This window comes from Kitasatospora sp. MAP12-44 (assembly GCF_029892095.1).
GTDB lineage: Bacteria > Actinomycetota > Actinomycetes > Streptomycetales > Streptomycetaceae > Kitasatospora.
In genome coordinates this window covers 5,771,364-5,829,034 of record NZ_JARZAE010000004.1, presented here as the reverse complement: position 1 = coordinate 5,829,034, position 57,671 = coordinate 5,771,364, and the positions used below count along the sequence as shown (strand labels likewise).

45 protein-coding genes and 2 pseudogenes (2 of these 47 cut by a window edge) are annotated in these 57,671 nt (G+C 72.8%); 11 read left to right on the top strand and 36 right to left on the bottom strand.

The genetic code is table 11. The features are described from left to right. The 5 genes and pseudogenes from P3T34_RS26830 to P3T34_RS26810 all read right to left on the bottom strand — a co-directional run. Positions 1-468: the beginning of a FadR/GntR family transcriptional regulator gene (locus P3T34_RS26830; protein WP_280668598.1), read on the bottom strand. 468 nt of this gene lie to the left of the window's left edge; only the first 468 of its 936 coding nucleotides appear in the window; the start codon lies at positions 466-468; its stop codon lies beyond the left edge, outside the window. Positions 469-566: 98 nt separating this feature from the next. Beyond that, entirely contained in the window at positions 567-1,439 is an 873-nt protein-coding gene (locus tag P3T34_RS26825; protein ID WP_280668597.1) for a hypothetical protein, read from the bottom strand. 4 nt (positions 1,440-1,443) lie between these two features. Beyond that, positions 1,444-2,502 (bottom strand): ATP-binding cassette domain-containing protein, encoded by a 1,059-nt coding sequence (locus P3T34_RS26820; protein WP_280668596.1) that lies wholly within the window; start codon positions 2,500-2,502, stop codon positions 1,444-1,446. A gap of 157 nt (positions 2,503-2,659) precedes the next feature. Continuing rightward, positions 2,660-3,409 (bottom strand): annotated as a pseudogene (locus P3T34_RS26815) (NUDIX domain-containing protein); the annotation flags it as partial. A gap of 89 nt (positions 3,410-3,498) precedes the next feature. Further along, the gene (locus P3T34_RS26810; protein ID WP_280668595.1) at positions 3,499-5,565 is read right to left on the bottom strand and encodes a glycogen debranching N-terminal domain-containing protein; all 2,067 of its coding nucleotides are present in this window, start codon (positions 5,563-5,565) and stop codon (positions 3,499-3,501) included. Between the two features lie 567 nt (positions 5,566-6,132). On the opposite strand from P3T34_RS26810, the gene P3T34_RS26805 reads away from it, so the two are divergent. Beyond that, positions 6,133-7,446 carry an alpha/beta fold hydrolase gene (locus P3T34_RS26805; protein WP_280668594.1) on the top strand — a complete coding sequence of 438 codons (1,314 nt, stop codon included), beginning with the start codon at positions 6,133-6,135 and terminating at the stop codon, positions 7,444-7,446. Between the two features lie 148 nt (positions 7,447-7,594). On the opposite strand, the gene P3T34_RS26800 is transcribed toward P3T34_RS26805, so the two are convergent. Then, positions 7,595-9,073, bottom strand: coding sequence for a DUF4192 domain-containing protein (locus tag P3T34_RS26800; protein ID WP_280668593.1), 1,479 nt, complete (start codon positions 9,071-9,073; stop codon positions 7,595-7,597). Between the two features lie 171 nt (positions 9,074-9,244). On the opposite strand from P3T34_RS26800, the gene P3T34_RS26795 reads away from it, so the two are divergent. Together P3T34_RS26795 and P3T34_RS26790 are read left to right on the top strand one after the other, a co-directional pair. Further along, on the top strand, positions 9,245-11,443 hold the full coding sequence (locus P3T34_RS26795; protein ID WP_280668592.1) for a RecQ family ATP-dependent DNA helicase: 2,199 nt from the start codon (positions 9,245-9,247) through the stop codon (positions 11,441-11,443). Between the two features lie 226 nt (positions 11,444-11,669). After that, positions 11,670-12,302, top strand: a complete 633-nt coding sequence (locus P3T34_RS26790; RefSeq protein ID WP_280672415.1) for a hypothetical protein — start codon at positions 11,670-11,672, stop codon at positions 12,300-12,302. A 69-nt stretch (positions 12,303-12,371) separates the two neighbouring features. On the opposite strand, the gene P3T34_RS39960 is transcribed toward P3T34_RS26790, so the two are convergent. From P3T34_RS39960 to P3T34_RS26735, 11 genes are all read right to left on the bottom strand, one after another. Beyond that, complete coding sequence (locus tag P3T34_RS39960) at positions 12,372-12,755, bottom strand: hypothetical protein (protein WP_348534691.1); 384 nt, start codon at positions 12,753-12,755, stop codon at positions 12,372-12,374. 390 nt (positions 12,756-13,145) lie between these two features. Next, positions 13,146-13,838: a ribonuclease HII gene (locus P3T34_RS26780; RefSeq protein WP_280668590.1), complete on the bottom strand. Its 693-nt coding sequence runs from the start codon at positions 13,836-13,838 to the stop codon at positions 13,146-13,148. Between the two features lie 84 nt (positions 13,839-13,922). Beyond that, positions 13,923-14,870: a carbohydrate ABC transporter permease gene (locus tag P3T34_RS26775; protein WP_280668589.1), complete on the bottom strand. Its 948-nt coding sequence runs from the start codon at positions 14,868-14,870 to the stop codon at positions 13,923-13,925. Beyond that, the gene (locus P3T34_RS26770) at positions 14,867-15,874 is read right to left on the bottom strand and encodes a sugar ABC transporter permease (RefSeq protein WP_280668588.1); all 1,008 of its coding nucleotides are present in this window, start codon (positions 15,872-15,874) and stop codon (positions 14,867-14,869) included. Before P3T34_RS26770 ends, P3T34_RS26775 begins: the two co-directional genes overlap by 4 nt. A gap of 59 nt (positions 15,875-15,933) precedes the next feature. Then, the gene (locus P3T34_RS26765; RefSeq protein WP_280668587.1) at positions 15,934-17,262 is read right to left on the bottom strand and encodes an ABC transporter substrate-binding protein; all 1,329 of its coding nucleotides are present in this window, start codon (positions 17,260-17,262) and stop codon (positions 15,934-15,936) included. 240 nt (positions 17,263-17,502) lie between these two features. After that, positions 17,503-18,708: a cytochrome P450 gene (locus P3T34_RS26760; protein ID WP_280668586.1), complete on the bottom strand. Its 1,206-nt coding sequence runs from the start codon at positions 18,706-18,708 to the stop codon at positions 17,503-17,505. An 11-nt stretch (positions 18,709-18,719) separates the two neighbouring features. After that, on the bottom strand, positions 18,720-19,970 hold the full coding sequence (locus P3T34_RS26755; protein WP_280668585.1) for a cytochrome P450: 1,251 nt from the start codon (positions 19,968-19,970) through the stop codon (positions 18,720-18,722). Next, positions 19,967-20,608 carry an ATP/GTP-binding protein gene (locus tag P3T34_RS26750; RefSeq protein WP_280668584.1) on the bottom strand — a complete coding sequence of 214 codons (642 nt, stop codon included), beginning with the start codon at positions 20,606-20,608 and terminating at the stop codon, positions 19,967-19,969. The genes P3T34_RS26755 and P3T34_RS26750 overlap by 4 nt, the downstream gene beginning before the upstream one ends. Beyond that, positions 20,589-20,954, bottom strand: a complete 366-nt coding sequence (locus tag P3T34_RS26745; protein ID WP_280668583.1) for a DUF742 domain-containing protein — start codon at positions 20,952-20,954, stop codon at positions 20,589-20,591. The genes P3T34_RS26750 and P3T34_RS26745 overlap by 20 nt, the downstream gene beginning before the upstream one ends. Continuing rightward, on the bottom strand, positions 20,951-21,370 hold the full coding sequence (locus P3T34_RS26740; protein ID WP_280668582.1) for a roadblock/LC7 domain-containing protein: 420 nt from the start codon (positions 21,368-21,370) through the stop codon (positions 20,951-20,953). The genes P3T34_RS26745 and P3T34_RS26740 overlap by 4 nt, the downstream gene beginning before the upstream one ends. Next, on the bottom strand, positions 21,370-22,929 hold the full coding sequence (locus P3T34_RS26735; RefSeq protein WP_280668581.1) for an ATP-binding protein: 1,560 nt from the start codon (positions 22,927-22,929) through the stop codon (positions 21,370-21,372). Before P3T34_RS26735 ends, P3T34_RS26740 begins: the two co-directional genes overlap by 1 nt. A gap of 380 nt (positions 22,930-23,309) precedes the next feature. Here P3T34_RS26735 and P3T34_RS26730 point away from each other — a divergent pair, with 380 nt between their 5' ends. After that, positions 23,310-23,804 (top strand): hypothetical protein, encoded by a 495-nt coding sequence (locus P3T34_RS26730; protein ID WP_280668580.1) that lies wholly within the window; start codon positions 23,310-23,312, stop codon positions 23,802-23,804. On the opposite strand, the gene P3T34_RS26725 is transcribed toward P3T34_RS26730, so the two are convergent. The 5 genes from P3T34_RS26725 to nrdR form a co-directional block, all read right to left on the bottom strand. After that, positions 23,801-26,143 carry an XRE family transcriptional regulator gene (locus P3T34_RS26725; protein ID WP_280668579.1) on the bottom strand — a complete coding sequence of 781 codons (2,343 nt, stop codon included), beginning with the start codon at positions 26,141-26,143 and terminating at the stop codon, positions 23,801-23,803. The genes P3T34_RS26730 and P3T34_RS26725 overlap by 4 nt on opposite strands. Next, entirely contained in the window at positions 26,140-26,466 is a 327-nt protein-coding gene (locus tag P3T34_RS26720; RefSeq protein ID WP_280668578.1) for a helix-turn-helix transcriptional regulator, read from the bottom strand. Before P3T34_RS26720 ends, P3T34_RS26725 begins: the two co-directional genes overlap by 4 nt. Further along, the gene (locus tag P3T34_RS26715; protein ID WP_280668577.1) at positions 26,463-27,590 is read right to left on the bottom strand and encodes a tyrosine-type recombinase/integrase; all 1,128 of its coding nucleotides are present in this window, start codon (positions 27,588-27,590) and stop codon (positions 26,463-26,465) included. The genes P3T34_RS26720 and P3T34_RS26715 overlap by 4 nt, the downstream gene beginning before the upstream one ends. Positions 27,591-27,746: 156 nt before the next feature. Beyond that, entirely contained in the window at positions 27,747-30,632 is a 2,886-nt protein-coding gene (locus tag P3T34_RS26710) for a vitamin B12-dependent ribonucleotide reductase (RefSeq protein WP_280668576.1), read from the bottom strand. 202 nt (positions 30,633-30,834) lie between these two features. Beyond that, positions 30,835-31,338 carry a transcriptional regulator NrdR gene (gene nrdR / locus P3T34_RS26705; RefSeq protein ID WP_280668575.1) on the bottom strand — a complete coding sequence of 168 codons (504 nt, stop codon included), beginning with the start codon at positions 31,336-31,338 and terminating at the stop codon, positions 30,835-30,837. A 520-nt stretch (positions 31,339-31,858) separates the two neighbouring features. Here nrdR and lexA point away from each other — a divergent pair. Next, a complete protein-coding gene (lexA, locus tag P3T34_RS26700; RefSeq protein WP_280668574.1) occupies positions 31,859-32,785 on the top strand; it encodes a transcriptional repressor LexA in 927 nt (308 codons plus the stop codon). Between the two features lie 62 nt (positions 32,786-32,847). Here the strand turns inward: lexA and P3T34_RS26695 are convergent. The 5 genes and pseudogenes from P3T34_RS26695 to P3T34_RS26675 all read right to left on the bottom strand — a co-directional run bounded on the left by P3T34_RS26695 (position 32,848) and on the right by P3T34_RS26675 (position 40,500). Further along, positions 32,848-34,810: pseudogene (locus P3T34_RS26695) on the bottom strand (ATP-dependent DNA helicase). Positions 34,811-34,972: 162 nt separating this feature from the next. Beyond that, positions 34,973-36,793 (bottom strand): IucA/IucC family siderophore biosynthesis protein, encoded by a 1,821-nt coding sequence (locus tag P3T34_RS26690; protein WP_280668573.1) that lies wholly within the window; start codon positions 36,791-36,793, stop codon positions 34,973-34,975. After that, positions 36,771-38,165, bottom strand: a complete 1,395-nt coding sequence (locus P3T34_RS26685) for a SidA/IucD/PvdA family monooxygenase (RefSeq protein ID WP_280668572.1) — start codon at positions 38,163-38,165, stop codon at positions 36,771-36,773. Before P3T34_RS26685 ends, P3T34_RS26690 begins: the two co-directional genes overlap by 23 nt. Before the next feature lie 2 nt (positions 38,166-38,167). Then, the gene (locus P3T34_RS26680) at positions 38,168-38,704 is read right to left on the bottom strand and encodes a GNAT family N-acetyltransferase (protein ID WP_348534690.1); all 537 of its coding nucleotides are present in this window, start codon (positions 38,702-38,704) and stop codon (positions 38,168-38,170) included. Continuing rightward, complete coding sequence (locus P3T34_RS26675; protein ID WP_348534689.1) at positions 38,701-40,500, bottom strand: IucA/IucC family protein; 1,800 nt, start codon at positions 40,498-40,500, stop codon at positions 38,701-38,703. The genes P3T34_RS26680 and P3T34_RS26675 overlap by 4 nt, the downstream gene beginning before the upstream one ends. Before the next feature lie 245 nt (positions 40,501-40,745). On the opposite strand from P3T34_RS26675, the gene P3T34_RS26670 reads away from it, so the two are divergent. After that, positions 40,746-41,894 (top strand): trypsin-like peptidase domain-containing protein, encoded by a 1,149-nt coding sequence (locus tag P3T34_RS26670; protein WP_280668570.1) that lies wholly within the window; start codon positions 40,746-40,748, stop codon positions 41,892-41,894. Positions 41,895-41,971: 77 nt separating this feature from the next. Here P3T34_RS26670 and hflX read toward each other — a convergent pair whose 3' ends face one another. From hflX to miaA, 5 genes are all read right to left on the bottom strand, one after another. After that, the gene (gene hflX / locus P3T34_RS26665; RefSeq protein WP_280668569.1) at positions 41,972-43,498 is read right to left on the bottom strand and encodes a GTPase HflX; all 1,527 of its coding nucleotides are present in this window, start codon (positions 43,496-43,498) and stop codon (positions 41,972-41,974) included. Between the two features lie 17 nt (positions 43,499-43,515). Beyond that, on the bottom strand, positions 43,516-45,879 hold the full coding sequence (locus P3T34_RS26660; RefSeq protein ID WP_280668568.1) for an HD domain-containing protein: 2,364 nt from the start codon (positions 45,877-45,879) through the stop codon (positions 43,516-43,518). 165 nt (positions 45,880-46,044) lie between these two features. Then, positions 46,045-46,938, bottom strand: coding sequence for a diaminopimelate epimerase (gene dapF, locus P3T34_RS26655; protein ID WP_280668567.1), 894 nt, complete (start codon positions 46,936-46,938; stop codon positions 46,045-46,047). A gap of 45 nt (positions 46,939-46,983) precedes the next feature. After that, positions 46,984-47,532 carry a hypothetical protein gene (locus P3T34_RS26650; RefSeq protein ID WP_280668566.1) on the bottom strand — a complete coding sequence of 183 codons (549 nt, stop codon included), beginning with the start codon at positions 47,530-47,532 and terminating at the stop codon, positions 46,984-46,986. Between the two features lie 251 nt (positions 47,533-47,783). Continuing rightward, the gene (gene miaA, locus P3T34_RS26645; protein ID WP_280668565.1) at positions 47,784-48,719 is read right to left on the bottom strand and encodes a tRNA (adenosine(37)-N6)-dimethylallyltransferase MiaA; all 936 of its coding nucleotides are present in this window, start codon (positions 48,717-48,719) and stop codon (positions 47,784-47,786) included. A gap of 150 nt (positions 48,720-48,869) precedes the next feature. On the opposite strand from miaA, the gene P3T34_RS26640 reads away from it, so the two are divergent. Further along, positions 48,870-49,475: an antitoxin gene (locus P3T34_RS26640; RefSeq protein WP_280668564.1), complete on the top strand. Its 606-nt coding sequence runs from the start codon at positions 48,870-48,872 to the stop codon at positions 49,473-49,475. A 60-nt stretch (positions 49,476-49,535) separates the two neighbouring features. Here the strand turns inward: P3T34_RS26640 and P3T34_RS26635 are convergent, their stop codons facing one another. Further along, positions 49,536-50,234, bottom strand: a complete 699-nt coding sequence (locus tag P3T34_RS26635; RefSeq protein ID WP_280668563.1) for a hypothetical protein — start codon at positions 50,232-50,234, stop codon at positions 49,536-49,538. A 37-nt stretch (positions 50,235-50,271) separates the two neighbouring features. Continuing rightward, complete coding sequence (gene miaB, locus P3T34_RS26630) at positions 50,272-51,765, bottom strand: tRNA (N6-isopentenyl adenosine(37)-C2)-methylthiotransferase MiaB (RefSeq protein WP_280668562.1); 1,494 nt, start codon at positions 51,763-51,765, stop codon at positions 50,272-50,274. Between the two features lie 91 nt (positions 51,766-51,856). On the opposite strand from miaB, the gene P3T34_RS26625 reads away from it, so the two are divergent. Further along, a complete protein-coding gene (locus P3T34_RS26625) occupies positions 51,857-52,861 on the top strand; it encodes a TAXI family TRAP transporter solute-binding subunit (RefSeq protein ID WP_280668561.1) in 1,005 nt (334 codons plus the stop codon). A 15-nt stretch (positions 52,862-52,876) separates the two neighbouring features. Here P3T34_RS26625 and P3T34_RS26620 read toward each other — a convergent pair whose 3' ends face one another. Both P3T34_RS26620 and P3T34_RS26615 read right to left on the bottom strand, forming a co-directional pair. Beyond that, positions 52,877-54,307 carry a HAMP domain-containing sensor histidine kinase gene (locus P3T34_RS26620; RefSeq protein ID WP_280668560.1) on the bottom strand — a complete coding sequence of 477 codons (1,431 nt, stop codon included), beginning with the start codon at positions 54,305-54,307 and terminating at the stop codon, positions 52,877-52,879. Positions 54,308-54,314: 7 nt separating this feature from the next. Next, complete coding sequence (locus P3T34_RS26615) at positions 54,315-55,055, bottom strand: response regulator transcription factor (RefSeq protein ID WP_280668559.1); 741 nt, start codon at positions 55,053-55,055, stop codon at positions 54,315-54,317. Positions 55,056-55,395: 340 nt separating this feature from the next. Here P3T34_RS26615 and P3T34_RS26610 point away from each other — a divergent pair, with 340 nt between their 5' ends. From P3T34_RS26610 to P3T34_RS26600, 3 genes are all read left to right on the top strand, one after another. After that, the gene (locus P3T34_RS26610) at positions 55,396-56,124 is read left to right on the top strand and encodes an amino acid ABC transporter ATP-binding protein (RefSeq protein WP_280672411.1); all 729 of its coding nucleotides are present in this window, start codon (positions 55,396-55,398) and stop codon (positions 56,122-56,124) included. Positions 56,125-56,193: 69 nt separating this feature from the next. Continuing rightward, positions 56,194-57,090 (top strand): glutamate ABC transporter substrate-binding protein, encoded by an 897-nt coding sequence (locus tag P3T34_RS26605; RefSeq protein ID WP_280668558.1) that lies wholly within the window; start codon positions 56,194-56,196, stop codon positions 57,088-57,090. Between the two features lie 36 nt (positions 57,091-57,126). Continuing rightward, on the top strand, positions 57,127-57,671 hold the 5' portion of the coding sequence (locus P3T34_RS26600) for an amino acid ABC transporter permease (protein ID WP_280668557.1). Its footprint extends 106 nt past the window's final position; 545 of the gene's 651 nt are visible here — the first part of the coding sequence; the start codon lies at positions 57,127-57,129; the stop codon falls past the right edge of the window.

Sequence of the window (57,671 nt, the reverse complement as noted above, 5' to 3'; positions counted from 1 at the left end):
GATGTCGGGGTCGAGCAGGTTCCAGTCGCTGACCGGGCGGACCCGGGTGCCGACGTTCGGCCGGGCGCTGACCAGGCCCTTGGCCTCCAGCACGCGCAGTGACTCGCGCACGACGGTGCGCGAGACCTCGAAGCGCTGGCCGATCTCCTCCGGGACGAGCGGGCGGTCGGCGCCCAGGTCACCGGAGACGATCATCTGGCCCAGCTGCTGGACCAGCTGTCCGTGCAGCCCGCGGCCGCGGCTGCTGGTGGTCTTGCGGCCGACCCGGGCGAGGTCGCCGTCGCCGCCGTCCCATCGGGGGACAGGGGGCGTGGGCCGATCGGCGTAGGAAAAACGGTCGAGCTCGCCAGCGCCGGGGGCAGCGGCCTCGGCGGGGCGAGCGACGGTCATGGCAGGGTGCGCAAGGGTACTCACACGTCCTTTGTCGGCGATCGGTGGGCCCGGCTTGAGAATTCTCGTGAAAAGCACACGAAAGGGTGATCGCCCATGACTGGATAATTGACTTCTTATCAGGAAGAAACGGCTATACCGGTCATGACTGATGGGATGATTGACGACCTGTCGCGTCAGAGCGAGCGGCGGCGCGCCTGGGAGAACAGACAGCCCAGCACGAGCAGGGTGACCGGCGCCAGCAGGGCCAGCAGGGCCAGCACGGCGAGCGGTTCGACCGTCCCGGACAGCCCCGACAGGCCGAACAGCTCGATCGGCGAGGTGAGCGCACCCGGCGCCGAGAGGGCCGGGCGGAGCCCAGCGCCGCTGCCGTAGAGCTGGTCAAGACCGTGCTGGAACGGCAGCGCCTCCTCGGCGCGGATCGCCCACCCCGCGCCGGCGCGCTCGACCAGCGCCCCGGCCACGGGCTCGATCAACGTGGGCAGCGCGCAGAGCAGCAGGAGGCCGGCCACGGCGCTGCGGGTCAGCGCGGCCGCCAGGACGCCCGTCCAACCCGCCACGACCACCAGCGCCACGAAGGTCACCAGCACCAGGAGCGGGCGCTGGTCGGCACGCAGCAGCGCCGGAGTGTAGAGGCGGGCGGCCGAGGTGGCGTGCGGCAGGGCGAAGCGGACCACCACGGTGTCCACCAGGAGCGACAGTGTGGCCAGCGCCGCCGCGACCAGGGCGTTGACGGCGAGCTTCGCCGCGATCAGCCGCAGCCGGCTCAGATACCGGACCTGCGAGGCGGCCAGACCCGGATGCCGGACCTCATGACCGAAGGCGAGCGCACCCAGCGCCCCGGCGGCCAGCGCGGCGAGCGGGATCGGCAGCAGCGGGACGGCGGCGGTGATCAGTCGGATCCCGGCGGCCACCGGCAGCGGGCCGGGCGCCGCCTGTCGGGAGGCCACCGCCGCCACGGTCGCCTGGGCGAGCAGCACGGCGGCGAGGATCAGCCAGGTCGAACGGAGGCCGAGCAGCCGCCGCCCCTCATAGGCCAGGACGCGCACGGGATCACCCGTTCCAGTGGTCGGGCCCGGTGAGGGGCTCGGGGATGAGGTCGGTTTCCGGGCCCGTGACGGCGGCCAGTGCGACGGTCTGGGCGAGAGCCGAAGCAGGAGTCGGGGTGGGCGGGGCAAGCGGGGCAGGCGGGGCGAGGGGGATCACCGCGGCACGGGCCGCGGTGATCTGGAGCGCCCTCGGCGCCGGCTGCTCCACGACCCGGTCGGCCAGCTCATGCAGCAGGATTCCGCTGCGATAGGCCAGCTCCCCGATCTCGGTACGGCCCAGGCCGCTCACCGCGATGTCCGTCCCGCCGCCCTGCCGGACCTGCCCGCCCTGGGCCCGCACCAGGTCCGCCAGGCGGGCCATCTGCGGCCCGCGCACCGCCACTTCGGGGTGCAGCCGGGTGCGGCGGAACTCGCTGATCGGCTGGTCCGCGACCATCCGCCCGCCGTCCAGGGTCACCACCCGGTCGGCCAGCAGGGCGGCCTCCCGCGCGCTGCGGGTGGTGACCAGCACCGTGCCGCCGCCGGCCGGGAAGGCTCGCAGGAAGGCGTGCAGCCATTCGGCGTTGCGCGGGGACAGGCCCTCGGTGGGGGCGTCGAGCAGCAGGGTGTTCGGTTCGCCGAGCAGGGCCGCCGCCAGCTCGAGACGGCGGCTCATGCCCGGGGAGAACGACCGCAGGCGGTGGTCGGCAACCGTCGCCAGCCGGGTCTGCTCCAGCAGTTCCTCGGCCCTGCGGGCGGAGGCGCCGACTGCGGCGGCCAGCATCCGCAGGTGGCCCCGCGCCGTGCGGTCCGGGTTGCCCGGCGCCCGGTTGACGCTCGGCAGCAGGACCCCGACCTCGCGCTCCGGGCGGCGCAGGCGGCGATAGGTCCGCCCGTCGAAGAGGGTCACGCCCTGGCCGCGCTTCTCCAGCTCCAGCATCAGGCGCAGCGCGGTGGTCTTGCCGGAGTCCTCGGGGCCGAGGAGTGCCAGGACGGTGCCGGGCCTGACATCGAATCCGAGATCGAGCAGCGCCGGGCGACGGCCGCGGCGGTAGACCTTGGTGAGGCCGTTGGCCTGGATCATCACTGGCTGCTCCCGCTTGCTCGGCTGCCCTGGCGTGGGGCGACACGGGTCGCCCCGGTTCCAGCACCCTAGGGCGGGCCGTGGGAGAAACCGGGCATTGCGGAAGCGGAACGGGCCACTCGGGGCACCGGCTCACTCGATCAGGGGACAGCGCCGGTCAGGACTCCGGGCGGAGCATGGGCGGGTTGAGCACGGTGGCCCGGCCCGCGGTGAACAGCTGGGCCGGGCGGCCTCCCTGACGGGTGGTGGTGCCGCCGGAGGGCACCAGGAAGCCGGGCGTGCCGGTGACCTTGCGGTGGAAGTTGCGCGGATCCAGCGCCACACCCCAGACCGCCTCATAGACCCGGCGCAGCTCCCCCACGGTGAACTCCTTGGGGCAGAAGGCGGTGGCCAGCGCGGAGTACTCGATCTTGGATCGCGCCCGCTCGACCCCCTCGGCGAGGATCAGCGCGTGGTCGAAGGCGAGCGGCTCGCGGTCGGCCGGGCTCGGCACCGGGCCGAGCAGTTCACTGACCGGTGCCCAGCGGGCGCCGCGGGCATCGCCGCCCGGCCTGGGGGTCGGCAGGTCGGGTGCCAGGGCGAGATGGGCCACACTCACCACTCGCATCCGGGGGTCCCGCTGCGGATGGCCGTAGGTGGCCAGCTGCTCCAGGTGGGCGCCGGAGGCGTCCTGACCGGACGTCGCGTGGGCGCGCAGGCCGGTCTCCTCCGCCAGTTCGCGGGAGGCCGCCTCGCCGAGCCCCTCGTCGGGCCGCACAAAGCCGCCGGGCAGCGCCCAGTAGCCCTGGAAGGGCGGCTCGCCGCGGCGTACCAGCAGCGCGCAGAGCTCGTGCTCCCTGACAGTCAGCACCACCAGGTCGACCGTGACTGCGAATGGGGGGAAGGCCGACGGGTCATAGCGCGACATGACGGCGATCATAGTCGTCTTTCTGACGATAAACACGAGGCTGTGCGCTTTCGGATGCGGGCGGTCACCGTGACGCGGCGACTGCCGGATCAGCGGGCGCCCAACTGGAGGTCGGGGGACGCCTCCTCCACCACCGCCACCCCGATCCGGCTGACCCTGACCGAGAACGGCTCCCCCGCGACCCGCAGCCCGGACAGCTCGAGCTCCCCCAGCGGCGCGGTGCTGGCCGGTCTGACTATCACGCGGCGGGCCGGCACATCGGGTCGGACGCCTGCCAGCGCGAAGACCGCGTGTGCGGCGGCGGCCGAGGAGGCGGCGGCCGGCCGGCAGGCGGCGGGGTGCGGGACGGGCGGGCAGTCCGGCATCCGCTGCTCCCCGGCGTACATCTCCGGCAGGCGCCCGCCGACGTGTGCCGACGCCGCCAGCAGCCCCTCGAGCAGCGCACCGGCCTCGCGCTCGAACCCGGCCTCCGCCAGACCGGACACCGCCAGGGCGGTCTCGTGGACCCGCACGGCGCCGCTGCGGTGGCCCAACGGGTTGAAGCGCGCCGACTTGGAGCTGAGCGTGCGCAGTCCCCACCCGCAGTCCAGCTCCGGCGCCGCCAGCCGCTGGGCCAGCAGCCTGGTCTGCTCGCGGTCCAGCAGGCCTGGCAGGGCGGCGCCTTCGGCCCCGAGACCGAGATCCAGCAGGTGCACGAGGGAACTCGCGACAGCGGGCAGGGCGCGGTCGTCCGCGGTCAGCGCGGCGGCCGGCCGGCCGCCCGAGAGGTCGTCGACCCAGAACCGCTCCCTGAAGCGGCCGCGCAGTCCGGCCGCCCAGTCCCGCCACTGCGCCGCGCCGGGACGGCCGAAAGCCTCCAGCAGCTCTGCCCCGTGCAGGGCGGCGCGGTGTGCCTGGGCCTGCACCTCGCAGCGGGCCGCCGGGGGATAGCCGGTCCGGTCGTCGGCGGCCCGCCCGAGGTCGGTGACGAAGCCGTCGACCGGACTGCTCTCCGTGGTCGCCCGCAGCGCGGCGAGGGCACGCTCGGCGGCCGGGAGCAGCTCGGCGACCTCCGGTCTCGACAGTCCCCAGCGCCAGGCCTCGGCCAGCACTGTGACGAAGAGCAGGGTGGCCTCGGTGGCCGTGCAGGAGGGCGGCAGTTCGGGGCCGGCGTGGCGCAGCGCCCCGGGGATCAGGCCCTCGGCCCGGGGGGACGGGCCGGTGGCGTTCTGCTGGCGGCGGGCCAGCGCTCGCAGCGTCCCGGCGGCCAGCCTGGTGCCCAGCGGGAGCGTGAGCCGGGCCGACCACAGGGCGTCGGCGGCGGCAAGGCCGAATCTCCAGGGCGCTCCCGAGGCGGTGTACAGATCGGTCGGCCGGTCGGAGTCCGCGAGGACCAGGCCGCCCAACGCGTCCAGCGAGCGCCGAACGAGCAGCTCGGCGCGCGAGTCGTCGCAGCGGATCGCCAGATCCGGCCAGGGCAGCGGGACACCCGTGCCCCTGCCGATCGGGGGGCGTACCGCGGTCGGGGCGGTCTCCAGCTCGACCCGGAGTTCGACGGACCATCGGGCCCCGGGCTGCACCTCCAGATCCCAGCGCAGCACGCCGGCGCCGGCCAGCACCGCGTGCGGTGAGGGTCGGGCGGAGACCACCGCGCCGTGCCCGCGGCCCGCCCAGCGCAGCCCGGCTGACTGGACCTGGCCCGGGACATCCGGAGAGCGCTGGCCCGCCGCGATGTCGGCGAGGTTGCCGAGGTCCGTGCCGAGGGTGATCTCCAGCGGCAGACGGGCCGGTCGGCTGCCCGCGTTGCGCACGGTGATCGTCTCCACGCCGTCGGCGTGCCGCAGCCGCTCCACCGTCAGCGCCGGGTCGGGATCCATGTCCCCGGGGGTGCGGACCGCGGCCAGGAAACGGGCCTGGGCGGTGGTGGAGAGGTCGCCCTGGAGCGCGAGCGGCTCGATCCCGCCCAGCCTGAGCTCCATCCTGCTGAGCGTGCGGATGCCGGATCGAAAGAACCCGTGCAGCCCCTCACCGCGCAGCTGCCCGTCGGGGCCGGAGGCCGCCATCGCGGGGGCGTTGACGCAGAGCACGTCACCGTGGGCGGAGACCGACTGCCTTCGCGCCTGCGGGGCGGGACGAGCGGGGCCGGTGGCCATCGGCTCGGCCCGGCCCGCGGACATGGGCCGGGACCCGCCGACCGTCTCGGCCGGCAACACAGTCTCTGCTGGCCTGGGGGCCGTCACCGGGTTCTCCTCCTGTCGGTGGGCAGGACGGGCCCGTGGGCCACGGCTGCCGTGGGTCGTCCTGCGTGCGCTCGGATCCTCCCGAGCCGTCCGCCGCGGAACACCGGCGTCACGGTAGGGCAGATCGGGACGGACCCGGCCACCGCTCCCCCGCGCGGGGCAGCACCACGCACAGTGGGCTCGGCGGTGCCCCGCAGAGTGAACGCGGCGCACCGGGCGCAGGTCACGCCCAAGGTGTCTGCGGCTCCGATCAGTTGTCCGTGCGGTGCCGCATTCGGTGGGCCTCGGTGCCCGCCGCTGCGTCGGAAGGGGGCCGGCCACCAGCTGCGGACGGCCCCGGCGCTGGTCGGTTGCCGTCAGGATACGGTGCCGGGGTGGCGCCTCCTCCATCGGAAAGACCTCCGAGCGGCGCCGGGGTACACCCGTGACCAGCGCGGGTGTCGCGCGCGGCAGTTGTGGCCCGACGCGACGGCCCAGCACATCGATTACAGACCGAGGAGCCTCATGTCCGTCGTCAGCCGGCAGCCCGGGATCGTCCTGACCGATCATCTGTTCCAGGTACCGCTGGACCACCAGGCACCGCAGGGTGAGCAGATCGAGGTCTACGCGCGGGAGATCGTGGCAGCGGGCAAGCGGCGGGCGGACCTGCCGTGGCTGCTCTTCCTGCAGGGCGGGCCGGGTGGCAAGGCCGGGCGCCCGCTGGGCCGGGACGCCTGGCTGGACCGGGCGCTGGACGACTACCGGGTGCTGCTGCTCGACCAGCGCGGCACCGGTCGGTCCACCCCGGCCACGCGCCAGACCCTGCTGCTGCGCGGCAGCGCGCAGGAGCAGGCGGACTACCTGGCGAACTTCCGCGCCGACTCGATCGTCCGCGATGCCGAACTGATCCGCCGTCGGCTGATCGGAGAGCAGGGGAAGTGGAGCCTGCTCGGTCAGAGCTTCGGCGGCTTCTGCACCCTGACCTACCTGTCGCTCGCGCCCGAGGGCCTGCGGGAGGCCATGGTGACGGGCGGCCTGGCCGGCCTGCGGGCCAGCGCGGCGGACGTGTACCGGGCCGCCTACCCGCGCGTGGCCCGCAAGAACAAGGGCCACTACGCCAACTACCCCCAGGACGTCGAGGCGGTGCGCCGGATCGCCGAGCACCTGGTCGCGGCGCCGGCCCGGTTGCCCGGCGGCGGACTGCTGACCGTGGAGGCCTTCCAGTCGCTCGGCCAGCTGCTCGGTGCCGGCAGCGGCTCGGCCACGCTGCACTACCTGCTGGAGGAAGCCTGGGTGCGCGGCAGCGCGGGCCTGGAGCTCTCCGACACGTTCCTGGCCGGGGCCCAGGCCAAGCTCTCCTTCGCGGAGGGACCGCTCTACGCGGTGCTGCACGAGTCCATCTACGGGCAGCGCTCGGTGGACCCGGGGGCGACGGACTGGGCGGCCGAGCGCGTGCGGAAGGAGTTTGCGGACTTCGACGCCGCGCAGGCGCTGGAGGCCGGGACTCCGGTGCACCTCACCGGGGAGATGATCTACCCCTGGATGTTCGAGACCGACCCGGCTCTGCGCCCCTTGCAGGGAGCCGCCGAGCTGCTCGCCCAGCGCACCGACTGGCCCGACCTCTACGAGCCCTCGGTGCTGGCGGCCAACCAAGTCCCGGTGGTGGCGGCTGTCTACCACGACGACATGTACGTGGACACGGCCGATTCGCTGGCGACAGCGGACGCCGTGCGAGGGCTGCGGACCTGGGTGACCAACGAGTGGGAGCACGACGGTCTGCGGGTCAGCGGCACCCAGGTCCTGGACCGGCTGATCCGGATGAACCACGGCGAGCTGTAGCGGCCGGCGGCCGAACGGGCGGCGAGGGGCACGGTGGCGGCCGGCCGGCCGGGTGCGCGCGCGGTAGCGCCGCTGCGGCGCCGCCAGCGCGAGTCGGAGCAGCACGGGAAGCCTGTGCCGCAGGGTCGTCTTGGGGTACCTGGTCATCTCAGGCTCCGATCGAGGAGTCACGGATCTTGCGGGGGTGTCGGCGCCCGCCCCAGCCGGCCGGGCGGGCGAAGCGGTGGCCGGGAGCTGCCGGGGCGGCCGCCGCGCTGGTGGCGGCGCCCGGCGGTGTGCCCGGATCCGGCGGCCGCGTCGTGGCGTCGGGGAGCCGCGGCGGCAGCGGGCCACCGCCCTGGCGTTGGCCCGGGATGCGCCGGCCGGGCAACGGCCCGCCCGGGCCGGCGCGATCGGCGGCGGCCTCGCCGGGGCTGCCGGCACCCGAGGAACCCACGGCTCCGGGCTCCCGCCCGACCGGAGTCCTCGCGGGGCCGGTGGCGATCGGGGGTGACGCCGCCTCAGGTGGGTCGCGCCGGGAGCGCGCCGCCCGGACGGTTTCGAGGAGTCGGTCGGGCTCCAGGCCACCGTTGAGCGAGCGGTACAGCAGCTGGGCGAGCGTGTAGTCCGGATCCAGATCCAGCGCCTTGGCCAGCACCACCCGACTTGTGGCAACGTCACCCGCCAGCCATGCCGTCCAGGCCAGCAGCGTCAGCGGCGCTGCCGCGTACTCCTCGAACGGAGGCACGCAACGCCGTGCCAGGCAGCGCCACAGCCGCTGGGCGCAAGCGAGCTCGTCCGGCTCGGCGTACTCGGCGGCGCGGTCGCGGCTGAGCTTGTCCTGCAGGCCCAGGATCAACCGGGCCGCGCGATCGTCGTCCAGTTGCAGCGACCCCGCGCGGAACTCGGCCATCACCTCCGCCAGCAACTGGGCGGTGTCGTCGAGCAGTTGTGCCAGGCCGCCGGGCCGGTCGATGGCCGCCAGCAGGACCGCCGTCCACCGCTCCAGAGCCTGCCGCTGGGGCTCCTGGGCAGGCGGCCCGATCGGGGTGAGCGCCTCCGTGATGGCCTTGCGGCTGCCGCGTGGCGCCAACCCGGCGAAGGTCGCGGCGGCCACCGCCGGACCCGGGTCCAGACCGGAGTGCACCGGCGTCCCCCGCGGGTCGCAGCAGGCCGGATCCGCGCACAGGTAGGACCACCAGCGGCCGTCGGAGAGGCAGAGCGCCTCCTTTACCGGCAGGTCCAGGGCGCGGAACGCCTGGACCAGGTGATCCGCGAGTGGGCGCAGCCAACCGGTCACCGCGGCCGCGCCGGGACTCGAATCCCGGCACAGGTAGAGCAGCACGGCCGCCGGTCGCCGATCGCGCGCCGTGGAGAGCTCCAGCAGCAGCCGCGCGCTCTCCTCGGCGATGAAGGGCCAGTCGCGCGGATCCTCGGGGATGTCGAGCCGGATCACCCCGCCCTGGCGGAAGGACGGGCCCTGCAGGCCGACGGCGACGACGCTGTCGTCGGGGAAGAAGCCCAGCAGGTAGGGCAGCATCGCGGCCATGTCGGCCGGGCTGCGCATCCTGACCGGCAACGGCTCGGGAAGCCGGCCACCGGGCGAGGGGGTCGAGGGAGTCGAGGGAGTCGCGTCGTCGTGGTTCATGGCCGAAGCGTGCAGCCGCTTCGGCCACACGGTCCGAAGTTCTTTTTTCCTGTGGACAACCAGCTGCCTGGGGACAACCGCCCTCACTCGGATGGGTGCAAATGGCACGTTATCCACAGGTTGGGAGCAGCAGGTGGCCCGCTGTCGGCCGGACGGGGTTACATGGTCCCCATGGACCAGCCCCAGCCGTACCCCCCGACCGAGCTCGCGCCGACCCCCGCCGACCGGGCGGCAGCCCGCGCCCGGGCCGAAGCTGTCCTGCGCGAGCTCGCCGGCCCGGCGGCCCGGCTGCGCGAGGATCAGTGGCTGGCCATCGAGGCCCTGGTGCTGGACCGGCGCCGGGCCCTGGTGGTCCAGCGCACCGGGTGGGGCAAGTCCGCCGTCTACTTCATCGCGACCGCCCTGCTGCGCTCGGCCGGCTCGGGCCCGACGGTGATCGTCTCGCCGCTGCTCGCCCTGATGCGCAACCAGGTGGAGTCCGCCGCCCGGGCCGGCATCCAGGCCCGCACCATCAACTCGGCCAACCCGCAGGAGTGGGACGAGATCCAGGCCGAGGTCGCGGCCGGCTCCGTCGACATCCTGCTGGTCAGCCCCGAGCGGCTGAACAACCCCGACTTCCGTGACCAGGTGCTGCCCAAACTGGCCGCCTCCACCGGCCTGCTGGTGGTCGACGAGGCGCACTGCATCTCCGACTGGGGCCACGACTTCCGGCCCGACTACCGGCGGCTGCGCACCATGCTGGCGGAGCTCTCCCCCGGCGTCCCGGTGCTGGCGACCACCGCCACCGCCAACGCCCGGGTGACCGAGGACGTCGCCGAGCAGCTGGGCACGGGCGGCTCGGACGGCCGGGCGCTGGTGCTGCGCGGCCCACTGGACCGGGAGAGCCTCAGCCTCTCGGTGCTCTCGCTGCCCGATCCGGCCCACCGGCTGGGCTGGCTCGCCGACCACCTCAACGAGCTTCCGGGCTCGGGCATCATCTACACCCTCACGGTGGCCGCCACCGACGAGGTCACCGACTTCCTGCGCAGCCGAGGCTTCGAGGTCGCCTCCTACTCCGGCCGGACCGAGGACGCCGACCGCCGCAGCGCCGAAGCCGACCTGCTGGCCAACCGGGTCAAGGCACTGGTGGCCACCTCCGCGCTGGGCATGGGCTTCGACAAGCCCGACCTCGGCTTCGTGGTGCACCTGGGCTCGCCCGGCTCGCCGATCGCGTACTACCAGCAGGTCGGCCGCGCCGGGCGCGGGGTTGACCGGGCCGAGGTGCTGCTGCTGCCCGGCCGGGAGGACGAGGCGATCTGGCGGTACTTCGCCTCCCTCGGGTTCCCGCCCGAGGAGCAGGTCCGGCGCACCCTCGGCGCACTGGAGGAGGCCGGCCGGCCGCTCTCCACCGCCGCTCTGGAGACCCGGGTGGACCTGCGCCGCGCCCGGCTGGAGACCATGCTCAAGGTGCTGGACGTGGACGGCGCCGTGCGCCGGGTGCGCGGCGGGTGGCTCGCCACCGGCGAGAGCTGGGCCTACGACGGCGAGCGGTACGCCAAGGTGGCTCGGGCCAGGGAGGCCGAACAGCAGGCCATGCGGGACTACGCGACCGCCGCCCGTTGCCGGATGGAGTTCCTGCGCCGTCAGCTGGACGACGAGGAGGCCGTCCCGTGCGGCCGCTGCGATGTCTGCGCGGGGCCGCGGCTGCGGCCGGAGGTCTCCGCCGAGGCGCTCGACGCGGCCCGAGCGGCCCTGGGCCGCCCCGGCGTGGCCTTCGAACCCCGCCGGCTCTGGCCGACCGGCATGGACGCGCTCGGTGTGTCGCTCAAGGGCCGCATCCCGGCCGGCGAGCAGGCGCAGTCCGGCCGGGCGCTGGGCCGGCTGTCCGACATCGGCTGGGGTGGCCGGCTGCGCACCATGCTCGCCCCCGGCGCGGCCGACGCCGCCGTCCCCTCGGATGTGCTGGACGCCCTGGTCACGGTGCTGGCGGACTGGGCCCGCGGGCCGGGCGGCTGGGCCGGGAGCAGCCCGGAGACGGCCAGGCCGGTGGGCGTGGTCACCATGAGCTCCGCCTCGCGGCCGGAGCTGGTCGCCAGCCTGGGCGCCCGGATCGGAGCGATCGGCCGACTGCCGCTGCTCGGCCGGATCGAATACGTGGACGGCCGCGCGCCCTACGGCGCCCGGAGCAACAGCGCACAGCGGCTGCACTCACTGGCCGGCTCGCTGGTGATCCCGCCCGCACTCACCGAGGCACTGGCCGCGACGCCCGGGCCCGTCCTGCTGGTGGACGATCTGGTCGACAGCGGCTGGACGGTCACGGTCGCCGCCCGGCTGCTCCGCCGGGCCGGGGCCGAAGCCGTGTTGCCGCTGGTCCTGGCGGTGCAGGGGTAGACCCGCGGCCGCGATCCGGGCTGCCGGGTGGGCCGGTACCCGGATGAGCGCGGGCCATCCGGGGAATATATCCAGCGGACACGCACCTTTCGGGCGGGATTCGCCAGTGCGTCGTTGCCGCCCGAGCCTGTCAGGCCTGACAATTACCCGGTACCCGACAACCGGTCCCTCCGGACCCTTTCTTCGGCGTACGCAGGTGCCGGAAAGGAGGACGGTGACCCACGGTATCGACCGCGGCGGGCTCCCCTCCGCGCGGAGCCGGAGCATCGACCTGGAGACCTGGTCGAACGCTTCGGTGCCGCCACTGCGCGATCCGCGCGAGCTGGTCGTCGAGCTGCACCAGCGCCATCTGCCGCCGCCCGGCACCACTGTGATCGGGGTGCTCGACCACGACCACCGGGTGGTGGCCTCGGCCTCCGTGAGCACCCGACCGCAGGTGACGGACGGCTGGCAGCACCGCAACGCGATCCTCGGCCAGCTGCGCCGGGTGATCCCGCACGACCTGCGGCTCGCCACCCCTCGGCGGACCGCCGTATTGCTGCACTGCCGCGAGGGCGCGCTCGGCTGGATCGAGCAGGACGGCGCGTGGATGTGGGCGCTGCGCGACGCGGCCTCGCTGCACGGCCTGCGCTGCGGCGCGTACGTCACGCTGACCCCGGCCGGCTGGCAGGTGATCGGCGACGGCCGGATCGGGCGCTCGCCGCACTCGGGGTCCTGGGCCGGGCGCCCGTTGCACGCCGTCTCGGAGCTGCCGCAGCGCGAGCCGCGCGCCGCCGCGGCGGAGCCCACCCGCGCCGTCCGGCCGTGGTACCCGATCGCTCCGACCGGGCCCGAGCACGCGCGGCGCGCCGCGCACTGACCCCGGGCCCGGCACGACCACGGGCGGCGGCGCGGGGCGAACCCCGCACCGCCGCCCGTTCGTCGTACGTCAGGCTCGGGCCGACTGTCCGCTTACGGCCGGGTGGCCCGCCAGTCCTGCGGTGGGCCCGCAGACCACCAGCAGCGCGGTGGCGTGGGTGAGCGCCTTCTGCACCGCCTGCGCGGCCCGGCGCGACGACGCCCCGTCGAGGACCAGCACCACCACGTCCCGGCGAACCGGACGGGAGATCGCCAGGTCCGCGTAGAACACGTCGGCGCCCTCGGCGAGCTGCGCCCAGTAGCGCTCCTCGCCGAAGGAGAGCTCATGCTGCTGCCACGGGTGCGGCGCGGCGGCGGTCAGCACCAGGATGTCGCCGGGCTCGCGCCCCGACTCCAGCAGCTGGTCCACCGCCTCGTCCGCCCGCTCCAGAGCGGCCGCCGCAGTGGCAGGCACCAGTTGGACGGGCGGGGCGGCCGACGCCCGGCGCGGACCGGGCACCGGGGCCGCCGCGCGCGGTCCGGGTCGCGGCGGGCCGGGACGCGGTGCCGCAGGACGCGGCGGACCGGGCCTCGGCCCGGGCACGGCCGCGGCCGCGGGGGTCGGCGGGACGGGGGAGGCACTGCCGGCGGCAGGCGTGCTGAGGGCTTGTGCGTCCGACTCGCGGGGGAAGGGAACGCCGGGGCCCGGGAGGCTCTCGTGAATCTCCGGCTCCTCGGGGAAGACAGGCATACCCGGATATCTATCAAATGCCAGTCGAATGCGCACGGGCGCCCCACCTGTTGGGCATCACCCGGGCACACCGATCAGCCCAAATCGCCCTCGCCGACTACTCCTGATCATCCATCAGAAACCCAGCGTGAGCTGTTCGCTCCCATCGGAGGCTTCGGGGAGCTCGCGAACCCGCTTGAGGTGGCGCCACTTGGGCAGCGCGTCGAGGTAGGCCCAGGAGAGCCGGTGGTGCTCGGTCGGGCCGTACTCCTCCAGCGCCGCGCGGTGCACCGGCGAGGGGTAGCCCGCGTTGTCCTCGAAGCCGAACGCCGGGTACTGCGGCGCCAGCTCGGCCATCACGCCGTCCCGGTGCACCTTCGCGAGCACGGAGGCCGCGGCGACGCAGACGCAGCTCTGGTCGCCCTTGATCACCGTGCGGACGTTCCAGGGCGCGCCCAGGTAGTCGTGCTTGCCGTCCAGGATCACCGCGTCCGGCACCACCGGCAGCGCCTCCAGGGCCCGGACGGCGGCGAGCCGCAGCGCCGCCGTCATGCCGAGCTCGTCGCACTCCTGCGCCGACGCGTGGCCGAGGGCGTGCGCGGTGACCCAGTCCGCGAGGACCGGGGCGAGCAGGGTGCGGCGGCGCTCGGTGAGCAGCTTGGAGTCGGTGAGTCCCTCGGGCGCCCGGCGCAGCCCGGTGACGGCGGCGCCGACGGTCACCGGCCCGGCCCAGGCGCCGCGACCCACCTCGTCCAGGCCCACCACGATCGTCGCTCCGGCCCGGCGCAGGGAGCGCTCGACGCTGTGGGTCGGCGGGGTGTACGGCATGGGAGGCGGTCCTTCGGGGCGAGGCGGGGGCGGCACTGCTGCTTTCACCCTACGGCGGCCGGACGCCGCCCCGCGCCGGGCGGTTCACCCCTTGACCGAGCCGGCCAGCAGCCCGCGCACGAAGTACCGCTGGAGGCTGAAGAAGACGATCAGCGGGATGATGATCGACAGGAACGCCCCCGCGGTGAGCAGCTCCCAGCGCCCGCCGAACGAGCCGGAGAGCTGGGCCAGTCGGACCGTCATCGGCGCGACGTCCGGGGTGCCGCCCGCGAAGGTCAGGGCCACCAGCAGGTCGTTCCAGACCCAGAGGAACTGGAAGATCGCGAAGGAGGCCAGCGCGGGTGCGCAGAGCGGCAGCACGATGGAACGGAAGATCTTGAAGTGCGAGGCCCCGTCCACCACCGCGGCCTCCATGAGGTCCTTGGGCAGCTGCGAGATGAAGTTGTGCAGCAGGAAGATCGCCAGTGGCAGCGCGAACATGGTGTGCGCGAGCCAGACCGGCAGGTAGGTGCCGCTCAGATCGAAGGACGGGATGAGGGTGATCCCGCCCAGGTGGGCGCCGCCGGAGAAGAGTTGGAGCAGCGGGATCAGCGCCATCTGCAGCGGCACCACCTGCAGCGCGAAGATCACGAAGAAGAGCGTGTCACTCCCCCGGAACCGCACCCAGGCCAGCGCATAGGCGGCCATCGAGGCGAGCACCAGCGGAAAAATCGTCGCCGGCACGCTGATGGCCAGGGAGTTGACCAGGTAGGGCATCAGACCGCCGCTGACGCCGAACCCGCCCTCGAACAGCACGGTGTGGTAGTTGGAGAGCCCCAACTGCGGGTGGGTGAAGACCGTCCACCAGCCGCTGTCGGCCACGTCCTGCTGGCTGCGCAGCGAGGTGGCCAGCAGTCCGAGGGTCGGAATCGTCCAGAGCACCGTCACCACGACGACGAAGATCGAGGCGAGCGGGCTGCTGAAGGACTTGCGGACCGCCTTCACCGCGGGCAACTGCGCCCGGTCCATGGGGGCCTGCGTCTGCGTGATCATCGAGTGGTCCGCTCCCTGCGCAGCTGGACGATGTTGTAGGCGACCAGCGGAAGCACCGCGAGGAAGAGGATCACCGCGAGCGCGCTGCCGCGACCGACGTTGAACTGCACGAAGGACTGCGAGTACATCTCGTTGGCGAGCACCTGGGTGCCGAAGTTGCCGCCGGTCATCGTGCGCACGATGTCAAAGGCCTTCAGTGTGACGATCATGACGGTGGTGAGGACGACGACCAGCGTGGTGCGGATCATCGGGACGGTGACGTACCAGAAGAGCCGCAGCCCGCGGGCCCCGTCCAACCTGGCGGCCTCGGTCACCTCGTCCGGGATCGCCTTGATCGCCGCCGAGAGCACCACCATGGCGAACCCGGTCTGCACCCAGATCATCACGGCCATCAGCAGGAAGTCGTTCAGTGGGTGGTCGAGGATCCAGTTGGGCGGGTGGCGCCAACCCAGTCGGATGGCCACTTCGCTGAGCAGGCCGATCTGCGGCTGGCCGGACTCACGGGCCTCGTAGACGAACTTCCAGATGATGCTGGCGCCCACCAGCGAGACCGCCATCGGCATGAAGACCAGCGACTTGTAGAGCGCCTGCCACTTCATCCGCTCGACCGACAGGGCCAGCGCCAGGCCGAGACCGGTGGCCACCAGCGGGGCGACCAGCAGCCAGAGCAGCGTGTTGAGCAGCACCTGGTGGATGCTGTCGGTGGTGAGCGCCCAGCCGTAGTTGCGGCCGCCGAGGAAGCGGCTGCTGTCGTCGTTGCGAAAGCTCAGATAGATCGTCCGGACCAGCGGCACCACCAGCCCCACCAAGAGCAGCAGCACCGCAGGACCCAGGAAGACCGCGATCGCCGCCGGCCGCCCGAAGCGGCCGGTGGCGCGGCCGGCGGTGAGGAAGACCACCAGCAGGATGGCCAGGAAGACCGCGATCGCGCCGAAGGTGTTGCCCAGCTTGATCGCGGCGTCGCTCCAGGCGGAGTCGGCGAGAGGGGCTGCGGAGACGGGCATACGCGAGGTCCTTCCGTGGCGCGGAGGGGAGTTCGGGCCGCGGTGCTACTGACTACCGGCTACTGCGGCCAGGACGCGTCGACGTCGGCGGCGACCTGCTTGATCGACTCCCCCTCCGCGAACCAGGCCGTGAACGCCTTCCACTCCTCTCCCGAGCCGACGGCGGCCGGCATCATGTCCGAGGCGTCGAAGCGGAAGGTGGCGGCCGGGTCGGTCAGCTCGGCGGCCGACAACTGGTCGATCGGGTCGGTGTAGAGGCTCTTGTCGACGCCCTGGTTGGCCGAGACCCAGCCGCTGGCGACCTTGACCCGGCTGCTCGCCCAGTCGGCGGTGGAGAGGTAGTTCTGCACGGCCTGCACCTCGGGCCGGCTGGAGAACGCGGCCACGAACTCGCCGCCGCCCTCGACCGGGTTGGGGACGGCCGGGTTCACCGCGGGCAGGTGGAAGGCGAAGACGTCGCCGTTCGGCCCGACCGTGGTGCCCTTGGGCCACTGCGCCTCGTAGAACGAAGCCTGCTGCAGCATCCAGCACTTGTTGGTGAGGATCGGCGCGCCCGCGTCCTGGAAGGTCGTGGTGGCGATCGACTTCACGTCGCCGATGCCGGCGTTGACCCAGGCCGGGTTCTGCATCCAGTCGGCCACCTGCTGCATCGCCGAGGTGATCCTCGGGTCGCTGAACTTGACGGTGTGGTTGACCCACTGGTCGTAGACGTCGCCGCCCTGGCTGCCGAGGACGACCTCCTCCAGCCAGTCGGTGGCCGGCCAGCCGGTGGCCGTGCCGGAGCCGATGCCGCCGCACCAGGGCTTGCTGCCGCCGGACTTGGCGATGGTGTCGCTGAGCGCCATCAGGCCGGCCCAGGTCGTGGGGACCTGGTAGCCCGCCTTCTGGAAGGCCTTCGGTGAGTACCAGACCAGGGACTTCATGTTGGCGCTCATCGGCGCGGCGTAGAACGTCCCGTTGACGGAGCCGTAGGTCTTCCAGACCGGGCTCCACTTGTTCTCGTTCTCGACCGTCTGGGCCGGCGGCTTGACGACCTTTCCGGTCTTGACCATCTGACCGAGGAGTCCGGGCTGCGGGATGATCGCGAGATCCGGGGCGTTGCCGCCGGCCACCCGGACCGGGAGTTGGGACTCGAAGTCGTTGGAGCCCTCGTAGGAGATCGTGATGCCGGTACAAGAACTGAACTCGGCCCAGGACTTCTCCAGCGAGTCCGACTCCGGGCTGAGGATCGAGGCGAACATCGTCACTTTCGTCCCGGCGTGGCCCGCGTAGGGCTGGTACTTCGCGCAGTCGCCGGTCAGGGTCGCGGCGGCGGTCGAGTGGCCGCCCGAGCTGGAGCTGTTGGAGCAGGCAGCGGTGAGGGCCAGGCCCAGGACCGCTGGAGCCACCAGTAGACGATTGCGGAGCCGAACATTGCTTGCGATCTTCAAAACGCTCTCCTGCGGCCAGGTGGAAAGGAGTTGGCGCTGCGCTGAACCGGAGATCGAATGCCGTCACTGGCTTGAAGACGTTAACCCACCGGCTTCCCAACGAGAAGGGACGCGTTCAGGTTTACCTGAGAGGCGGACCTGGAAACACCAACGGCGCGGGACGTCGGCCGAACCGACTTCCCGCGCCGCGAAAGAGCCTCAGTTCAGCCGCACCGGCAGCGTCTGCAGGCTGTTGACCACGATCGAGGCGCCGGGCCGCAACTCCCCGTCCGGCACCGCGAGCGCCAGCTGCGGGAAGCGCTCGAAGAGGGCCGGCAGTGCCACCTGCGCCTCCAGGCGGGCCAGCGGCGAGCCCGGGCAGACGTGCGGGCCGTGGCCGAAGGAGAGGTGGCGGATCGGATCCCGGGTGACGTCGAACAGCTCGGCGGTGATGCCGTGCTGCAGCGGGTCGCGGCCGATCGCGTTGTACGAGATCAGCACCGGGTCGCCGGCCGGCACCAGCACGCCCTCGACCGCGATCGGCTCGGCGGCGAAGCGGAAGAGGAAGTTGCTGGTGGGCGGCGTCCAGCGGAGCGACTCCTCGACCACCGCCGCCCAGGACACCTCGCCACCGCGCACCAGCGCGAGTTGGTCCGGGTGGCCGAGCAGCGCCCGCACGGCGTTGGTGATCAGGTTGACGGTCGTCTCGTGGCCCGCGGCGATGATCACCCGCAGCGTCGCCGCCGCCTCGGCGTCGGTCAGCTCGCTGCCCTCGACGTCGGCGGCCAGCAGCGCGCTGGTCAGGTCCTCGCCCGGCTGCCGGCGGCGCTGGGCGACCAGGTCGCCGACGAAGGCGTTCAGCGCGGCGATGGTCGCCTGGATGCCGCCCGGGTCGGGGACGCTGCCGAAGAACCGCTCGTAGAGGTCCCGCAGATACGCATGGTCGGCCTTGTCCACCCCCAGCAGCGTGCCGATCACCGTCATCGGCAGCGGGAACGCGAAGGCGGTCTTCAGGTCGACCTCCGGCCCGCCGGCCGCCAGGTCGTCCAGCAGCTCGGCGGTGATCGCCTCGATCTGCGGACGCATCAACTCCACCCGGCGCGGGGTGAAGGCCTGCGCCACCAGGGCCCGCAGCCGCCGGTGCTCGTCCCCGTCGGTGGTCACCATGCTCGGCCCGGGCACCGCGAGCCCGATCAGCGGCCAGCTCCCGGGTACCTCGCCGCGCTGGTAGGCGGCCCAGTGCGCGGCGTCCTTGACCAGGCGCTGATCGGTCAGCAGCGCCCGCGCGGCCGCGTGCCGGGTGACCGCCCAGGCCTGCACACCGCCGGGCAGCTCCACCTCCGTCACCGAGCCGGCGGCCCGCAGCAGCGCCCCCTCGCCGGCGCTGTCGCGCGCGAAGGGGTCGAGAACGATCGGGGTGCTCATCTGACTACTCCTCAACTGGACGTCGATATGCCTGGGGTGAACGCGACGGGCAGCGCCACCAGCGCCCGCACCCAGGCCGACGGGCGCCAGACCAGGGCGTGCTCGGCGACCGCGAGCCGCAGGTCCGGCAACCGGTCGAGCAGCACCTCGATCGCCGTCCCGGCGATCACCTCCGCCGCCTCCTGGGCCGGGAACGGGCAGCGGTGCTCGCCGTGCGAGAAGCTCATATGCGCGTGGTTGCCCTCGGCGGCCGCGCCGTCCTCCTCGCGCACCGCGGGGTCGGCGTTCGAGCCCGCCAGGCCGAGCAGCAGCATGTCCCCCGCGGCGATCTGCTGGCCGCCGAGCCGGGTGTCGCGGGTGGCCCAGCGGCCGGCGAAGATCTGGGTCGGGGTGTCCTCCCAGAGCGCCTCGGTGAGCGCCTGGGCGATGCTGCGGCGCCCGCCGGAGAGCGAGGCGGCGAAGCGCTCGTCGGTGAGCATCAGCCGCAGCGCGTTGGCGATCCAGTACGCGGTGGGCTGATGGCCGGCGATCAGCAGGACCCGCAGGTCGCGCATGATCTCCTCGTCGGTCAGCCCGGCCTTGTGGATCAGCAGTTGGCTGGTGACGTCCGCCCCGGGCCGGTTGCGCTTGTCCTCCACCAGCTCCAGCATCGCGGTCAGCAGGCGCTGGGCGCCGCTCTGCGCGTCGGCTCCGCCGTCCAGCATGTCCAGCAGGCCGCGGATCAGCACCGGCGCCTGGGCGTCGTCCAGGCCGAACAGCCAGCAGAGCACCAGCACCGGGAGGCGGTGCGCGTACTCGGCGACCAGGTCCGCCTCGCCACGCCCGGCGAACTCGTCGATCAGCCGGTCGGCGATCTGCTCGCACTTCTTCTTCAGCTCGTACGGGTCGACCGACGCCAGCGCGTCGGAGACCGCCACCGAGCGGCGCTGGTGCTCGACACCCTCCGCGTACAGAATCGACGGCACCGGGGCCATCATCGGCTTGAGCGGCCAGTCGGCGGAGATCGTCGGCCAGGCGTTCCAGCGGGACGAGTCGCGGCCGAACAGCTTGGGCTCGCTCGTCACCCGCTGCAGCTCGCGGTAGCCGATCACCAGCCAGGCCGGCACCCCGCCGGCCAGTTCGACCGGCGCCACCGGACCGTGCGCGGCGCGCAGTTCGCGGTAGACCTGGCCCGGATCGGTCTGGAAGCGCGGGCCGTACAGCGGGGCCGCGGCGGCGTGCGCCGGGCAGCCCGGCGGTGGGGTGGTCGCTGGGTCGGTCACGGGGCGCTCTCCAGTTCGACATGGCGGGCTTCGGTCGCGGCCCGGCGGTAGAGGTGGCGGACCAGCTCGATCAGCACCTGCTTGCTGGACTCCCGGTCGCGCGCGTCGCAGGTGAGCAGGGGGACGCCGGGCGACAGGTCGAGGGCCTCGCGGATCTCCGCCAGGCCGTGCCGCAGCGGCTCGAAGGTGTTGCAGGCCACCACGAACGGCGTCCCGTGGTGCTCCAGGCGGTCGATCGCGTACCAGGACTCGTCCAGCCGCCGCGGGTCCACCAGCACGACGGCGCCCAGCGCCCCGCTGAAGAGCCGGTCCCAGAGGAACCAGAAGCGCTCCTGCCCGGGGGCTCCGAAGAGGTAGAGCACGGTCTCGGCGGAGAGCGTGATCCGGCCGAAGTCGAAGGCCACCGTGGTGGCGCGCTTGTCCCGGACCGCCGACGGGTCGTCGATCCCGATCCCGGCCCGGGTCATCACCTCCTCGGTGGCCAGCGGGCGGATCTCGCTCACCGAGCCGACCAGCGTGGTCTTGCCGACGCCGAAGCCGCCGACCACGACGATCTTCAGCGCGTTCTCGGCGGTGCTGCGCAACGGCGTCCGCCCGGCGGCAGCGAGGACCACCGCGTCAGAGCTTCTGGAGTCCATGGAGCACCTGCTTCAGCATGTCGAGGTCGGGCAGTTCCGCCCGGGCAGGGACGAAGCGGGGGTGGCGGGCGGTGATCCGGCCCGCCTCCAGCAGGTCGCCCAGCAGGATCTTCACCACGCTGATCGGCAGGGCCAGCTCGGCGGCCACCTCCACCACCGCGGTCGGACGCACGCACAGCCGCAGGATCCTGGCGTGCTCGGACTGCATCCCCGGCTGCGGTTCGCCCTCGGAGACGATCAGGGTCACCACGTCGAAGGCGTGCTGCGAGGCCTGGCTGCGGCCCCGGGTCACGGTGTAGAGCCGGTCCGGGTCGTCGTCCCGCGCCGGCTGCCTGGCCCGCGTCACGGGGCCGGGGTGGCGTCGATCCCGCGCGGCGGCGAGCTGAGGAACGTGCCGAGCTGCTCCACCAGCGCGTGCATGTGGTGGCCGACCATGCCGACGTCGGCGCTCTCGTCGGTCACCACCGCAAGGTGCGCGCCCGCGCCGGCCTCCACGATGCACAGGATGCCGCCGTGGAACTCCGTCATCGACTGCCGCACCCCGCCCGTTCCGTCGCCGAACTCGATCGAGGCGCCGTGCGACAGGCTCTGGATGCCGGAGGCTATGGCGGCCAGCTGGTCGGCCTGGTCGATGCTCAGCGCGGCGCTGTGGCAGAGCTTGAGACCGTCGGCGGAGAGCACCAAGGCATGGCGGGAGCCGGGGGTGTTGGTCAGCAGGTTCTCCAACAGCCAGTCGAGATCGCGGTCGGCGGTGCTGCTCATCAGGAGTTGTCCTTCGGGAGGTCAGCGGGGGGAGCTGGGTGGGGGGAAGCGGGCTGCGGACCCTTGACGGCCTGCCGGAACGCGCCGAAGCGGCCGGCCGCCTCCGGCTGGCGCACCCGTACCGCGGGGGCGGCGGGCGAGCCGGTGGCGGCCGACATGGTCTGGCCGCGGCGGCGCTTGGGCAGGCCGCCCTCGGTGCTGAGCGGCGGCGGGACGGCCTGCGGCGCAGCGGGCGGCAGCGCGCTGCGGGCGGGCGCCCGGGCCGGCTCGGGGACGGCCGGCTCCGGGTGGGTGACCAGGTGTTCGGGGATCAGCACCACCACGCCGGTGCCGCCGCGCGAGGAGGGCCGGAAGGAGACCGACAGACCGTGCTTGCGAGCCAGTGCGCCGACCACCGCGAAACCGAGCCGGGTGCCGGCCGAGAGCGCCGTGAGGTCCAACGGCCGCCCGGAGACGGCCAGCTCGGCCCGGCGCAGCCAGACCTCGGAGAGCCCGAGGCCGCCGTCCTCGACGGTGATCACCAGGCCGGAGTGCAACTCCTCGACGTAGACGTGCACCTCGGCCGGCGGGGCGGAGAAGTTGGTGGCGTTGTCCAGGAGTTCGGCGAGCGCGTGCATGACGCCCTCGGCCGCGTAGCCCGCCACCGCGGCGGTGCTCGCGGAGTGCAGCCGGACCCGCTGGTAGGCGCCGATCCGGCCGAGCGCGCCGCGCAGGATGCTCTCCACCGAGATCGGCTTGGTCCAGCGCCTGCCGGTGCGGGCGCCGGTCAGCACGGCGATGCTGTCGGCCATCCGGCCCGCCTGGGCGGTGCTGTGGTCCAGCCGGAGCAGGTCGCCGAGGACGTCCTCGCCGTGCTGGTGCTGCATCTCGCGCAACTCGGCGTGCATGCTGGTGGCCAGCGCCTGCACCCGTCCGGCGGCCGTCGCGCAGACCGCCAGCGCCGCGGCGCGCTGGCGCTCCCCATAGGCGATCTCGTTGGCCAGCAGGCTCAGCAGGTACTCGTGCGCGGTCTGCCGGTGGTCCGCCAGGACGGTCGCCACCGAGGCGCCGGCCCGCAGCCGCTGGACCACCCCGGGGATGGTCTCCTCCTCCAGCCGGGCCAGTTCGGCCCGTTCGTCGGCGGCTGCGGCCCGCGCGGCCGCGGCCTCCGAGCGGGCCTCCAGCGTCTCCGAACGGGCGGCCAGCAGCTCGATCCGGGCCGCCTCGCTCTCGGTGTGGGCCGCGTTGGCGCGCGCCCGCGAGGCCTGGGCGTCGGCCACCGCGGCCGCCGTGTCGGCCCCGGCCCGCACCGCGGCGGCGTGCGCCGCCTCGACCCTGGCCTGCGACTGCGCCAACTGCTCGCGCAGCCGCCCGACCCGGCCGCGCTGGACGATCGCCGCAACTACCGCCGCACACCAGGCAAGCGCCGCAGCCGAGGCCCAGCCGAGGGCCTCCGACCGCTCGTGGACGGGCGCCGCGGCCCCCGCGGCGGCCACGCCACCGGCCGCGACGGCCACCGCCAGCAGGACGCAGAGCAGGGCGGCCGGTCTACCGGACGGGCGTCGAAGGCGTGCGGTCATCAGGCTGATCCTCGGTGCGAGCGTCGGAGTCAGAGCGGGCGACAGCGCACCAATCCCCCGGCTATGGAGGATGCATGATCAGTTCACGCAGTCAACAGATCATATCGATTCAGAAGAGCTACTCAAGCGGTCAGTTGACGCATTGTGCTCCACCCGGTGCCAACAAGTGACGTCAGGGTGCGAACGGACCGGACCTGGCCTGCAACGCCGGGAGGGCGGGGACTCGAAGTCCCCGCCCTCCCGGCACTACCGTGCTACCGCAGTGCAGTGCTACTGGCGCAGAGCACTTGTTGCTGGGATGCCGTATTCCTCCCTGTCTGCGTGCTTCAGAGCGGGGAGACCCCTTGTCGTCGGCGCCTGAGTGACCGGATGATCAGCTCATGCCCATGAGCCGAGGCACCTTCGACCACGTGCCGGTGAGCACGCTGTTTCCCCAGTTGTCCGCTGCCGCCGTCGAATCACTGGAGCGCGCGGCCCGCATCGTTGACGCGGCTCAGCCCCAGGGCGCCGCAACGGTGTGGGAGTGGAAACTGGAGCATGCGGTCTTCACGGGTCCGCAGTCCCGGACCTGGGTGATCCTCCTCCTGGACGTTGTTCAGCCGACCAGCGGGAGCGACTGGTTGGAGTTCCAGTTCCAGGTGGGCTGGACGGACCAGGGCCAGCACGAGGTGACCGCTTCGGTGAACGTGGGCTGCTGGTGCGAGAGCGACCACGGCACTCATGACGTCGATGTCCTCACGTTCGCCGTCGGTGACGACGTCTCGCTGTCTCGAGCTTTCGAAGCAGGCGCCGAGCGCGTGGCGGGCTGGCTGGCTGAGCCCCAGAACGCAGACTTCTGGCGTGCCCGCGAGGACTTGCCGGCCCGCCGTTTCTAGGGCCCGCGCGGGCTGATTCGACCGTCGTTCCCCTTCCGAATGTCTGCGGCGCGGGCTGCCAAGTAGTCGGCCCAGGAGGTCTTGGCGAACCCGGCCCAGCGGACGGCGGTGTTGGGGTGGAGTCCCAGGATGCTCGCGAGCACCGGTGCGGGCAGGTCGCCGGCGAGAGCGACCAGGGCAGCGTTCCGGGCTGGCCTGGTGTCGATGCCGTGGGCCAGGAGCTTGGAGCTGAGCCCGGTCTGCGAGGTGGGGCGGCCGGGAACGAGACCGGGGAAGAGCCAGGGCTCGCCGCGGGTGGTGCGGGTGAGCGCGGATCGGGTGTGAGGGGCGTCGGCGAGCTGGTGCAGGAGTTTGGCGAGCCGGGGCGGCAGGAGGATCGGGTGCCGGTCGAGGGTGAGGTAGCTGTTGCCGTCGCGGCTGGTGACCTGGGTCGCGGTTAGGTGCCGGATGTGGGAGGCGTGTAGGCCGAAGAGCAGGATCAGTGCTCCGGCGGCCCTGGTGTCCAGCGCCATGGTCGAGTCGGTCAGGCAGTGTTTCAGCAGCTGCCAGCGGCCTTCCTCGTCCATCAGGTGGCTGGGCTGCTGCCGCGGGATGGAAGGGACCGTCAGCTCGCTGGTGAGACCGCGGCTGGTGGTCCAGGACAGGAAGTAGCGGATCGCGTAGGTGCGGGTGTTGCCGGCGTCCAGCCAGCGGTCGAGGTCGTCTTGCCGGAGTCCGCCCAGGTCGATGCGGTGTTCGTCGAGCCAGGTGAGGAACTCCAGGGCCACCAGGACGCGGGTGCGGAGGAAGGAGCCCGGCTCGGCCGGGCGGCGGCGACGGGCGGCGCGTCGTCGGGCCCGTCGCAGCAGGTGCCAGTGCGCGTAGGAGCGGATCAGGTGGACGTGTCCGGTGGGCCGTCCGGTGAGGACCATGTCCAGCCAGGCGGGGATGCGGTCGAGTTCCTCGTCGCGCTCCGGGAGGGTGCCGAGGTGGACGAGGGTGTGGCGGACGTAGTGCAGGTGTCGGCTGGGCGGGAGCCGGTCGAGTCGCTGATGGGTGATCGGGTCGCCGGCGGCGGCCAAGTCGGCGAACAGGGCGGCGTTCGGGCTTCGCTGCAGCCAGAACAGGATGCCGCGCGGGCGGTCCGCCTGAGCGAGTGCCTCGCGCAGTGGCTGCAGCTCGGCCGGGACGTGCCCGTCCGGGCCGGCCAGCAGGTGCTGGAGCCGGTCGGCGAGCACGCAGCGGGCGCACTTGGCGTCGGCGTAGGTCCGGCCGCCGAGCCCGCAGGCTCGGCAGGTGTAGTCGAAGGCGGTGCCTGCGCAGGCTCCGCAGATGCCGTTGCCGTCCTCGGCGGTTCTTCCGATCAGTGGCTGGTGGCGGCCGCATCCCGAGCAGGTCGCGGGCGTGTCCAGCACGACGGTGTAGCAGGTGGAACAGACCGGGCCGATCGGCCACCGGGTGTGAACGCGGCGGGTCCGCCCGCAGCGGCAGCATTCCTGGGTTCGCTCTGGGCGGTCTGGGCGGCAGGCCCGGCAGGTCCAGGCGCCGTCCGCGCCGCGCTGGCAGGGGCGTTCCTCTCCGCAGCTGGAGCATGTCTTGGTCGGTCCGTTGCAGCAGTCCTCGCAGGTGTCGGGGTGGGATCCGGTGGCCCGGCGGGCGATGCGGGCGACCTGTCCGCAGCGTCCGCATGCCCGCACTGGCCTCCTGGACTGGTGGTGGCAGGGAGAGCACAGCGGGCCGCCTGGGCCGTTGGACTTGGCTGGCCCGACCGTGCCGCAGTTCGAGCATTCGTGCTGGGGGCCTTTCCAGCAGTTCGCGCAGAGGGGTGAGTTGTCCGGGCGGCGGGTGACGGGCATGCGGAACTGCCCGCAGCCGGCGCATTCTTCGACGACGTCGGGGTCGACGCGGTAGCAGGAGTAGCAGATCCGGCCCTCGGAGCGGCGGGCGGCGAGCCGGGTTCCGGTGCGTCCGCAGCGGTCGCAGGTGCCCTTGCTGCTGCGGGCCGCGCAGGTGACGCAGAGGCGCCCGGCGGGGCCGGACCGGGGCAGGTCGAGGCCGGCTCGCCCGCAGTCGGTGCAGGCCGGTCGGGCCACGGTGTGTCCGGCGGCGTGAAGGATCGAGGTGAGGCGAACGACCACAGGCGGGCAGTGGGAGTCGCCGGAGACCAGGGCCTGCGGGTGGGCGGCCAGGTGCTGGTCGAGGTCGCGGAGCGGGCCGCCTTGGGCGGCGCTTGCGTCGGTGACGGCCTCGAGGGCCGCCGCATGGTCGAGGCCGGGCAGCGTGGTGGTCAGGGCCGTGACCACGCGGTCGAGGGCCGCCTGTCGCTGTTCGGCTCGCTGGCGGGCGCGGGTGCGGTTCATAGGCCCTCGGGGCGTCGGATCGTGGTCCGCCGGGCGGCCGGCAGCGGGCGGACCGATGTCTCGTCTGCGGTCTTGCGGATCTCCTCGTTGACGACCTGGACCTCGATGAGGTCGCCGGGCTGGCAGGCGAGGATGTCGCAGAGTGCCGCGAGGGTGTCCATCGACAGCCGCTGCGGGGGTTGGGTGACCAGGCGGAAGACCTGTTCGCGGGAGAGGGTGATGCCCCGCTCGGCGAGCGGGCCGACCAGGTCGGTGGTCTGGAACATCTGTCGGGTGGCCATGATCTGACGTAGGTGCCAGTGGTAGCCCATCTTCTTGATCACGTCTCGTCGTCCTCCCAGAGCTCGGCGTGCCGTTCCTTCAACATCCGCTGGAGCAACCGGTTGCGGTACTCGTCCGAGACGCCGGTGTAGATCGCGGTGGTGCTGGCGTAGGCGTGGCCGACCTGGTCCTGGACGAACCGCTCGGGGTAGCCGAACTCCACGAGATGGGTCACGTAGCTGTGGCGGAGCCCATGCAGATCGAGCTCTTCCGGCAGGTCAGCGGCCTTGCGGGCGGTCTCGAACGCTTCGTCCAGTCGTCGCGGTGACATCCGTCCGCGGCGCTCGGTGATCCAGAGCGCGGGGTGTTTGCCCGGGGAGAAGGCCGGCCGGACCTCCTCCAGGTACTGGGCGAGGAGGTCGACGCTCCAGTCCAGGTCGGGGACGGTGAAGACGGTGCGGCGCTTGGGTGGGCCGCCCTTGGAGGACTTCCCGAATCGCACGAACAGGCCGCCGAACCGGCCGTACTGAGACATCTTCGGATTCCGCCGAAGGTCTGCCAGGTCGAGACCGCAGGCCTCCTGGCGCCGGAGTCCGTAGGCGTAGACGGTCTTGAGCAGGATCGCGTCCCGCAGGGCGGCGAGCGAGCCCTTCCGGTGCCGGGCCCGGATCTCATCGACCCGGCCGTCCGCCGCGTCGAACAGGGCCTGGACCTCTTCGTAGGTCAGCGGGCGCCGGCCCGGATCGCCCTCGTACTCGCTGCTGTGGGTGACCGTGTTCCACTCGTGCAGGACCTGCACGGGGGCCTGGCCAAACTGGTCCAGGCACCGCAGCGGCCAGCCGTAGCGGGCATCGGTGACGTACTCGCAGAACAGGCGGAGCGCGTTCTGGTAGTTCCTCCCGGTCGAGACCGCGAAGTTCTTCCGCCGCGATCTCAGGTGGTCGATGAACGCCTCGACCTCGGCAGGCTCCCACTGCCACGGGTACTGGTTGGTGAACTCCGCAAAGCGCTGCACCACCGACAGCCGCGGCTTGATCGTCCCGTCCTCGTCCAGGAAGCGGGTCCGCTGTTGCCGGGCCCAGCCGTCCAGCATCGCCTTGAAGACAGCCGGCTCCGGGTCGAGGTGAACGACCCCGTCGGCCAGCACCAGGTGCGCGGCACCCGGCAGATCAACCGCTCGACTCACGATGCATCTAACGCAACATCGTTGAATCGGTTACTCCGTGCAGGTCACGGGCACGACGTAGGGGACCGGCCTTCGGCCGGTCCCCTACGTGAGCTGCTGGTCAGCTACCCGTGCGGGCTACGTCGGATGTTGCATCCAACGCAATTCCGCCCGGTATCAGCTGCAGCCGCTGGTGGAGCCGCAGCCCTCGCAGAGGTAGCAGCTGCCCGCGCGGCGCATCTTGGTGCCGCACGAGAAGCACAGCGGGGCGTCCGCGTTCAGGCCGAGCTGGATCTCCATCAGCTCGGTCGAGTTGTGCGGCTGGGCCGGGGCCTTGGCGGGCTTGGGCGCCTCGGCCTGGACCGGAGCGGCGACGGCGCGCGGCGCCGACTGGGCCAGGCTCTCGACGTCCATGTCCTCGTCGGAGTCCAGCGGCTCGTAGGAACCGGTCTCCAGGTGCCGCTGGCGCTCCTCGACGGAGTGGATGCCCAGCGCGGAGCGGGTCTCGAAGGGCAGGAAGTCCAACGCCAGGCGGCGGAAGATGTAGTCGACGATCGACTGCGCCATCCGCACGTCCGGGTCGTCGGTCAGACCGGCCGGCTCGAAGCGCATGTTGGTGAACTTCGAGACGTAGGTCTCCAGCGGGACGCCGTACTGCATGCCGACCGAGACGGCGATCGAGAAGGCGTCCATCATGCCCGCGAGGGTCGAGCCCTGCTTGGACATCTTCAGGAAGACCTCGCCGAGGCCGTCGTCCGGGTAGGAGTTGGCCGTCATGTAGCCCTCGGCGCCGCCCACCGTGAAGGAGGTGGTGATACCCGGGCGGCCCTTGGGCAGGCGCTTGCGGACCGGGCGGTACTCGACGACCTTCTGGACCACGGGGGTCTCGGTGCCGGCCTCGTCGGTCTTCTTGGCCGACAGCGGCTGGCCGACCTTCGAGTTCTCACGGTAGATCGCCAGCGCCTTGACGCCGAGCTTCCAGGCCTCGAAGTAGACCTCCTCGACCTCCTCGACCGTGGAGTTCGCCGGCATGTTGACGGTCTTGGAGATCGCGCCGGAGATCCACGGCTGGATCGCCGACATCATCCGCACGTGGCCCATCGGCGAGATCGAGCGCTCGCCCATCGCGCAGTCGAAGACCTCGTAGTGCTCGGTCTTGAGGCCCGGGGCGTCGATCACATTGCCGTGCTCGCCGATGTGGGCGACGATCGCCTCGACCTGCTCGGGCTGGTAGCCGAAGCGGCGCAGGGCGCGCGGCACGGTGCCGTTGACGATCTGCATCGAGCCGCCGCCGACCAGCTTCTTGAACTTCACCAACGCCAGGTCCGGCTCCACACCGGTGGTGTCGCAGTCCATCATCAAGCCGATGGTGCCGGTCGGGGCGAGCACCGAGGCCTGGGCGTTGCGGAACCCGTTCTGCGCGCCGATCCGCAGCACGTCCTGCCAGGTCTCAGTGGCGGCGGCCCAGACCGGGGCGTCCAGGTCGTCGACCGGGACGGCGGCGCTGTTGGCGTCGGCGTGCTGGCGCATCACCCGCTGGTGCGGGGCGGCGTTGCGGGCGTAGCCGTCGTACGGGCCGACCACGCCGGCCAGCTCGGCGCCGCGGCGGTAGGCGGTGCCGGTCATCAGCGAGGTGATGGCGCCGGCCAGCGCGCGGCCGCCCACGGAGTCGTACGCGTGGCCGGTGGCCATCAGCAGCGCGCCGAGGTTGGCGTAGCCGATGCCCAGCTGGCGGTAGGCGCGGGTGGTCTCGCCGATCTTCTCGGTCGGGAAGTCGGCGAAGCAGATGGAGATGTCCATCGCGGTGATGACCAGCTCGACGACCTTGGCGAAGCGCTCGGCGTCGAAGCCCTGCCCGCTGTCGGACGCAGTGTCGTCGCGCAGGAACGTCATCAGGTTGAGCGAGGCGAGGTTGCAGCTGGAGTTGTCCAGGTGCATGTACTCGGAGCAGGGGTTGGAGGCGTTGATCCGACCGGACTCCGGGCAGGTGTGCCAGTGGTTGATGGTCGAGTCGTACTGGATGCCCGGGTCGGCGCAGGCCCAGGCGGCCTCGGCCATCTTGCGGAAGAGCTTCTTGGCGTCGACGGTCTCGATGACCTCGCCGGTCATCCGGGCCCGCAGGCCGAAGTCGGTGCCGTTCTCGACCGCGGTCATGAACTCGTCGGAGACGCGGACCGAGTTGTTGGCGTTCTGGTACTGGACGGAGGCGATGTCGTCGCCGCCGAGGTCCATGTCGAAGCCCGCGTCGCGCAGCGCGCGGATCTTCTCCTCCTCCTTCACCTTGGTCTCGATGAAGGCCTCGACGTCCGGGTGGTCGACGTCCAGCACGACCATCTTGGCCGCGCGGCGGGTGGCGCCACCGGACTTGATGGTGCCGGCCGAGGCGTCGGCGCCGCGCATGAAGGAGACCGGCCCCGAGGCGTTGCCGCCGGAGGAGAGCAGCTCCTTGGAGGAGCGGATCCGGGAGAGGTTCAGGCCGGCGCCGGAGCCGCCCTTGAAGATCATGCCCTCTTCCTTGTACCAGTCGAGGATGGACTCCATGGAGTCGTCGACGGCCAGGATGAAGCAGGCGCTGACCTGCTGGGGCTGCTTGGTGCCGACGTTGAACCAGACCGGCGAGTTGAAGCTGAACACCTGGTGGAGGAGGGCGTGGGTCAGCTCGTGCTCGAAGATCTCGGCGTCGGCGGGCGAGCCGAAGTAGCCGTTCTTCTCGCCGGCGGCGCGGTAGGTGAGCACCACGCGGTCGATGATCTGCTTGAGGCTCCACTCGCGCTGCGGAGTGCCGACAGCGCCGCGGAAGTACTTGCTGGTGACGATGTTGACCGCGTTGACCGACCAGAAGTCGGGGAACTCGACGCCGCGCTGCTCGAAGTTGATCGAGCCGTCACGCCAGTTGGTCATGACGACGTCGCGCCGCTCCCAGCTGACCTCGTCGTACGGATGGACGCCAGGGGTGGTGTAGATGCGCTCCATCCGCAGACCGCCCTTGGGAGCCTTGCCGGCTCCCTTCGCTGCCTTGTCGGACTTCGACCCGCGTGCGGAACCGCTCGTCGTGTCTGTCACTTCTGCTCCTCCTCCTGGGCAAACGCCCTGAGTGCCCGATTTCTTTCGGGGCGCGCCACGCGCTCCGAGGGGGCACTGCTGTTTCGCTTCTCCTGGCATGCGGGCAGGCCGGGACACCCGACCGATCTCGCACGGTTTGTCATGTTCTGCGTGCCGTTTTCGGGCGCGCGAGCACCCTGGACAGCCGGGTGCGGGTGCGCCGCTAGGGCGCTGCGGCGGGAACCGGGACGGCTGCGCCGTCGCCCGTCTCGCCGGGGGGCTGCTCGGTGCCGCGCAGCAGGGCGATCGCGGCCTCGAAGTCCGCGAGCCCGTCGTAGGCCTGGTAGACCGACGCGAACCGCAGGTAGGCGACGACGTCCAGGTCCCTGAGCGGACCGAGTATGGCCAGTCCCACGTCGTGGGTGGAGAGTTCCGCGCTGCCGCTGGCCCGCAGGCACTCCTCGACCCGCTGGCCGAGCAGGGCGAGGGCGTCCTCGGTGACCGGTCGGCCCTGGCAGGCCTTGCGGACTCCGGAGATCACCTTCTCCCGGCTGAACGGTTCGGTCACCCCGCTGCGTTTGATGACCATCAACGCGGCGGTCTCCACCGTGGTGAAGCGGCGACTGCAGTCGGGGCATTGGCGGCGGCGGCGAATCGAGCTGCCGTCGTCAGTCGTGCGACTGTCGACCACTCGGCTGTCGGAGTGCCGGCAGAAGGGGCAGTGCACGGACGACTCCCTTCCTGGCGGAACTCGGGCGGCGGAACTGGCGGGGCTGCGGGGGCCTGGATCGACTCCCGGGCACCGCCGAGTCTAAACGACACCACCCTTCGGACCACAACCTGTGGGCCGCGACGCCCCATGTAACCACTAGATCTAGGAAAGTGCGGCGACGGACACCACCCGTGTGTCGTAGCGCCCGGATCACCTGGCGCGATCGGTGCTGGTCAGCGCCGAGCGGCATCGCGGACACCGCACCCGAACGGCTCATGGACGTGGCGCACGGCTCACGGGATGCCTCCCGGCAGCGCCTTCAGGTCACCTTCAGGCCACCTTCGGCCCGGATTCAGCGGGCGAAGCGCAGCGACCATAGAATACGACTATCGAACATTTAATCGACATACACCCAAAGCCTTGATCGAGTCAGCCGACTCCTCAATAATTCACTCGAACGTGTGTTTGGCGCAACCTTTCGATAGGTGCTGCCGTTGGGCTGGACAAGGGAGAACGCCCGTCGAGAGGGGCCGCCGTGAGCACCGTACAGACCAGCACCAGCAGCAGCACCGCCGTCCAGACCAGCGCCGCCGACAGTCACACCATCCCGGTGCAGGACCGTTCCCAGCACACCGGGGGGCGGCCCTCCTTGGACCAGCAGAGCATGGACCAGAGCATGGATCGCAGCGACGAAAGTCTCCGCCCCGCCGCCGCGCCGGGCTACCTCCCCGACCACCAGGTCGAGCACGCGTCCGCCCAGGACGTCCCGCTCGGTCTGGCGAGCGGCCAGGCCCGCGCCCTGCCGGGGCGGCCACCCGGCATCCGCACCGACGAGGCCGGGCTGACCGAGCGCCAGCGCCGGGTGATCGAGGTCATCCGGGATTCCGTCCAGCGCCGCGGCTACCCGCCGAGCATGCGGGAGATCGGCCAGGCGGTCGGCCTCTCCTCGACCTCCTCGGTCGCCCACCAGCTGATGGCCCTGGAGCGCAAGGGCTTCCTGCGCCGCGACCCGCACCGCCCGCGGGCCTACGAGGTGCGCGGCGTCGAGGTCAGCCGGCCGAACACCGCCGAGGCGGCCGGGCGGCCGTCCACCTCGTATGTGCCGCTGGTCGGCCGGATCGCCGCCGGCGGCCCGATCCTGGCCGAGCAGACGGTCGAGGACGTCTTCCCGCTGCCGCGTCAACTGGTCGGCGAGGGTGAGCTGTTCGCACTCACCGTGCGCGGCGACTCAATGATCGAGGCGGCCATCTGCGACGGCGACTGGGTCACCGTGCGCCGCCAGCCGGTCGCCGAGAACGGCGACATCGTGGCCGCGATGATCGATGGCGAGGCCACCGTCAAGCGCCTCAAGCGCGAGGACGGCCGGATCTGGCTGATGCCGCACAACCCGGCGTACGAGCCGATCCCGGGCGACAACGCGACCATCCTGGGCAAGGTCGTCGCGGTGCTGCGCCGGCTCTGACCGACGCATGGCGCTGCCCCCGGTCCGCGCGGACCGGGGGCGCCGCCATGCTCAGCCGCGGCTCAGCCGCGCTTGGCCACCGGACGCGGCTCCGGAGCGGAGGCGGCGATGGCCGCCAGCGAGCGCCGCACCTGGTTGCGGTCGGTGGTGTACCAGAAGTCCGGCATCGAGGAGCGGAAGAAGCCGCCGTAGCGAGCGGTCGCCAGCCGCGGGTCGAGCACCGCGACCACGCCGCGGTCCTCCGCCGCCCGGACCAGCCGACCCGCGCCCTGCGCCATCAGCAGCGCGGCGTGCGTCGCCGCCACCGCCATGAAGCCGTTGCCGCCGGCCTCCTCGACCGCCTTCTGCCGCGCGCTCATCAGCGGATCGTCCGGACGCGGGAACGGGATCCGGTCCATCACCACCAACTGGCAGGCGGAACCGGGCACATCGACGCCCTGCCAGAGCGAGAGGGTGCCGAAGAGGCAGGTCTCGGCGTCGGCCGAGAAGTTGCGGATCAGCTCGCCCAGGGTGTCCTCGCCCTGCAGCAGGATCGGGAAGTCCAAGCGCTCGCGCAGCTGCTCGGCGGCCGTCTGGGCGGGCCCGCATCGAGGAGAACAGGCCGAGCGTGCGCCCGCCCGCCGCCTCGATCAGCTCCGCCAGCTCGTCCAGCATCTGCGGGCGCTCCGGCTCGCGGCCGGGCGGCGGCAGGTGCTTGGCGACGTACAGGATGCCCTGCTTGGGGTAGCTGAACGGCGAGCCGACATCCAGCCCGCGCCAGAGCGGCGGGGCGTCCTCGGCGCGCTCGCCGCGCTCCGGCTCGGCCGGCGTCCGCTGCTCCGGCAGCCGGCCCTCGCCGGGCAGGCCCACCGAGGCGGCCACCCCGTTGAAGTCGCCGCCCAGCTTGAGGGTGGCGGAGGTGAGGACGACCGAGCGCTCCTTGTAGAGGTTCTCGCGCAGCAGCCCGGAGACGCTCATCGGGGCCACCCGCAGCGAGGCGGTGCCCATCCCGAAGCGGTCGTTGCGCTCGATCCAGATCACGTCGTACGGCGAGTCGGTGAGCAGCCGGTCGGTGGTGTCGTGCAGCGTCTCGGCCATCGCCATCGCCTGCTTGCGCACCGCGTCCTCGTCGGTGAGCGACTTGTCCCTGGTCTCGCCGAGCGAGGTGATCACCTGGCGGCTGGCGTCCCGGATCGCGGTGACCGCGTAGGCGAGGTACTCGGGGAGCTCCTCGACCCGGCCGGCCTGGGCGGTCTCCATCAGGCCGTGGTAGCTCTCTGCGGCGGCCTGCAGCGCGTCCACCGCCTTCTCGTTGGCCAGCCTGGCGGCCCGCTTCACGGCGCGGTTGACCGCGCTGACGGTGAGCTCGGCGGTGGCCGCGCCGGTGACCCGGTTGACCAGCTCGTGCGCCTCGTCCACGATCAGCAGCTCGTGCTCGGGGAGCACCGGCGCGCCCTCCAGCGCGTCGATCGCCAGCAGCGCGTGGTTGGTCACCACCACGTCGGCCAGCTTGGCCCGCTCGCGCGCCTGCTCGGCGAAGCACTCCTGGCCGTAGGCGCAGCGGGTCGCGCCCAGGCACTCCCGGGAGCTCACCGAGAGCTGCGCCCAGGCCTTGTCGGAGACGCCGGGGGTGAGGTCGTCGCGGTCGCCGGTCTCGGTCTCGTCGGCCCAGTCGCGCAGCCGCAGGACGTCCTGGCCGAGCTTGCCGGTCGGGCCGCCGAGCGCCTCGGCCGGATCGAAGAGGCCCTCGCCCTCGTCGCTCGGGGTGCCCTCGTGGGCCCGGTGCAGGCAGAGGTAGTTGGAGCGGCCCTTGAGCATCGCGAAGAGCGGGCGGCGCCGCAGGATCGGGTGCAGCGCCTCGACCGTCCGGGGCAAGTCCCGCTCCACCAGCTGGCGTTGGAGCGCCAGAGTGGCGGTGGCGACCACCACGCGGTCGCCGTGCGCGAGCGCCGGGACCAGGTAGGCCAGGGACTTGCCGGTGCCGGTGCCGGCCTGCACCAGCAGGTGCTCGGCGCTGTCGACCGCCTCGGCGACGGCCTCGGCCATCCGGATCTGCCCGGGCCGTTCGACGCCGCCGACCGCGGTGACCGCGGCATGCAGCAGCTCGGGGATGCGGGCACGGCCTACGGGGGCCGGGGCGGCGGGCTCGCCCGCCTCGGCGTCGGCCAACAGCTGGGGTGCGGAGTCGTCTCTCATGACGCTCCAAGCCTACGGGGCCGCACTGACAGCGCGGTCCCGCGGCCCGGGTAGCGCTGCGGCACCGGCCGGGTGCAGCGGGTTGGCGACCTGCCCGTGCACCGCCGCGTGCGGGCGCTCGGGCCGGTCCCGGTAGCCGTCCAGCAGCAGCCGGTTGCGGTTGAGGCAGAGCCGGTCGATGGCGGGGGTGAACAGGTCGAAGAGCGCGAACCGCTCGCGCAGCTCGGGAAAGCGCTGCTGGTAGCGCAGGATCTCGGCGCGCAGCAGCGCCCAGAACTCCGCCTCGGGCAGGCCGAGTCGGCTCTCCAGCAGCGGGGCGAGATAGCGGTAGACCCCGATGAAGAGCCCGGAGTGCAGGAACTGGCAGAGGAACGCCGGGGGTTCGCGCAGCAGCACGCCCGCCACCGCCGGGGGCAGCGTGCGCAGCTCGGGGAGGTCCTGGTCGCTGATGTTGACGTCGTCGACGAAATCCTTGACCGCCAGGCGCACCGGGGTGTCGGTGCGGTCGAAGACCACGATCGCGTTCTCGCCGTGCGGCGAGAAGACGGTGCCGTAGCGGTAGAGGAAGTGCAGCAGCGGCGGCAGCATCGCGGCGAGCAGCCGAGCCGCCCAGTCGCGCGGGGTGAGCCCGGAGCGGGCGATCAGCTCCTCGACCAGCGCGCGCCCGTCCGAACCGGTCTGCAGCAGCGCGGCGAGCGTGCGGGCCCGCTCCCCCTCCGCCAGCCGAGCGCCGAGCGGTTCGCGCCAGATCGCGCCAAGCAGTTCCTTGTACTGGTACGGCGCCTCGGGCAGCCGGGCGTAGTACGGGTGCTCGACGGTGACCGAGGCCACCTCGCCGAGCAGCACCACCCGGCACTCCTCACGCAGGAACGGGTCGCCGTCGCGCAGCGCGTGGATCCACCGGGTGACGTCCGGCGCGGCCAGCGTCCGCTCGGTCGGCAGCCCGCGCCAGACCAGCGTGTTGAGGATCGCCAGCGGCAGCTTGACGGTGCGCCGGAGCGGCGTGGTGGCGTTGAAGAAGGAGCGGATGGACTGCTGCGGCAGCCGCCGGTCGCCGTCGGCGGGCAGCAGCACGATCCTGCCGTCCGCGATCCAGGGCGCGAAGAGCGGCAGCACGGTCTCGTCCCACTGCCAGGGGTGGACCGGCAGCAGCAGGTACTGCGCCGGGTCCTTGCCCCGGCCGGCCAGCAGGTCGCGGTAGCCGGCCAGCACCTGCGGGTCCAGCTCCTCGCGGTAGAGCGCCTCGGCGTCGGCCAGCTCGCCGACGCCCCGGTACTGGGCCAGCGAGCGGTGCACGGCGAGCCAGGGCAGCGCCTGCGGGGTACGCGCCTCGGGGGCCCAGGCGGCGGCGTCGGAGGCCGAGAAGCCGAGCCGGCCCTTGTTCGGCACGATCCAGGGGTGGCCGCTCTGGTGCCCCTCCAGCTCGGTGTGGCCCAGTTCGGCCAGCTCGGCGGCGGTCAGCGCGCCTGCCGCGAGGCGGACGTCGGCGAGCAGGGTCGCCGTCAGCTCCCTGACCAGGTGCCCGCTGGTGTCACCGGAGAGCCCGAGCAGCCCGCGGGCCGCCAGCAGGAACGCCAAGGGGTCCTCGGCCGGCGCCCCGTCGGCGCGCACCGAGTGCGGGTCGACCTGCCAGCCGCCGTACGCGCCGCGGCGCGCGGCGAAGCGGTACTCCGGGCCGTCGGGCAGCGCGAGCCGGTAGCCGCCGGGCACCGGCTCGGGGCTCAGCAGCTCCTCGTAGCTGAACTCGCCGATCATCTTGGCCAGCATCGCCCGGCCGGCCGAGCGCCAGCGGTCCTGGTTCAGGGCGGGGTCAGCGGCTGGTGGCTGGGGCACGGTTCCACTCCTCGGCATGGGCGGCGGACTGGGTCGGCAGCGGGGTCGGGGCGAAGCTGGTCCACGCCGTCCGGGCGGGCAGCCGGTGCACGGCCCGGCCGCAGAGCGCGTTCAGGATGACGGCCGCGCGGTGCGCGCCGAGGCCGAGGTCGGGGGTGCCGACGCCGTGCGTGTGCAGCTCGGCGTTCTGCACGTACAGCCCGCCGGTCAGCGCCGGGCGGGTGGCCACCCGGTGGTCGAGGCCGATCCGGTAGCGGCCCTGCTCGTCCCAGTCGATCAGCGCGGCGAGCGGCTCCAGCGCGGCCGGGCGCACCGCGCGGTAGCCGGTGGCCAGCACCACCGCGTCGGTGCGCACCAGCCGGGGCACGCCCGAGTCGCGGTGCAGGCAGCGCAGCTCCAGGCCGCCGCACGGGCCGGGCAGCGCGCAGGTCACCTCGGTGCCGGGGGTGATCTCGACGTCGGCGGCGGCCGGCGGGCGGCCGATGCTCCGCTCGTACAGCAGGTCGTGGATCTCGGCCAGGGTCTCGGCGCTGGCGGCCTTGTGCAGCTGCCACTGCTCGGCCACCAGCTGGTCGCGGACCTGGCCGGGCAGGGTGTGGAAGTAGCGGGTGTAGTCCGGGGTGAAGTGCTCCAGGCCCAGCTTGGAGTACTCCATCGGGGCCAGCGCCCTGGTCCGGGTCAGCCAGCGCAGCCGGGTGCCGTCGCCGGCCCGGCTGCGCAGCAGGTCCAGGAAGACCTCCGCGCCGGACTGGCCGGAGCCGACCACGGTGATGTCCCGGGCGCCGTCCAGGGCACGCCGGCGCTCCAGGTACTCGCCGGAGTGCCAGACCGCGCCGTGGTCGGCCAGCGCGGCGAAGGCCTGCGGGCGGACCGGCTCGGTGCCGACCCCGAGCACCAGGTTGCGGGCCCGGACCCGCTCCTCGGCCCCCGCGGAGCGCAGCGTGGCGGTGAACGCGCCGTCCTCCCAGTGCACCGCAGTGACCGTCGCGCCGAACCGGCAGGAGGCGAGCCGCTCGGCCGCCCAGCGGCAGTAGTGGTCGTACTCGCGGCGGGGCAGCTGGAAGCGCTCGGAGAAGTAGAAGGGGAAGAGCCGGTCGTGCTCGCGCAGGTAGTTGAGGAAGGACCACGGGTTGGTCGGGTCCACCAGCGAGACCAGGTCGGCCAGGAACGGCACCTGCATCCTGGCTCCCTCGACCAGCATGCCCGGGTGCCAGCGGAACTCCGGCCTGGCGTCGCAGAACAGCGCGCGCAGGCCGTCCACTTGGTCGGCCAGCGCGGCGAGCGAGAGGTTGAACGGGCCGATGCCGACCCCGAGCAGGTCGTAGGGGAGCTGGGTGTCCATCGGCGGGGTGTCCATCGGCGGGGTGTCCATCGTTAAGCTCCTCGGTGTCGTTCTCGCTCACGGATCATCAGCAGCGCGCGCTTCTCGGGCAGCTCCAGCTCACCGGCGGCGGTGAACCCGGCCTGCTGGAAGGCCCGGACCGAGGCGGTGTTGCGGACGTCCGGCTCGGCCACCACCCGGGAGCCGCGCCGCAGCAGCTCCTCGGCCAGCGCGGCCAGCAGGACCGCGGCCAGGCCCCGGCCGCGGTAGCGCGGCGGGCCGAGCAGCAGGTGCACCCCGGTGTCGCCGGGGCGGGCCGGGTAGTGGGCGGCCAGTGCGTCCCGCTCGGCCTGGTAGACCTCCCAGTAGCTCATCGGGACGCCGTCCAGCAGGCCGAGGAGTGGCCGGCTGTGACTGCCCTCGGCCAGCTGGGCCAGCACCTGCCGCTCGGTGGCCTCGGCCGGACCCGCCAGCTCCCAGAACGCGGCCACCGCCGGGTCGTTCATCCACTCGGTGATCAGCGGCAGGTCGGCGGGTTCGACCGGACGCAGCCGGAACTCCCCGGCGGCGGTGGGCAGTACGGTCGTCATCGCGGGGCCACCGGGTTGTCGAGCCGGACGTAGACGGACTGCGTCTCGACCGGCCCGACCAGCTCGTCCAGGCCGTGCAGCCGGGTCAGCAGGTTGGCCTTGCAGCGCAGCTGCGGGGACTCCAGCAGGTGCGCCGGGAGGGTGGAGCCGGTGGCGGTGGCGGCGGGCCCGGCCAGGAACCGGCGCAGCGCCGCCAGCAGCACCCGCTCGTCGGCCAGCCGCTGCGAACCGAAGGCGCCGATCAGGCCCAGGACATGGTTGATCCCCAGGTAGTAGGCGAACCGCTCCTCGGCGACCGCGTCCTCGACGAAGGTGTCGCTGGCCTTGCCGATACCCGGCAACCGCTGCTCGAGACGCTCGGCGTGCGAGGCCCGGAAGTAGTAGCCCTGGTTGTCCCGGAACCGGCCGCCGATCGGCCAGCCGGCCTGGTCGAGCAGCACCAGGCTGTTCTGCTGGTGCGCCTCCAGGGCGATGCCGGCCCGGCCGTCCAGCCAGAGCACCGGCAGCACCGCGGCATCCAGGTAGCGCAGGAACCACTCGGTGGACACGGTCGGCAGCGGCCGGCCGCTGCGGCGGGCCAGCGAGCGCAGCACGTCGCCCAGTTCGGACGGCACCCCGGGCGCCGGCTCGCCCAGCGGGCGTTCGGCGACCAGCCCGGCCACGCAGAGCGCGCGCTCCTGCGGGCCGAACGGCTGCCGGCGCAGCACGGTGTCCAGACCGCTCGCGGTCCGCTCGTCCAGGCCGGGCAGGTCCACGCCGATCCAGGCCGGGTCGCGGACGATGTCGAAGCCCGGGTGGGCGGCCCGCCACTCGGCGCCCAGGCCCGCCTCCAGCAGCTGGTGCACCTCGAGGCCGCGGTGCAGCTCCTTGCGCAGGTTCTCCCGGCGGGAGTTGGTGATCCGCAGGCCGAGCGAGAGCTTGAGCATCCACGGCGTGCCGGGGCGCATCACGGTGCGCACGGAGGAGGTCGGGTGCCAGGGCTCGCCGTGCGCGCCGAGGTCGTGCAGCAGGCCCTCGGCCAGCAGCTGGGCGATCTGCGGGCGCAGTGCCAACTCGCGGGCCTGCCAAGGGTGCAGCGGCAGGGCGGCGGTGCCGGGCGGGAGCAGCGCGGGAGCGTCGAGCAGGCTCGCGGTCAGTTCGGCGGCGTCCTGGGCCAGCGCCGAGCCGGAGGCCAGCAGCTCGCGGTCGACGGCGAACCAGTGCAGCGCGAAGGAGCCGCGCAGCTCCGGCGAGTAGGCGGCGCTCTGGGCCGGGCCGAGGCCGTCGCGGCTCTTCGGGGTGGGGTGCAGCGGGTGGCCGAGGAGCAGCGCCTGCTCGGCCCGCAGGAAGACGGAGTCCGGGCCTGGGCCCGGGTGCTGACGCCGGTGCAGCAGGATGTCGGCGGTACGGCGCACCGAGTCGGCGACCCGGCCGGCCAGGTCGGCGATCTGCTCCGGGTCGGGCCGGTCGGCCGCCGCGCGGGCCAGCAGCGCGGCGGCGGTGACCGCGTCCAGCGGGACGCCGCTCTCGGCCTGGCCGGGCGCCAGCACAGCGGGGCCGAACCGGTGCCAGCCGCAGAGCGACCAGTGCCTGACGTCCGCCAGCAGCCGCGCGGCGCCGCCGAGGACAGCGATCCTCAGCACCCCGTCCTGGTCCGGACGCGCCCCGGTCTCTCTGGTCCAGCAGCGCAGCAGGACCTCGATCGCGGCCTGCTCGGCGGCGACCGCGGGGTCCTGGTGGAGCAGCGGGTCGGACTCGGCGGACTGGTCCAGCTGGCGGGGGACGGTGGCCGGGGCTCCGGTCAGGGCGGTGCTCAAGGCTGCTCCTTGCGACGCGTCGGACTGCGGATGCGGGGGCTCTCGCCCGTCCGGGGACATCCGGTTGGTCTAACGAGGCAACGGCCCGCTGAGCACGGCCGAGGTCGCGGTGACGCGCAGTCGGCACAGCGCGGTGACACGCAGTCAGCCCGGTTAGACCGCGCTCCCCCGCGGATGGGAGACTCCCTGGTGCCCGTTGGCGGCTGTCGGCCGTCCGAGTGATACGTCATGGGGGAACAGAAGGTATGTCAGCAGTATCGAAGAACCGCACCGCACGAGTGGCGGCCGCCGGTGCGGTCGCCGGCCTGACCCTGCTCGCGGCCACCGCGTGCGGTCCGGACGACACCCCGAGCCCGCCGCCGAGCAGCGCCCCGGCGCCCGCCTCCGCGGCGCCCTCGGCGACCACGGCCGGCCTGCCCGCCGGCCTGCCCAGCCTGGACGTCCTGAAGAAGTGGAAGCTCACCGACTGGGACAAGTGGGCCAAGCAGCATGTGATGACGCCGGCCACCAAGGGATTCTGGGACCTGCAGAAGATGCTCCAGGCCCAGCCGACGGCCCCGGTCGGCCCGGCCCAGCCGCCGAGCGCCCCGAGCGCCGGCGCCAACGACCCGCTGCCGAGCGCGATCCCGGCCACGGCGGTCGCCCACCCGTACAACCAGGACCGGGTGGACGGGAAGATCTTCTTCGACAAGGCGGACGGCAAGCACTACGTCTGCTCCGGCACGGTGGTCTCCGACCCCGCGCACCCCGGCAAGAGCAACCTGGTGTGGACCGCGGGCCACTGCGTGACCGGCGGTCAGGACGGCCAGACCGCGCGGAACGTCACCTTCGTGCCCGCGTTCAACAGCAGCGGCGCGGTCAGCAAGGGCAAGAAGTCGACGCCCGACCAGTACGCACCGTTCGGTGCGTGGCCCGCGCAGAAGGCCATCACCTCGCCGCAGTGGCAGGCCGAGGGCACCGAGACCGGCAGCGCCGCCAACCAGTACGACTTCGCGATCATCAAGGTGAGCAACCCCGACGGCGGCGCCAAGTCGCTGGAGGAGACCGTCGGCGGTTCCGTCCCGGTACTGTTCAACGCGCCGCGCGCCCAGCTCTCACTGACCGCGATCGGCTACCCGGCCGCCGCGCCGTTCGACGGCACGGAGCTGGAGAAGTGCGACAGCGGCAAGCCGTCCCAGCTCTCCTTCGACGCCGGCCGCCCGGCGATGTACACCATCGGCTGCACGATGACCGGCGGCTCCAGCGGCGGCGGCTGGTTCGCCACCGAGGGCGGTAAGACCTACCTGGTCAGCAACACCTCGATCGGCCCGGCGGACACCGCCAGCTGGCTGGCCGGACCGTACCTGGACGAGGTGGCCGCCGGCGCCTTCGACTACATCTCCAAGCAGAGCTGACGCCCCGCGCCGGGACGACAGCGGGCCCCGGTCTCCTCGTCGAGACCGGGGCCCTGCGGGTGTCTGATCGGTGCGGGTCAGCGCTGGACGGCCACCGCGTAGCGCTCCAGGTCGGCGGCCAGCTCGGCTGCCACCTTGGCGCGGATCAGGGTGCCCTCACCGGTGTGCTCGGTCTCCAGCAGCTCGCCCTCGGCGTGCACCCGGGAGACCAGGTCGCCCCGGGTGTAGGGGACCAGCGCCTGGACCTCGACGGCGGGCCGCGGCAGCTCGTCGTCGATCAGCTTGAGCAGCTGGTCGATGCCCAGGCCCGTGCGGGCCGAGACCACGATCGCGTGCGGCTCGCGGCGCAGCAGCCGCTGCAGCACGTCCGGGTGGGCGGCGTCGGCCTTGTTGATCACGACGATCTCCGGCACGTGCTGCGCCTCGACCGAGACGATCACCTCACGGACCGCCGCGAGCTGGGTCTCCGGCTCGGGGTGCGAGCCGTCCACCACGTGCAGGATGAGGTCCGCGTCGGCGACCTCCTCCATGGTCGAGCGGAAGGCCTCGACCAGGTGGTGCGGCAGGTGCCGGACGAAGCCGACGGTGTCGGCCAGCGTGTAGAGCCGGCCGCCCGGGGTCTGCGCCCGGCGGACGGTCGGGTCCAGGGTGGCGAACAGCGAGTTCTCCACCAGGACGCCGGCGCCGGTGAGCCGGTTGAGCAGCGAGGACTTGCCCGCGTTGGTGTAGCCCGCGATGGCGACCGAGGGGACCTGGTGACGCTTGCGCTCCTGGCGCTTGGTGTCCCGGCCCTTCTTCATATGGGCGATCTCCTTGCGGAGCTTCGCCATCTTCTCGCGGATCCGGCGCCGGTCGGTCTCGATCTTGGTCTCACCGGGACCACGCGTGGCCATACCGCCGCCACCGCCGGCCGAGGAGCCGCCGCCACCACCCATCTGCCGGGAGAGCGAGGCACCCCAGCCGCGCAGACGCGGCAGCATGTACTGCATCTGGGCGAGCGAGACCTGCGCCTTGCCCTCTCGGGACTTGGCGTGCTGGGCGAAGATGTCCAGGATCAGGGCCGTCCGGTCGACGACCTTGACCTTGACGACGTCCTCGAGGTGGATCAGCTGGCCGGGGGTCAGCTCACCGTCGCAGACCACGGTGTCGGCGCCGGTGGAGGCGACGATGTCGCGCAGCTCCTTGGCCTTGCCGGAGCCGATGTAGGTGGCCGCGTCGGGCTTGTCGCGGCGCTGGATCACGCCGTCCAGCACCTCGGAGCCGGCCGTCTCGGCGAGGGCGGCGAGCTCGGCGAGCGAGTTCTCGGCCTCCTCGACGCTGCCGTCCGTCCAGACGCCGACGAGCACCACGCGCTCCAGGCGGAGCTGGCGGTACTCGACCTCGGTGACGTCCTCCAGCTCGGTGGAGAGGCCGGCGACGCGGCGCAGTGCGGCACGCTCGCTGCGGTCGTACTGGTCGCCGTCGTAGTTGGTGCGGCCGAAGTCCTCGTCGGTCCCCGCGAGGTCCTCGTCCATCAGGGCATCGGCCCGGAGGTCAGCGGGTCGGCGGGAACTGCGGCCGGCGGACTCGCTTGATTGGTCGCGGTTGTCGAACGTGGAGGTCATCGTGTCCTTAGCTGGAGCTATCGGTGGTGGCCGTCGGGTGGCCCACTCGTCTCTGAGAACGCGGCGGACCGGCCGTGAATTCCCGACGATGGTCGCACGGCCATGGCGGCCCGGTCATCAGCATTTCCGGCATTCCGGGGATGCGGGCGCAGCCGGGGCGGCCTGGGCGCCTCGTCCAGGCCGGGGCGCCGTACATCGTAGACCCCGGAGACCCGCAGCATGGCGCGCATCACCACCGGGAGCGTCTCGGCGCCGGGCAGCTCCACGGTGTAAGTGTGCCGGACCCGCAGCTCCTGCGGCGGCTCGACCACCGCCGAGACGATGTCCAGGCCGGTGGCCGACATCGCGGCGGTGAGGTCGGCCAGCAGCCGGGGGCGGTTCAGCGCCTCGGCCTGCAGCGTCACCCGGTAGCTCACCGGGCGGTCGGTCGGCGCGGCCGTGCCGGGGGCCCAGCCGAGTGGCACGGGCCCGCGCCCTGAGCTGCGCATCCGCTCGCCGGTGGGGCAGTCGGCCCGGTGCACGGCGATCGAGCCGCCGCGGATCTGGAATCCGGTGACCTGGTCGGGCGGGACCGGGGTGCAGCAGCGGGCCAGCCGGACGGCCGCCCGGGGGTGGCCCGGGACGAGCACCAGCCGCGGCCGCCCACCCGGAGCACGGGCCGGGCCGGGCTCGGGCGGCTCGGGCTGCTCCCACCGCTCGGGCTGCTGGGCCGGCTCGGGCTGATCGGCGTGCCCGGGGTGCTCGGCGAGCCAGCGCTCGATGGCGATCCGGGCGCCCGCCGTGTGCGCGTGCTCCAGCCACTGCGGGCTCGGCCCGGACGGCTCGCCCTCGCCCGGTGCGCGTACCGCCTCGGTGAGGATGCCCACCACGTCGCCGTCGCCCAGCGGGGTGGAGAGCGCGGTGAGCCGGCCGTTGACCCGGGCGCCGATACAGCGGTGGCCGACCTGCTCACCGAGCTGGTACGCCGCGTCCACGCAGCTGGCGCCGGCCGGCAGCACCAGCGTCGCGCCCTCCTCGGTGACGGCGGTGATCTCCCGGTCGCCGGAGAGGTCGGCGGTCAGCGTGGACCAGAAAGCGTCCGGGTCGGGCGTCTCCTGCTGCCACTCCAGCAGGCGGCTCAGCCAGCCGGGCCGCGCCGGATCGGTCCGGTCCAGCTCGTCGCGCTGCGGCTCGGCGGCCTGCGGGCCGTCCGGCGGCGGCTCCTCGGACTGCTGCCTGGGGCTGCCGAGCGCGACCACGCCGAACTCGGCGACCGTGTGCATCCGCGGCGTGCGGACCAGCACCTCGACCGCGGCGCCGTCGACCGAGACCGCGGTGTGCAGCGACTGGTAGAGGTTGAACTTGGGGGCCGCCACGAAATCCGTGAACTCGCCGGGCAGCGGGGTCCAGCAGGTGTGCAGCTCGCCGAGGACGGCGTAGCAGTCGGCGGTCTCCTCGACCACCACCAGCAGCCGCCCGAAGTCCGCCGGATGCGGGGTGGCCGGCCGGCCGACCGACCCGCGCTTGAGCAGCACCCGGTGCACCGAGACGCAGTGCCGCGGCCGCACGGTGACCTCCGCCGCGACCCCCGCCTCGGCCAACTGACGGTGCAGTGCCTGCGCGAACGGCGCGAGCAGCGCATCCTGCTCCGCCTCGTGGACGGCCACCAGCGTGCGGGTCCTGGCGTACTCCTCGGGGTGCAGGGTGGCAAAGACGATGTCCTCCAGCTCCGTCTTGACCACCTGGATGCCCAGCCGCTCGGCCAGCGGGATCAGCACATCCCGGGTGACCTTGGCGATCCGCACCTGGCTGGCGGGCTTCATATGACGGATCGTCCGCATATTGTGCAGCCGGTCGGCGAGCTTGATCACCATCACCCGGACGTCGTCGCCGGTGGCGACCAGCATCTTGCGGAAGGTCTCGGCCTCGGCCGCCGCGCCGAAGTCCACCTTCTCCAACTTGGTGACGCCGTCGACCAGATAGGCCACCTCGGGACCGAAGTGGGCGGCCACCTGATCGAGCGTCACCTCGGTGTCCTCGACGGTGTCATGCAGCAGTGCGGCGACCAGCGTGGTGGTCTCGGCGCCGAGCTGGGCCAGGATCATCGTGACGGCGAGCGGGTGGGTGATGAACGGTTCGCCGCTCTTGCGCTTCTGGCCGCGATGGCTGGCCTCGGCCGTCCGGTAGGCGCGGCTGAGCAGCGCGAGATCGGCCTGCGGGTGGTGGCAGCGGTGGGCCTGCACGATCGGCTCGATGGCATCGGGCACCGGTGCGCGGCCGGTGGCGAGCAGGGCCGCGCGCCCGGCCCGGCCGAACGCGGCGCGGCCGAGGCGGCGTCTGGTCTGCTGGGGCGCGGGCGGGTTGGGCTGGCCGGTCTGTGGCCGGCCGGTCTCGACGGTCATGGCAACCTCCGGCAGCGAGCACCGGAGCGTCGGCTGCCCCGGTGGTGCATGCTACCGAGCACAACACGTTCCGCGAGGCCGCGCTTCCCGTCTGTCATCGGGATCACCCGAACGGGCGGATTCGCGGCCCCGCGGAACGGGGTAAAGCAGTCGGCCCGCCGGGGACTACAGCCAGCCGGGATCGAAGGTGCCGCTCGCCACGATCACCGCGGGGCCGGTCATCTCCACCCGGCCGTCCGGGTGCTCAGTGATCACCAGCCGCCCGCCGGGCAGGTCCACGGTGTAGGTGACGGGCTCGCCGGTGACCGCCGGGTCCACGCCGTCCCGGCGGGCCGCGGCCACCGCCACCGCGCAGGCGCCGGTCCCGCAGGAGCGGGTCTCGCCGGAGCCGCGCTCGTGCACCCGCATCGCCACGTGCCGCTCGCCGCGCCCGACCACGAACTCGACGTTGACGCCCTGCGGGTAGACCGCGCCGGGAGCGACCAGCGGCGCGCTCAGCAGGTCGCCGGCGTCGGCCAGGTCCGCGACGAAGGCGACCGCGTGCGGGTTGCCCAGGTTGACGTTGCGGGCCGGCCAGACCCGGTCGCCGACCCGCACCTCGATGCCGTCCGGGCCGGGCAGCCGGGCCAGGCCCATGTCCACGGTGACCTCGCCGGGTGCGCCGTCAAGGCCGTCCGGTGCGATCACGACCTGGCGCACGCCGGCCCGGGTGGCCACCGCGAGCGGGCCCGGCTCGGCCAGCCCGGCGTGCACCAGGTAGCGCGCGAAGACCCGCACGCCGTTGCCGCACATCTCGGCGATGCTGCCATCGGAGTTGCGGTAGTCCATGAACCACTCGGCCCGGTCGGCCATCGCCACCGAGGCCTCGTCCTTGGCCGAGCGGACCACCCGCAGCATCCCGTCGCCGCCGAGTCCGGCCCGGCGGTCGCACAGCCGGGCCACCTGGGCCGGGCCCAGGTCGAGCAGCCCGTCCGGGTCGGGGATGATCACGAAGTCGTTCTCGGTGCCGTGGCCCTTGAGGAAGGGGAGGCCGCTGGGGCTCAGGGTGGAGTCGCTCACCCTGCCGATGGTATTAGAAGCCGGATGTAAAGCTGTGCTGCCGGATCAGCCGCGCAGGTGGACGACCCGCGTGACGGCCAGCGCGAGCGCGGCGCAGACGAGCAGGGTGTAGACCACGATCGCCCGCCAGCTGGCCCGGCGCCCCGAACCGCGGCGGGGCAGCCCGGGCAGCGCGTAGTCGGCACGTCGGGCCGCCATCGCACCCCAGCCGACCGAGGCGGCGGTCAGCAGCAGGCCGAGCATGCCGACCATCGCTCCGCCGCTGCCCGAGCCGAACGCGAGCGGGAAGGCGAACATCAGCGAGCCGAGGATGCCGACCAGCGCTATCGGGAGGATCTGCCACCAGCGCAGCCGGCGCAGCGGGCGGATCTCCCGCTCCAGCAGCACGGCTTCGGGCGGCAGGTCACCGAGCGGGGCGTCCGCGTCGGCGGCGAGCAGCAGCTCGGGCGACGGCAGGACGAAGGAGTCGTCCGCGGTGAGGCCGGAGCGGGTGGCCTGGCCGCCGTTCGGATCGCCGTGGTGGCGCGCCAGCTCCGGAAGATCGGAGACGTGCGGCGGGAACTGCTCGGTTTCAGGGCCGGGACCCGTGGACACGCGGCCTCCCCTGACAGTTCGACGCGAGTACGAACTCTCGAACGACGGGGCCGGCCCGCGCGACTGGCCCCTCTTGCCTCGATAATGGCATGTTCCGGGTCGCTCACAGCGCGTAGCGCGGGTCCCCGGATGATCCGTGGCCAGGACGTGATCCGGCTGTGACACCGGCCTCCTGGTGCACCTGCAGACGCGTGAGCAAGTGCACTGGCGGATGGCCGGATCCGGTCGGCGGAAGGGGGCGCGCGAGTGGGTCAGACCGCCGCGTCGATCAGCTCCAGCGACCGTTCCAGCAGGTCGGCGGGGTCCGCGTCGGCGGGCCTGGCGAGCCAGTGGATCCGGTCGTCCCGGCGGAACCAGGACTCCTGACGGCGCGCGAACCGCTTGGTGGCGCGCACGGTCTCCTCGCGCGCCTCCTGTTCGGAGCACTCCCCCGCGAAGTGCGCGAGCACCTGCTGGTAACCGAGCGCGCGACTGGCCGTCAGCCCGTCCCGCAGACCGACCGCCTCCAGCGCGCGCACCTCGTCCAGCAGACCGGCCTCCCACATCCGGTCCACCCGCAGCGCGATCCGGCCGTCGAGCTCACCGCGCGGCACGGCCACCCCGATCTGGACCGCCGGGTAGACCGCGGTGTTGGTCGGCAGGCTCGCGGTGAACGGCCGGCCGGTGATCTCGATGACCTCCAGCGCCCGGACGATCCGGCGCCCGTTGCTGGTCAGGATGGCGGCCGCGGCGGCCGGGTCGAGCACGGCCAGCCGGGCGTGCAGGACGGCCGGACCCTCGGCCGCCAGCTGGTCCTCCAGGCGGGCGCGGACGGCCGGATCGGTGCCCGGGAACTCCATCTCGTCGATCGCCGCCCGGACGTACAGCCCCGAGCCGCCGACCAGCACCGGTGGGCGCCCGGCCGCGAGCAGCCGGTCGATCTCGGCCCGGGCCAGCCGCTGGTACTCGGCGACGCTGGCGGCCTCGGTCACCTCCCAGACGTCCAGCAGGTGGTGCGGGACGCCGCCGCGCTCGGCGGTGGTGAGCTTGGCGGTGCCGATGTCCATGCCCCGGTAGAGCTGCATCGAGTCGGTGTTGATCACCTCGCCGCCGAGCGCGCGGGCCAGGGCGACGGCCAGGTCGGACTTGCCGGCCGCGGTCGCGCCGACCACCGAGACCACCGGGATGCGGGAAGGAGAGCTACTCACACCGCCCAGTCTCGCAAAAGGACGTGGCCGACCCGAACGGGGGACGTGACCGGGCACCGGCCCACTCGTTGGCCGGGTGGGCGCCACCCTGCACCGGCTCGCCGCAGGGCCGGTCGAGGGCGCCGCAGACCGCGTAGGTTGGGAGAAGATATGGGTGTTTTCAGCTGGTTCCGCCGCCGGGAGGCCAGGGTACGGGTCATCGAGGACCAGGGAGGCGGCTCGCTCGCCCTCCTGGACCCGCAGGACCGGGCGGAGCACGAGCACGAGCACGTCGAGGACGCGCAGCCGCAGGCGCTGCCCGGGGTCCCGGCCGCCCGGACCGCGCCGGATCTCGACGCCGAGCCGGAGACCGCGACCGCGGCACAGCTCGAAGCGGCACAGGTAGAAGAAGCGGCACAGGTAGAAGAGGTGCAGGGCGAAGCATCGACGGGTGGCGACCCGGCCGAGCAGAGCCACCAGGAGAGCCGACCCGAGCGGCCTGACACAGGAGACGAAGCCATGGGCCTGATGGACAACCTCAAGGGCAAGGCCGAGGAGCTCAAGGACAAGGCCAGCCACCTGGCCGGCCAGCATGTCGAGAAGATCGACGAGGTGGTCGACAAGGCCGGCGAGGCGATCGACAAGGTCACCAAGGGCAAGTACAGCGACAAGATCACGGCCGGCACCGAGAAGGCCAAGGGCGCCGTCGACGACTTCGCCGAGAAGCCGTCGGAGCAGCCGGGTCAGGGCGGTCAGGACAGCACTCCGCAAGCCTGAGCGCGCCGAGGGGGCCGGACAGCGGTTGCCGCTGTCCGGCCCCCTCGGCGTATCTGGGCCCTAGCTCCAGGAGGCCACGAAGTACCCGACCCCGTACGGCGCGTCCTGGTAGCGCAGCCGGCCGCCGAGCCCGGCGTCCTGGGCGGCCCCGGCCAGCACCTGCCAGGGCGCGCGGCCGTCGGCGAGCAGGTCGGCGGAGAGAGCCGGGTCGAGCGCGGCCAGCGCGGCGGTGTCCGCCGCGCCCAGTGCCCCGGCGGCCAGCGCGTCGTAGGCCTCGGCCCGTTCGTCCAGGTAGCCGGGCGCCTTGAGGGTGCGCCGCGCGCTGCCGTCGCCCAGCACCAGCAGCCCGACCCGGTCCGCGAGGCCGGCCAGGCCCTGGCCGAGGCCGAGCATCCGGTCGGTCGGCGCGTCGGTGGGGACCGCGCAGGCGTGCGTCGGCAGCGCGGCGCCGGACTGCTCCAGCAGCCAGGCGCCGACGGTGAGGGCCGGGCTCAGTCCGGGTCCGTCGACCCCGCCGGAGGGGAGCCGGACGGCGCGGTCGACCCCGAAGCGGCGCAGCGAGCCGGCCCCGCCCTCCGTCCAGACCTCGGCCTGCGGCCCGGTGCCGACCAGCACCAGCAGCTCGGGACCGGCCGCCAGCAGCTCGGCGACCGCTTCGGCGCAGGCCGCGCGCAACGCGTCGAGCTCCGCGGCAGCGCCCGAGGCGACCTCGGGCACCAGCAGCGGCGGGCAGGGGCAGACGGCGGCGGCAACCAACATGTCGATCACTCTAAACCGACCGCGCCGCCGCCTGTGCTCAGTCCTTGCTGCAGCAGCCGCCCTCGGCCGCCGGTGCGCTGAGCAGCGGCACGCCGACCGTCGGCAGGCCCAGCAGGACGCCCGCCGGCTTGGCCGCCGGCTTCGCGGTGCGCTTCTCCCAGGCGTCGCCCGCGCGGGTGCGGCGGACGGCGAGGGTGGGGCCCTCGGCGAGCAGGTGGTGCGGGGCTGCGTAGGTGATCTCGACGGTCACCACGTCACCCGGGCGCACCGGCTCGGTCGGCCTCGTGAAGTGCACCAAGCGGTTGTCGGGCGCGCGGCCGGAGAGCCGGTCGGTGCGGTCGTCCTTCTTGCCCTCGCCCTCGGCGACCAGGATCTCCAGGGTGCGCCCGACCTGCTTCTTGTTCTCCTCCCAGGAGATCTCCTCCTGGAGGGCGATCAGCCGCTCGTAGCGCGCCTGCACCACGGCCTTCGGGATCTGGTCAGCCATCTCGGCGGCCGGGGTCCCGGGCCGCTTGGAGTACTGGAAGGTGAAGGCGTTGGTGAAGCGGGCCTGGCGGACCACGTGCATGGTCTGCTCGAAGTCCTCCTCGGTCTCGCCGGGGAAGCCGACGATGATGTCGGTGGAGATCGCGGCGTCCGGCATCGCGGCGCGCACCTTCTCGATGATGCCGAGGAAGCGGTCCTGGCGGTAGGAGCGCTTCATCGCCCGCAGCACGGTGTCCGAGCCCGACTGCAGCGGCATGTGCAGCTGGTGCATCACGTTCGGGGTCTCGGCCATCGCGGCGATCACGTCGTCGGTGAAGTCGCGCGGGTGCGGGGAGGTGAAGCGCACCCGCTCCAGCCCCTCGACCTGCCCGCAGGCCCGCAGCAGCTTGGAGAAGGCCTCGCGGTCGCCCAGGTCGGAGCCGTACGCGTTGACGTTCTGGCCGAGCAGGGTCACCTCGATGACGCCCTCGCCGACCAGCGCCTCGACCTCGGCGAGCACGTCGCCGGGCCGGCGGTCCTCCTCCTTGCCGCGCAGCGCCGGGACGATGCAGAAGGTGCAGGTGTTGTTGCAGCCGACCGAGATCGCGACCCAGGCCGCGTAGGCGGACTCGCGGCGGGTGGGCAGCGTGGAGGGGAAGGTCTCCAGCGAGTCCAGGATCTCCACCTGGGCCTGCTGCTCGATCCGGGCCCGCTCCAGCAGCGCCGGCAGGTGGCCGATGTTGTGGGTGCCGAAGACCACGTCCACCCACGGCGCCTTCTGCACGATGGTGTCGCGGTCCTTCTGGGCCAGGCAGCCGCCGACGGCGATCTGCATGCCCTTGTTGCGGGTCTTGGCGGGCGCCAGCTGGCCGAGGTTGCCGTACAGCTTGTTGTCGGCGTTCTCGCGCACCGCGCAGGTGTTGAAGACCACCAGGTCGGGGTCTCCGACCGGCTCGGCCTTCACGTATCCGGCGTCCTCCAGCAGCCCGGACAGCCGCTCGGAGTCGTGGACGTTCATCTGACAGCCGTACGTGACGACTTTGTAAGTTCGCAAGCTCTCTCCCATACCCACAACAGCAAGGGTAAGGGCAGCCCGGAGCCTGCCCGCAGGCGCGATCCCCCTCCCGGATCGCGCTCCCTCCTGGCAGGATCCCCCCATGACACCGAGCACCGGACGCCTGAGCGCCGCCGCCCGCAGCCGGCCCTGGCGGGCCGCCGCCGCGCTGCTGCTGGTGGTGGGCGCGCTGGCCGGCTGGTGGCTGGACGGCGGCGGCACGCCCTCCTACCCCCGCGGCACGTACGGCTTCGCCACCGGCGTCCAGAGCGGCGTCTACGACAAGTACGGCCAGCTGCTGAGCGGCTACCTGCACACCGCGATGCCCGGCGTGCAGCTGCGGCTGGACGCCTCGCAGGGGTCGGTGGACAACCTGGAACGGGTCACCCAGGGCAAGGACGACTTCGCCATAGCCACCGCCGACGCGGTGGCCGACTTCAACGAGACCGGCAGCGGCCAGCTGCGGGCGATCGCCCGGCTCTACGACGACTACCTGCAGCTGATCGTCCCGGCCGACTCCACGGTGACCCAGGTCTCCCAGCTCAGGGGCAAGAAGGTCGGCGTGGGCCAGCCCAAGTCCGGGGTGAACCTGGTCACCCGCCAGCTGCTGTCGGCGGCCGGGATCGACCCGGACTCCGGGATCGTCCCCGAGCCGCTGGGCGTGGAGGACGCGGCCAACCAGCTCCAGTCGGGCGAGATCAACGCCTTCTTCTGGTCCGGCGGACTGCCGACCGGCGCGCTGAGCGACCTCTCCGAGCGCTTCCCGATCCGGCTGGTACCGCTCGGTGACCTGGTCGACGCGCTGCACAAGGAGGGCGGCGACACCGGCGCCTACCGGGCCGCCGTCCTGCCCGCCGACGTCTACCCCAAGGCCCAGCCGTTCGGGACCCCGGTCCTGACGATGGCCGTGCCGAACCTGCTGATCACCCGGGCCGACGTCGATCCGCTGCTGGTCGAGCGGATCACCCAGGCGGTGATCGACAGCCGGGACAGCATCGGCTCGCAGGTGCACGCCGCCCAGGTGGTGGACCGCAGCACCGCCGTCTACACCGATCCGCTCCCGCTGCACGAGGGCGCCAAGCGCTACTACCGCTCCGCCAAACCCTGAGACGCGCCCCAGGCCCTACCGCGCCCGCGGCACCGTGAAGGTGACGGCGAGGCCGCTGGGCCGCACCGGGGCGAAGTCCAGCGAGCCGCCGCCCGCCTGCAGCAGGGTCCGGGCGATCGAGAGGCCGAGCCCGGAACCGTCCACGTTGGTGTGCCGGGCGCTGCGCCAGAACCGGTCGCCGACCCGGGCCAGCTCCTCCTCGGTCAGCCCCGGGCCGCTGTCCGTGACGGTGACCGCGACCTCCTCCCTGTGCACCACCACCGAGAGCAGCACCTCGCTGCCGGGCGGGCCGAACTTCAGCGCGTTGTCGAGCACCGCGTCCAGCGCACTGCCGAACCCGATCGGGTCGGCCCAGCCACGGGCCTGCGGCGGCGCGTCGCAGGTCAGCAGCAGCCCGCGGCGGCGGGCCACCGGCAGCCAGGCATCGGTGCGGGCCAGCGCCAGGGTGGTCAGGTCGACCGGCTCCGGCTCGGGCCGGTTGCCCTCGGCGGTGGCCAGCCCGAGCAGGTCGTCCAGCACCCGGGCCAGCCGGACGCCCTCCTCGCGCACCTGGGCCAGATCCGCCTCGTGCCGCTCCGGCAGTTCCAGGCCCAGCAGCTCGACCCGCAGCAGCAGCGCCGCCAGCGGGTTGCGCAGCTGGTGGGAGGCGTCCGCGACGAAGTCCCGCTGCTGGTCGAGGACGAGCACCACATGGTCGGCCATGTCGTTGAAGGAGGCCGCAAGGCGGCGCAGCTCGGGCGGTCCACCGGCGGGCGCGACCCGGGCGTTCATCCGCCCGGTGGCGATGTCGTGGGCCGCCCGGTCCAGGGTGCGCACCGGGCGCAGCACCCACTCGGTCAGCCGCACCGCGAGCAGCACGGCGATGATCATGGCGACCGCCTCGCCGGCGGCCAGCAGCAGCCAGCGGTGCTCGATCCGCGAACGCAGCGCGCCGGACGGCGACTCGGTGACCACCAGCGCCACCACGTCGCCGTCCCGGACCACCGGCGCGGCGACGGTCAGCGTGCGGTCCGGGGTCCACGGCCAGACCTGCGGCGGGTTCTGGCTGCGCCGGCCGTCCTCGGCCTCGTGGACGGCCAGCCCGGCGACCCCGCCGGTCGGCTCGTGCCAGTCGCCCGGGGCGACCGCCAGGACGCTGCCGTCGCTCATGAAGAGGCCGATCCGCAGGCCGTAGAGGTCGTGGTAGCGCTGCACCTCGGCGCGCAGCTCATGCAGCTGCGCCGCGTCCGGCAGCTGCGCGCCGGAGGCGGCGTCCTGGCTCGACGCGGAGCGCGAGGGCAGGCCCTGCGAGGGCACCTCCTGGGCGAACCGGGTGGCGTCGTCCATCCGGTCCACCAGCACCGTGCTCTGCTCCTCGGCGGCCATGGCGACGGCCAGCGGCACCCCGAGGGCGGCCAAGACGCCGACCATCAGGGAGAGCAGGATGCCGAGCAGGCGGGTGCGCATGCCCGGGTCAGCCCGTGGGCGGCTGCGCGGCCGGCGGCGACGGGGACTGCGGGATCAGCCGGTAGCCCACCCCGCGCACCGCCTCGACCAGGCCGGGCAGCGCGAGCTTGGTGCGCAGCGAGCCGATGTGCACCTCCAGGGTCCGGCCGTTGCCCTCCCAGCCGCTCTGCCAGACCTCGCTGAAGATCTGCTCGCGCCGGTAGACCACGCCCGGGCTCTGCGCGAGCAGCGCGAGCAGGTCGAACTCCTTGCGGGTCAGCGCCACGTCCCGGTCGGCCACGCTGACCCGGCGGCGCTCGCGGTCGATGCTGATGCCCCAGGACTCCAGCGCGCCGAGGCCGCCCGGCGCCTCCGGCTGGTCGGCGGGGCTCGGGACGGCGGGCTGGAAGCGCCGGGCCACCGCGTGGATCCGGGCCAGCAGCTCGCCCATGTCGTAGGGCTTGGTGATGTAGTCGTCCGCGCCGAGGTTGAGGCCGTGGATCCGGGAGCGGATGTCGGCGCGCGCGGTCACCATGATCACCGGCACGCCGCTGCCGGCCCGGATCCGGCTGCACACCTCGAAGCCGTCGCGGTCGGGCAGCCCGAGGTCCAGCAGCACCACCCGGTAGGGGTCGGCGCCGTCCGGCACCAGCGCGTCCAGCGCCTCGTGCCCGCTGCGCGCGTGCCGCACCTGGAAGCCGTGCCGGCTCAGCACCGCGACCAACGCGGCCGCGACCCGGTCATCGTCCTCAACGAGGAGCAGCCGCATCCCACACCTTCCGCTCGGAACGGGTCGGCAGCGCTCGGCTGCCACGAAGCGCTCATCCTCCCCCACGCCCGCCGCTCGGACCAGCCCCAGAATTAAGACCGCCCGGGCGCGCAGCTCCAGTGGGGGGCGTGTGTCCTTTTCGTAATGCTCAAGTTCCGCTCAGATCTACTGACGTGGCTTCGTCAGTAGACCTACCGTCGTACTACCGGGGGCTGCGGGCTCCGCCGGCTCATCAGCCCCCGGTGCCAGTCCGACCCGGGGGGGAGTCGCCGCTCCCATCCGGCCGTTCCAGGGGAGCAGGGGCGCTATGACCGAGACTGCGGACGCCGGACCGAGGACCCTGGTCGCGCTGAGCGGCGTCAACAAGCACTTCGGAGCCCTCCATGTGCTCCAGGACATCAATCTGACGATCAGCCAGGGCGAGGTCGTCGTGGTGATCGGGCCCTCGGGCTCCGGCAAGTCGACGCTCTGCCGCACCATCAACCGGCTGGAGACCATCGACTCCGGCACCATCACCATCGACGGCCGTCCGCTGCCCGCCGAGGGCCGCGAGCTGGCCAGGCTGCGGGCCGAGGTCGGCATGGTGTTCCAGAGCTTCAACCTCTTCGCGCACAAGACCGTCCTGGAGAACGTGGTCCTCGCCCAGGTCAAGGTCCGCAAGACGCCCCGGGCCGACGCGGAGGCCAAGGCCCGCGCCCTGCTGGAGCGGGTCGGGGTGGGCGCGCAGGCCGACAAGTTCCCGGCCCAGCTCTCCGGCGGCCAGCAGCAGCGGGTGGCGATCGCCCGCGCGCTGGCGATGGACCCCAAGGTGCTGCTCTTCGACGAGCCCACCTCCGCGCTCGACCCGGAGATGATCACCGAGGTGCTGGACGTCATGCGCGGCCTGGCCGCCGAGGGCATGACGATGGTCGTGGTCACCCATGAGATGGGCTTCGCCCGCTCCGCCGCCAACCGGGTGCTGTTCATGGCCGACGGCCGGATCGTCGAGGAGAACACCCCCGAGGCGTTCTTCACCAACCCGCGCAGCGACCGCGCCAAGGACTTCCTCTCCAAGATCCTCCACCACTGACGCCGACGCGCGTCCACTCCGGCCCTACCGCGCCGGACCGCAAACTCCCGGCCTAGGAGCTCCACAGCCATGCCCATCCGCCGTACCCTCGCCGCCGCCCTCGCGGTCCTCGCCCTCACCGCCACCGCCGCGTGCGGCAAGAGCGGCTCGCCGTCCGCCGGCACCGACAGCGCCGTCAAGCCCAGCGGCTACACCGTGAAGAGCGGCGTCGCCCTGGACGGCTCGGCCACCCTCGCCGCCGCCAAGAAGCGCGGCAAGCTGGTGATCGGCGCCAAGGCCGACCAGCCCGGACTCGGCTTCGAGGACGTCACCACCAACACCCGCACCGGCTTCGACATCGAGATCGCCAAGATGGTCGCCGCCGACCTGGGCTTCTCGGACAGCCAGATCGAGTGGAAGACCATCGACTCGGCCAACCGCGAGACCGCGATCGCCGGCGGCCAGATCGACTACTACGTCGGCAGCTACAGCATCAACGACAAGCGCAAGGCCCAGGTCTCCTTCGCCGGCCCGTACTACCTGGCCGGCCAGGACCTGCTGGTGCGCAAGGACGACACCTCCATCACCGGCCCCGAGTCGACCAAGGGCAAGAAGGTCTGCACGGTCACCGGCTCGACCTCGGTGGACCAGATCAAGCCCTACGGCGCCGACGTGAGCACCTTCGGCTCGTACTCGAGCTGCGTGGACAAGCTGATCACCAAGGACGTCGACGCGGTCACCACCGACGACGCGATCCTCAAGGGCTACGCCGCGCAGAACTCCGGCCAGCTCAAGGTGGTCGGCAAGCCGTTCTCCACCGAGAAGTACGGCATCGGCCTGAACAAGGACGACCAGGTGCTGCGCAACGCCATCGACGACGCGCTCAAGGCGCACGAGGACAACGGCGACTGGAAGAACGCGTACGACGCCACGCTCGGCAGGTCCGGCTCGCCCGCCCCGCAGCCGCCCGCCCTCGAGCGCTACTGAGACGGACCGGAACAGAGCGACGGAAAGGCCGCTGGCATGGGCATATTGTTCGAGGACGGCAACTTCGGGCTGTTTCGCGACGGGTTCCTGCAGACCGTCGAGCTGAGCGCGGTGAGCGCCGTGCTGGCCCTGCTCCTCGGCACCCTGCTGGCGGCCTTCCGGGTCTCCCCGGTGCCGGTCCTGCGGGTCTTCGCCACGACCTGGGTCGGTGTCTTCCGCAACACGCCGCTGACCCTGCTCTTCTTCGCGGTGACCTTCGGCCTGCCCCGGGTGGACGTCCACCTGTCGGCCTTCGTCTGCGCGGTGCTCGCGCTCGGCTGCTACACCGCGAGCTTCGTCTGCGAGGTGCTGCGCTCGGGCGTCAACACCGTCCCGCTGGGCCAGGCCGAGGCTGCCCGCAGCCTGGGGCTGACCTTCGGTCAGACGCTGACCCAGATCGTCCTGCCGCAGGCCGGGCGGGCCGTGCTCGGGCCGATGAGCAGCATCTTCATCGCGCTGCCGAGGAACTCCGCGATCGCCGGCGCCTTCAACGTCGCCGAGCTCTACAGCGTGCAGCAGACACTGTCCGAACGGGGTTACGC

What these genes read in the sequence shown, in the direction of transcription:
- P3T34_RS26820 (WP_280668596.1), bottom strand. Translation starts at nt 2,502, where the DNA reads ATGATCCAGGCCAACGGCCTCACCAAGGTCTACCGCCGCGGCCGTCGC.
- P3T34_RS26810 (WP_280668595.1), bottom strand. Translation starts at nt 5,565, where the DNA reads ATGTCCGCGGGCCGGGCCGAGCCGATGGCCACCGGCCCCGCTCGTCCC.
- P3T34_RS26805 (WP_280668594.1), top strand. Translation starts at nt 6,133, where the DNA reads ATGTCCGTCGTCAGCCGGCAGCCCGGGATCGTCCTGACCGATCATCTG.
- P3T34_RS26800 (WP_280668593.1), bottom strand. Translation starts at nt 9,073, where the DNA reads ATGAACCACGACGACGCGACTCCCTCGACTCCCTCGACCCCCTCGCCC.
- P3T34_RS26795 (WP_280668592.1), top strand. Translation starts at nt 9,245, where the DNA reads ATGGACCAGCCCCAGCCGTACCCCCCGACCGAGCTCGCGCCGACCCCC.
- P3T34_RS26780 (WP_280668590.1), bottom strand. Translation starts at nt 13,838, where the DNA reads ATGCCGTACACCCCGCCGACCCACAGCGTCGAGCGCTCCCTGCGCCGG.
- P3T34_RS26775 (WP_280668589.1), bottom strand. Translation starts at nt 14,870, where the DNA reads ATGATCACGCAGACGCAGGCCCCCATGGACCGGGCGCAGTTGCCCGCG.
- P3T34_RS26770 (WP_280668588.1), bottom strand. Translation starts at nt 15,874, where the DNA reads ATGCCCGTCTCCGCAGCCCCTCTCGCCGACTCCGCCTGGAGCGACGCC.
- P3T34_RS26760 (WP_280668586.1), bottom strand. Translation starts at nt 18,708, where the DNA reads ATGAGCACCCCGATCGTTCTCGACCCCTTCGCGCGCGACAGCGCCGGC.
- P3T34_RS26750 (WP_280668584.1), bottom strand. Translation starts at nt 20,608, where the DNA reads ATGGACTCCAGAAGCTCTGACGCGGTGGTCCTCGCTGCCGCCGGGCGG.
- P3T34_RS26740 (WP_280668582.1), bottom strand. Translation starts at nt 21,370, where the DNA reads ATGAGCAGCACCGCCGACCGCGATCTCGACTGGCTGTTGGAGAACCTG.
- P3T34_RS26735 (WP_280668581.1), bottom strand. Translation starts at nt 22,929, where the DNA reads ATGACCGCACGCCTTCGACGCCCGTCCGGTAGACCGGCCGCCCTGCTC.
- P3T34_RS26730 (WP_280668580.1), top strand. Translation starts at nt 23,310, where the DNA reads ATGCCCATGAGCCGAGGCACCTTCGACCACGTGCCGGTGAGCACGCTG.
- P3T34_RS26725 (WP_280668579.1), bottom strand. Translation starts at nt 26,143, where the DNA reads ATGAACCGCACCCGCGCCCGCCAGCGAGCCGAACAGCGACAGGCGGCC.
- P3T34_RS26685 (WP_280668572.1), bottom strand. Translation starts at nt 38,165, where the DNA reads ATGGACACCCCGCCGATGGACACCCCGCCGATGGACACCCAGCTCCCC.
- P3T34_RS26680 (WP_348534690.1), bottom strand. Translation starts at nt 38,704, where the DNA reads ATGACGACCGTACTGCCCACCGCCGCCGGGGAGTTCCGGCTGCGTCCG.
- P3T34_RS26670 (WP_280668570.1), top strand. Translation starts at nt 40,746, where the DNA reads ATGTCAGCAGTATCGAAGAACCGCACCGCACGAGTGGCGGCCGCCGGT.
- hflX (WP_280668569.1), bottom strand. Translation starts at nt 43,498, where the DNA reads ATGACCTCCACGTTCGACAACCGCGACCAATCAAGCGAGTCCGCCGGC.
- P3T34_RS26660 (WP_280668568.1), bottom strand. Translation starts at nt 45,879, where the DNA reads ATGACCGTCGAGACCGGCCGGCCACAGACCGGCCAGCCCAACCCGCCC.
- P3T34_RS26640 (WP_280668564.1), top strand. Translation starts at nt 48,870, where the DNA reads ATGGGTGTTTTCAGCTGGTTCCGCCGCCGGGAGGCCAGGGTACGGGTC.
- P3T34_RS26635 (WP_280668563.1), bottom strand. Translation starts at nt 50,234, where the DNA reads ATGTTGGTTGCCGCCGCCGTCTGCCCCTGCCCGCCGCTGCTGGTGCCC.
- miaB (WP_280668562.1), bottom strand. Translation starts at nt 51,765, where the DNA reads ATGGGAGAGAGCTTGCGAACTTACAAAGTCGTCACGTACGGCTGTCAG.
- P3T34_RS26625 (WP_280668561.1), top strand. Translation starts at nt 51,857, where the DNA reads ATGACACCGAGCACCGGACGCCTGAGCGCCGCCGCCCGCAGCCGGCCC.
- P3T34_RS26620 (WP_280668560.1), bottom strand. Translation starts at nt 54,307, where the DNA reads ATGCGCACCCGCCTGCTCGGCATCCTGCTCTCCCTGATGGTCGGCGTC.
- P3T34_RS26615 (WP_280668559.1), bottom strand. Translation starts at nt 55,055, where the DNA reads ATGCGGCTGCTCCTCGTTGAGGACGATGACCGGGTCGCGGCCGCGTTG.
- P3T34_RS26605 (WP_280668558.1), top strand. Translation starts at nt 56,194, where the DNA reads ATGCCCATCCGCCGTACCCTCGCCGCCGCCCTCGCGGTCCTCGCCCTC.